Origin of the sequence: Sphingomonas immobilis, from assembly GCF_030580995.1 — a bacterium.
GTDB lineage: Bacteria > Pseudomonadota > Alphaproteobacteria > Sphingomonadales > Sphingomonadaceae > Sphingomonas > Sphingomonas immobilis.
In genome coordinates this window covers 57672-111293 of the sequence record NZ_JAUQSZ010000011.1, presented here as the reverse complement: position 1 = coordinate 111293, position 53622 = coordinate 57672, and the positions used below count along the sequence as shown (strand labels likewise).

At 66.4% G+C, this 53622-nt stretch carries 69 protein-coding genes and 1 tRNA gene (2 of these 70 running past the window's edge); 20 read left to right on the top strand and 50 right to left on the bottom strand.

All coding sequences use genetic code 11. The annotated features are described in order from the left end of the window. Both Q5H94_RS15670 and Q5H94_RS15665 read right to left on the bottom strand, forming a co-directional pair. Positions 1–309, bottom strand: partial view of an N-6 DNA methylase gene (locus Q5H94_RS15670; protein WP_304562234.1) — the beginning only. 1203 nt of this gene lie to the left of the window's left edge; the window shows 309 of its 1512 coding nt (coding positions 1–309); it begins with the start codon at positions 307–309; its stop codon lies off the left edge, out of view. A gap of 389 nt (positions 310–698) precedes the next feature. Continuing rightward, a complete protein-coding gene (locus Q5H94_RS15665) occupies positions 699–1067 on the bottom strand; it encodes a hypothetical protein (RefSeq protein ID WP_304562233.1) in 369 nt (122 codons plus the stop codon). A gap of 301 nt (positions 1068–1368) precedes the next feature. Between Q5H94_RS15665 and Q5H94_RS15660 the strand changes: the two genes are divergently transcribed. Beyond that, a complete protein-coding gene (locus tag Q5H94_RS15660; RefSeq protein ID WP_431312176.1) occupies positions 1369–2292 on the top strand; it encodes a phospholipase D family protein in 924 nt (307 codons plus the stop codon). A 160-nt stretch (positions 2293–2452) separates the two neighbouring features. Here Q5H94_RS15660 and Q5H94_RS15655 read toward each other — a convergent pair whose 3' ends face one another. Then, complete coding sequence (locus Q5H94_RS15655; protein ID WP_304562231.1) at positions 2453–3436, bottom strand: hypothetical protein; 984 nt, start codon at positions 3434–3436, stop codon at positions 2453–2455. Positions 3437–3721: 285 nt separating this feature from the next. After that, positions 3722–3946, bottom strand: a complete 225-nt coding sequence (locus tag Q5H94_RS15650) for a hypothetical protein (protein WP_304562230.1) — start codon at positions 3944–3946, stop codon at positions 3722–3724. 270 nt (positions 3947–4216) lie between these two features. Here Q5H94_RS15650 and Q5H94_RS15645 point away from each other — a divergent pair, with 270 nt between their 5' ends. Continuing rightward, complete coding sequence (locus Q5H94_RS15645) at positions 4217–4750, top strand: hypothetical protein (RefSeq protein ID WP_304562229.1); 534 nt, start codon at positions 4217–4219, stop codon at positions 4748–4750. Between the two features lie 157 nt (positions 4751–4907). Here the strand turns inward: Q5H94_RS15645 and Q5H94_RS15640 are convergent, their stop codons facing one another. The 7 genes from Q5H94_RS15640 to Q5H94_RS15610 all read right to left on the bottom strand — a co-directional run bounded on the left by Q5H94_RS15640 (position 4908) and on the right by Q5H94_RS15610 (position 10272). After that, complete coding sequence (locus Q5H94_RS15640; RefSeq protein WP_304562228.1) at positions 4908–5525, bottom strand: hypothetical protein; 618 nt, start codon at positions 5523–5525, stop codon at positions 4908–4910. Positions 5526–5623: 98 nt separating this feature from the next. Continuing rightward, positions 5624–6112: a hypothetical protein gene (locus Q5H94_RS15635; protein ID WP_304562227.1), complete on the bottom strand. Its 489-nt coding sequence runs from the start codon at positions 6110–6112 to the stop codon at positions 5624–5626. 10 nt (positions 6113–6122) lie between these two features. Next, positions 6123–6941 (bottom strand): hypothetical protein, encoded by an 819-nt coding sequence (locus Q5H94_RS15630; protein WP_304562226.1) that lies wholly within the window; start codon positions 6939–6941, stop codon positions 6123–6125. Between the two features lie 318 nt (positions 6942–7259). After that, positions 7260–7613, bottom strand: a complete 354-nt coding sequence (locus tag Q5H94_RS15625) for a DUF3768 domain-containing protein (RefSeq protein WP_304562225.1) — start codon at positions 7611–7613, stop codon at positions 7260–7262. A gap of 145 nt (positions 7614–7758) precedes the next feature. Further along, complete coding sequence (locus Q5H94_RS15620) at positions 7759–8397, bottom strand: hypothetical protein (RefSeq protein ID WP_304562224.1); 639 nt, start codon at positions 8395–8397, stop codon at positions 7759–7761. Between the two features lie 328 nt (positions 8398–8725). Beyond that, the gene (locus tag Q5H94_RS15615) at positions 8726–9991 is read right to left on the bottom strand and encodes a tyrosine-type recombinase/integrase (RefSeq protein WP_304562223.1); all 1266 of its coding nucleotides are present in this window, start codon (positions 9989–9991) and stop codon (positions 8726–8728) included. A gap of 191 nt (positions 9992–10182) precedes the next feature. Continuing rightward, positions 10183–10272 (bottom strand) — tRNA-Ser (locus tag Q5H94_RS15610). Between the two features lie 183 nt (positions 10273–10455). Between Q5H94_RS15610 and Q5H94_RS15605 the strand changes: the two genes are divergently transcribed. The 3 genes from Q5H94_RS15605 (at position 10456) to Q5H94_RS15595 (ending at position 12002) form a co-directional block, all read left to right on the top strand. Beyond that, positions 10456–11280, top strand: coding sequence for a DUF1134 domain-containing protein (locus Q5H94_RS15605; protein WP_304562222.1), 825 nt, complete (start codon positions 10456–10458; stop codon positions 11278–11280). A 151-nt stretch (positions 11281–11431) separates the two neighbouring features. Next, entirely contained in the window at positions 11432–11854 is a 423-nt protein-coding gene (locus tag Q5H94_RS15600) for a DoxX family protein (protein WP_304562221.1), read from the top strand. Beyond that, positions 11847–12002, top strand: coding sequence for a hypothetical protein (locus Q5H94_RS15595; RefSeq protein ID WP_304562220.1), 156 nt, complete (start codon positions 11847–11849; stop codon positions 12000–12002). The genes Q5H94_RS15600 and Q5H94_RS15595 overlap by 8 nt, the downstream gene beginning before the upstream one ends. A 2-nt stretch (positions 12003–12004) precedes the next feature. Here Q5H94_RS15595 and pyrC read toward each other — a convergent pair whose 3' ends face one another. Continuing rightward, entirely contained in the window at positions 12005–13042 is a 1038-nt protein-coding gene (gene pyrC, locus Q5H94_RS15590) for a dihydroorotase (protein ID WP_304562219.1), read from the bottom strand. A gap of 74 nt (positions 13043–13116) precedes the next feature. Between pyrC and ygfZ the strand changes: the two genes are divergently transcribed. Beyond that, on the top strand, positions 13117–13827 hold the full coding sequence (ygfZ, locus tag Q5H94_RS15585; protein ID WP_304562218.1) for a CAF17-like 4Fe-4S cluster assembly/insertion protein YgfZ: 711 nt from the start codon (positions 13117–13119) through the stop codon (positions 13825–13827). On the opposite strand, the gene Q5H94_RS15580 is transcribed toward ygfZ, so the two are convergent. From Q5H94_RS15580 to Q5H94_RS15550, 7 genes are all read right to left on the bottom strand, one after another. Next, complete coding sequence (locus Q5H94_RS15580) at positions 13828–14688, bottom strand: DUF4253 domain-containing protein (protein ID WP_304562217.1); 861 nt, start codon at positions 14686–14688, stop codon at positions 13828–13830. A gap of 155 nt (positions 14689–14843) precedes the next feature. Further along, positions 14844–15947 (bottom strand): OmpA family protein, encoded by a 1104-nt coding sequence (locus Q5H94_RS15575; RefSeq protein WP_304562216.1) that lies wholly within the window; start codon positions 15945–15947, stop codon positions 14844–14846. Positions 15948–16083: 136 nt separating this feature from the next. After that, a complete protein-coding gene (locus Q5H94_RS15570; protein WP_304562215.1) occupies positions 16084–16587 on the bottom strand; it encodes a DUF2793 domain-containing protein in 504 nt (167 codons plus the stop codon). Position 16588: 1 nt separating this feature from the next. Beyond that, positions 16589–18760, bottom strand: coding sequence for a phage tail protein (locus Q5H94_RS15565; RefSeq protein WP_304562214.1), 2172 nt, complete (start codon positions 18758–18760; stop codon positions 16589–16591). 2 nt (positions 18761–18762) lie between these two features. Then, entirely contained in the window at positions 18763–19110 is a 348-nt protein-coding gene (locus tag Q5H94_RS15560) for a peptidoglycan endopeptidase (RefSeq protein WP_304562213.1), read from the bottom strand. Positions 19111–19262: 152 nt separating this feature from the next. Continuing rightward, positions 19263–20069: a DUF2163 domain-containing protein gene (locus Q5H94_RS15555; RefSeq protein WP_304562212.1), complete on the bottom strand. Its 807-nt coding sequence runs from the start codon at positions 20067–20069 to the stop codon at positions 19263–19265. 182 nt (positions 20070–20251) lie between these two features. Further along, complete coding sequence (locus Q5H94_RS15550; protein ID WP_304562211.1) at positions 20252–22507, bottom strand: DUF2460 domain-containing protein; 2256 nt, start codon at positions 22505–22507, stop codon at positions 20252–20254. A 67-nt stretch (positions 22508–22574) separates the two neighbouring features. On the opposite strand from Q5H94_RS15550, the gene Q5H94_RS15545 reads away from it, so the two are divergent. Continuing rightward, positions 22575–23183 carry a hypothetical protein gene (locus tag Q5H94_RS15545; protein WP_304562210.1) on the top strand — a complete coding sequence of 203 codons (609 nt, stop codon included), beginning with the start codon at positions 22575–22577 and terminating at the stop codon, positions 23181–23183. A 22-nt stretch (positions 23184–23205) separates the two neighbouring features. On the opposite strand, the gene Q5H94_RS15540 is transcribed toward Q5H94_RS15545, so the two are convergent. The 9 genes from Q5H94_RS15540 to Q5H94_RS15500 form a co-directional block, all read right to left on the bottom strand. Then, the gene (locus Q5H94_RS15540; protein ID WP_304562209.1) at positions 23206–23769 is read right to left on the bottom strand and encodes a tail tape measure protein; all 564 of its coding nucleotides are present in this window, start codon (positions 23767–23769) and stop codon (positions 23206–23208) included. Continuing rightward, on the bottom strand, positions 23762–23908 hold the full coding sequence (locus Q5H94_RS15535) for a phage tail assembly chaperone (RefSeq protein WP_431312175.1): 147 nt from the start codon (positions 23906–23908) through the stop codon (positions 23762–23764). Before Q5H94_RS15535 ends, Q5H94_RS15540 begins: the two co-directional genes overlap by 8 nt. 194 nt (positions 23909–24102) lie before the next feature. Beyond that, positions 24103–24471, bottom strand: a complete 369-nt coding sequence (locus tag Q5H94_RS15530; RefSeq protein ID WP_304562208.1) for a gene transfer agent family protein — start codon at positions 24469–24471, stop codon at positions 24103–24105. After that, positions 24468–24875, bottom strand: coding sequence for a phage major tail protein, TP901-1 family (locus tag Q5H94_RS15525; RefSeq protein WP_304562207.1), 408 nt, complete (start codon positions 24873–24875; stop codon positions 24468–24470). The genes Q5H94_RS15530 and Q5H94_RS15525 overlap by 4 nt, the downstream gene beginning before the upstream one ends. A 228-nt stretch (positions 24876–25103) precedes the next feature. After that, positions 25104–25490 (bottom strand): DUF3168 domain-containing protein, encoded by a 387-nt coding sequence (locus Q5H94_RS15520; protein ID WP_304562206.1) that lies wholly within the window; start codon positions 25488–25490, stop codon positions 25104–25106. After that, positions 25487–25681: a hypothetical protein gene (locus Q5H94_RS15515; protein WP_304562205.1), complete on the bottom strand. Its 195-nt coding sequence runs from the start codon at positions 25679–25681 to the stop codon at positions 25487–25489. The genes Q5H94_RS15520 and Q5H94_RS15515 overlap by 4 nt, the downstream gene beginning before the upstream one ends. Continuing rightward, positions 25678–26259, bottom strand: a complete 582-nt coding sequence (locus tag Q5H94_RS15510; protein ID WP_304562204.1) for a head-tail connector protein — start codon at positions 26257–26259, stop codon at positions 25678–25680. The genes Q5H94_RS15515 and Q5H94_RS15510 overlap by 4 nt, the downstream gene beginning before the upstream one ends. 142 nt (positions 26260–26401) lie before the next feature. Beyond that, the gene (locus Q5H94_RS15505; protein ID WP_304562203.1) at positions 26402–27478 is read right to left on the bottom strand and encodes a phage major capsid protein; all 1077 of its coding nucleotides are present in this window, start codon (positions 27476–27478) and stop codon (positions 26402–26404) included. Positions 27479–27594: 116 nt separating this feature from the next. Continuing rightward, positions 27595–27903, bottom strand: coding sequence for a GIY-YIG nuclease family protein (locus Q5H94_RS15500; protein ID WP_304562202.1), 309 nt, complete (start codon positions 27901–27903; stop codon positions 27595–27597). Positions 27904–27973: 70 nt separating this feature from the next. On the opposite strand from Q5H94_RS15500, the gene Q5H94_RS15495 reads away from it, so the two are divergent. After that, on the top strand, positions 27974–28525 hold the full coding sequence (locus Q5H94_RS15495; protein WP_304562201.1) for a hypothetical protein: 552 nt from the start codon (positions 27974–27976) through the stop codon (positions 28523–28525). Here Q5H94_RS15495 and Q5H94_RS15490 read toward each other — a convergent pair. The 7 genes from Q5H94_RS15490 to Q5H94_RS15460 all read right to left on the bottom strand — a co-directional run bounded on the left by Q5H94_RS15490 (position 28467) and on the right by Q5H94_RS15460 (position 33531). Beyond that, complete coding sequence (locus tag Q5H94_RS15490) at positions 28467–28856, bottom strand: HK97 family phage prohead protease (RefSeq protein ID WP_304562200.1); 390 nt, start codon at positions 28854–28856, stop codon at positions 28467–28469. The genes Q5H94_RS15495 and Q5H94_RS15490 overlap by 59 nt on opposite strands. Beyond that, positions 28853–29158, bottom strand: a complete 306-nt coding sequence (locus Q5H94_RS15485; protein ID WP_304562199.1) for a DUF6127 family protein — start codon at positions 29156–29158, stop codon at positions 28853–28855. Before Q5H94_RS15485 ends, Q5H94_RS15490 begins: the two co-directional genes overlap by 4 nt. Continuing rightward, the gene (locus tag Q5H94_RS15480) at positions 29155–30297 is read right to left on the bottom strand and encodes a phage portal protein (RefSeq protein ID WP_304562198.1); all 1143 of its coding nucleotides are present in this window, start codon (positions 30295–30297) and stop codon (positions 29155–29157) included. Before Q5H94_RS15480 ends, Q5H94_RS15485 begins: the two co-directional genes overlap by 4 nt. Before the next feature lie 128 nt (positions 30298–30425). Then, entirely contained in the window at positions 30426–31094 is a 669-nt protein-coding gene (locus Q5H94_RS15475; RefSeq protein ID WP_304562197.1) for a spermidine synthase family protein, read from the bottom strand. Between the two features lie 155 nt (positions 31095–31249). Then, on the bottom strand, positions 31250–31627 hold the full coding sequence (locus Q5H94_RS15470; RefSeq protein ID WP_304562196.1) for a hypothetical protein: 378 nt from the start codon (positions 31625–31627) through the stop codon (positions 31250–31252). Positions 31628–31699: 72 nt separating this feature from the next. After that, positions 31700–33046 (bottom strand): DNA-packaging protein, encoded by a 1347-nt coding sequence (locus Q5H94_RS15465; protein WP_304562195.1) that lies wholly within the window; start codon positions 33044–33046, stop codon positions 31700–31702. Next, positions 33043–33531 carry a hypothetical protein gene (locus Q5H94_RS15460; RefSeq protein WP_304562194.1) on the bottom strand — a complete coding sequence of 163 codons (489 nt, stop codon included), beginning with the start codon at positions 33529–33531 and terminating at the stop codon, positions 33043–33045. The genes Q5H94_RS15465 and Q5H94_RS15460 overlap by 4 nt, the downstream gene beginning before the upstream one ends. 373 nt (positions 33532–33904) lie before the next feature. On the opposite strand from Q5H94_RS15460, the gene Q5H94_RS15455 reads away from it, so the two are divergent. Beyond that, positions 33905–34243, top strand: coding sequence for a hypothetical protein (locus Q5H94_RS15455; protein WP_304562193.1), 339 nt, complete (start codon positions 33905–33907; stop codon positions 34241–34243). Between the two features lie 240 nt (positions 34244–34483). After that, positions 34484–34825: a hypothetical protein gene (locus tag Q5H94_RS15450; RefSeq protein ID WP_304562192.1), complete on the top strand. Its 342-nt coding sequence runs from the start codon at positions 34484–34486 to the stop codon at positions 34823–34825. Position 34826: 1 nt separating this feature from the next. Here Q5H94_RS15450 and map read toward each other — a convergent pair whose 3' ends face one another. The 7 genes from map to Q5H94_RS15415 are packed head-to-tail and all read right to left on the bottom strand — an operon-like array spanning position 34827 to position 38972. Then, positions 34827–35615: a type I methionyl aminopeptidase gene (gene map / locus Q5H94_RS15445; protein WP_304562191.1), complete on the bottom strand. Its 789-nt coding sequence runs from the start codon at positions 35613–35615 to the stop codon at positions 34827–34829. 1 nt (position 35616) lies between these two features. Continuing rightward, the gene (locus Q5H94_RS15440) at positions 35617–35811 is read right to left on the bottom strand and encodes a ParD-like family protein (protein ID WP_304562190.1); all 195 of its coding nucleotides are present in this window, start codon (positions 35809–35811) and stop codon (positions 35617–35619) included. Positions 35812–35857: 46 nt separating this feature from the next. Next, positions 35858–36673, bottom strand: coding sequence for an alpha/beta fold hydrolase (locus tag Q5H94_RS15435; protein ID WP_304562189.1), 816 nt, complete (start codon positions 36671–36673; stop codon positions 35858–35860). Beyond that, positions 36670–37566 carry a pirin family protein gene (locus Q5H94_RS15430; protein ID WP_304562188.1) on the bottom strand — a complete coding sequence of 299 codons (897 nt, stop codon included), beginning with the start codon at positions 37564–37566 and terminating at the stop codon, positions 36670–36672. Before Q5H94_RS15430 ends, Q5H94_RS15435 begins: the two co-directional genes overlap by 4 nt. Then, positions 37563–38003, bottom strand: coding sequence for an NUDIX hydrolase (locus Q5H94_RS15425; RefSeq protein ID WP_304562187.1), 441 nt, complete (start codon positions 38001–38003; stop codon positions 37563–37565). Before Q5H94_RS15425 ends, Q5H94_RS15430 begins: the two co-directional genes overlap by 4 nt. Then, the gene (locus Q5H94_RS15420) at positions 38000–38686 is read right to left on the bottom strand and encodes a glutathione S-transferase (RefSeq protein WP_304562186.1); all 687 of its coding nucleotides are present in this window, start codon (positions 38684–38686) and stop codon (positions 38000–38002) included. The genes Q5H94_RS15425 and Q5H94_RS15420 overlap by 4 nt, the downstream gene beginning before the upstream one ends. Before the next feature lies 1 nt (position 38687). Then, positions 38688–38972 carry a BolA family protein gene (locus Q5H94_RS15415; RefSeq protein WP_304562185.1) on the bottom strand — a complete coding sequence of 95 codons (285 nt, stop codon included), beginning with the start codon at positions 38970–38972 and terminating at the stop codon, positions 38688–38690. Between the two features lie 77 nt (positions 38973–39049). Between Q5H94_RS15415 and Q5H94_RS15410 the strand changes: the two genes are divergently transcribed. After that, complete coding sequence (locus Q5H94_RS15410) at positions 39050–39628, top strand: J domain-containing protein (protein ID WP_304562184.1); 579 nt, start codon at positions 39050–39052, stop codon at positions 39626–39628. Here Q5H94_RS15410 and Q5H94_RS15405 read toward each other — a convergent pair whose 3' ends face one another. From Q5H94_RS15405 to Q5H94_RS15375, 7 genes are all read right to left on the bottom strand, one after another. Next, positions 39629–40603, bottom strand: a complete 975-nt coding sequence (locus Q5H94_RS15405; RefSeq protein ID WP_304562183.1) for a GGDEF domain-containing protein — start codon at positions 40601–40603, stop codon at positions 39629–39631. 134 nt (positions 40604–40737) lie between these two features. Next, on the bottom strand, positions 40738–41196 hold the full coding sequence (locus Q5H94_RS15400; protein WP_304562182.1) for an SRPBCC family protein: 459 nt from the start codon (positions 41194–41196) through the stop codon (positions 40738–40740). After that, entirely contained in the window at positions 41193–41693 is a 501-nt protein-coding gene (locus Q5H94_RS15395) for a VOC family protein (RefSeq protein WP_304562181.1), read from the bottom strand. Before Q5H94_RS15395 ends, Q5H94_RS15400 begins: the two co-directional genes overlap by 4 nt. After that, the gene (locus Q5H94_RS15390; protein WP_304562180.1) at positions 41690–42463 is read right to left on the bottom strand and encodes a VOC family protein; all 774 of its coding nucleotides are present in this window, start codon (positions 42461–42463) and stop codon (positions 41690–41692) included. The genes Q5H94_RS15395 and Q5H94_RS15390 overlap by 4 nt, the downstream gene beginning before the upstream one ends. Positions 42464–42473: 10 nt before the next feature. Beyond that, positions 42474–43190 carry a DUF1428 domain-containing protein gene (locus Q5H94_RS15385; RefSeq protein ID WP_304562179.1) on the bottom strand — a complete coding sequence of 239 codons (717 nt, stop codon included), beginning with the start codon at positions 43188–43190 and terminating at the stop codon, positions 42474–42476. Further along, positions 43187–43858, bottom strand: a complete 672-nt coding sequence (locus tag Q5H94_RS15380; RefSeq protein ID WP_304562178.1) for a glutathione S-transferase family protein — start codon at positions 43856–43858, stop codon at positions 43187–43189. The genes Q5H94_RS15385 and Q5H94_RS15380 overlap by 4 nt, the downstream gene beginning before the upstream one ends. Before the next feature lie 27 nt (positions 43859–43885). Next, on the bottom strand, positions 43886–44320 hold the full coding sequence (locus tag Q5H94_RS15375; RefSeq protein ID WP_304562177.1) for a VOC family protein: 435 nt from the start codon (positions 44318–44320) through the stop codon (positions 43886–43888). Between the two features lie 80 nt (positions 44321–44400). On the opposite strand from Q5H94_RS15375, the gene Q5H94_RS15370 reads away from it, so the two are divergent. The 9 genes from Q5H94_RS15370 to Q5H94_RS15330 all read left to right on the top strand — a co-directional run bounded on the left by Q5H94_RS15370 (position 44401) and on the right by Q5H94_RS15330 (position 53346). Beyond that, a complete protein-coding gene (locus Q5H94_RS15370) occupies positions 44401–45084 on the top strand; it encodes a winged helix-turn-helix transcriptional regulator (protein WP_304562176.1) in 684 nt (227 codons plus the stop codon). A gap of 59 nt (positions 45085–45143) precedes the next feature. Then, complete coding sequence (cobS, locus tag Q5H94_RS15365) at positions 45144–46145, top strand: cobaltochelatase subunit CobS (RefSeq protein ID WP_304562175.1); 1002 nt, start codon at positions 45144–45146, stop codon at positions 46143–46145. Between the two features lie 6 nt (positions 46146–46151). Then, entirely contained in the window at positions 46152–47984 is a 1833-nt protein-coding gene (cobT, locus tag Q5H94_RS15360; protein WP_304562174.1) for a cobaltochelatase subunit CobT, read from the top strand. A gap of 22 nt (positions 47985–48006) precedes the next feature. Next, on the top strand, positions 48007–48828 hold the full coding sequence (locus Q5H94_RS15355) for a hypothetical protein (RefSeq protein ID WP_304562173.1): 822 nt from the start codon (positions 48007–48009) through the stop codon (positions 48826–48828). Then, positions 48825–49094: a ribbon-helix-helix domain-containing protein gene (locus Q5H94_RS15350; RefSeq protein ID WP_304562172.1), complete on the top strand. Its 270-nt coding sequence runs from the start codon at positions 48825–48827 to the stop codon at positions 49092–49094. Before Q5H94_RS15355 ends, Q5H94_RS15350 begins: the two co-directional genes overlap by 4 nt. A 59-nt stretch (positions 49095–49153) precedes the next feature. After that, positions 49154–51670: a TonB-dependent receptor gene (locus Q5H94_RS15345; RefSeq protein ID WP_304562171.1), complete on the top strand. Its 2517-nt coding sequence runs from the start codon at positions 49154–49156 to the stop codon at positions 51668–51670. Continuing rightward, positions 51670–52431 (top strand): tetratricopeptide repeat protein, encoded by a 762-nt coding sequence (locus Q5H94_RS15340; protein ID WP_304562170.1) that lies wholly within the window; start codon positions 51670–51672, stop codon positions 52429–52431. The genes Q5H94_RS15345 and Q5H94_RS15340 overlap by 1 nt, the downstream gene beginning before the upstream one ends. Continuing rightward, positions 52425–53108 (top strand): Fe2+-dependent dioxygenase, encoded by a 684-nt coding sequence (locus tag Q5H94_RS15335; RefSeq protein WP_304562169.1) that lies wholly within the window; start codon positions 52425–52427, stop codon positions 53106–53108. Before Q5H94_RS15340 ends, Q5H94_RS15335 begins: the two co-directional genes overlap by 7 nt. 94 nt (positions 53109–53202) lie before the next feature. Continuing rightward, the gene (locus tag Q5H94_RS15330) at positions 53203–53346 is read left to right on the top strand and encodes a hypothetical protein (RefSeq protein WP_304562168.1); all 144 of its coding nucleotides are present in this window, start codon (positions 53203–53205) and stop codon (positions 53344–53346) included. Between the two features lie 18 nt (positions 53347–53364). Here the strand turns inward: Q5H94_RS15330 and Q5H94_RS15325 are convergent, their stop codons facing one another. Next, positions 53365–53622: the final stretch of an NAD-glutamate dehydrogenase gene (locus Q5H94_RS15325; RefSeq protein WP_304562167.1), read on the bottom strand. Its footprint extends 4365 nt past the window's final position; only the last 258 of its 4623 coding nucleotides appear in the window; its start codon lies beyond the right edge, outside the window — the gene reads right to left on this strand; its stop codon occupies positions 53365–53367.

Genomic DNA, 53622 nt, shown 5'->3' with positions numbered 1-53622 from the left:
ATCTTGGGTTTCGGTCGCAATCTCGGCGAGCAGCGCAAAGGCGGCAAAATCGCAAGCTTGAGGTGAGATGTCACACCCGGTGAGCCTCGACTTTGCGAACGCTACCCGTCCACTCCCGTGATACCGCCGCAGGGCGGCAGCGAGGAAGACGCCGCTTCCGACCGCAGGATCGAGCCACCACTCACCTAGGTCGGAGCCAGCAGGTGCTTCGATTGCCCCTACCATGAAGTCGGCAACATCGGCGGGCGTATAGAAGGACCCGACCTTCTTGCGCTCTTCCCGACTTGTGGAGAGCGTAATGTCGCGCATGACATTGAGCCGTGTGGTCCGCCCGTAAGTGTCGAGAAGATACGGGAGAAGCTCCAACAGATGCGCATCGCTGGGGAGCGACCTCAAAGAGCTGTCGAGGGCCGACCACCCCACGGAGGCGCCGAGCCCGAACCAAGCACCGGCGCGGGCGCCGTCGGCCGGAAGCCCCGTGCGGATCATATCTACGAGGGTGACGGCTACCGCCGCCCATGCAACCCTACCCTCCAGTTCTGCCCGGATGCTGTCGTGCCTAGACGCGGCCTCAAGCCAGTCGCCGCCGAGCTTTAGTTTCCGTGCGACACCAACTGCAGCGAGGACATGCTCGCGCAGAGGCGCGACCAATCCTTCCAAGGACCGCCCCGCCCTAGGCGAAGCTGACCTTACCGCCGTCATGGTCGGCTCTCGGGCGCTGCAATCAGCGACACCTTCAGCCACCGCTCGTTCAACTCGCGCGCTATCAGCTCGGCGGCACAATCTGAATTGGAGCGTCCAAGCGCATCAACGTGGGCGCGGAACCGCTCGGCGTGATCAGCCTGAACATAGGCCGACACTTTTTTTGAGCGCGCCGCATGTGTCGGGGACGATGGCACATTGGGCTGGAGTAGTCGAATTTCAATCTCGCGCAGGATGAGCAGGGTCAAAAGAGCTGAGCCGCTCGTCAGGCCGATCTCCTTCAGGTACGCCTCAAAACGGAGATGGCAGTCTGCTTGCACGTACGCATGTACGGCGAGCTTCTCAGCCCTCTCTTCGATTTGCACTTCACACCTCATCATGAGGTGGACGATGTAGGACTCAAGATGAGGTGTCAATACCGTTCATCTTTTGTTCTGATACTTTTTGGGGGTTCGGTCAATGCTCATTCCTCAGCTGTACGGCCGTCCGTTTCTCGACACGTTGACACGCGAGTTCGGTGCCGCGGCTTGCAGTTACGTGGCCACTGCGTGGGTGAGAGCGTCGGGCGTCGGCTTGTTGTGGGACAGTCTCACGGACATGCTTGATCGCGGTGGACGCCTGAGGCTCGTAGCGGGCATCGATCGGGAGAACACGTCACGAGAGGGCTTGGCTATGCTTTTGGCTCTTGAGGGCGACGTGCGTGTTTACGTCCGACACAACGAGGCGACGCCGATTTTTCATCCGAAGCTCTATGGCTTTCGTGCGGGGGAAGAGTGCCGCGTTCTTGTCGGCTCCAACAATCTCACTGGTGCAGGGTTATCGCAGAACGAGGAACTATCCGCGCTGCTCGTCGAGGAAGCAGGAGGTCCGCTCGAGCGTTCACTGAAGGCGTATATGCGGCAGCTGCGTGACCCCGCAGACGGCCTTGCGAGGCGGTTGGATGAAAACCTTCTCGATCAACTCGCACGAGCCGGTTACATTGAATCAGAAGCGCGGCTCAGAGGCAAGGCGGGCAATTTAGGCCCCGCCCGCGCCGCCGCAGACAAACTCTTTGGTTCGCGTCAGCCAATCCGACGTCGCATTCCGGCAAGAGTGCCTGTCCCAAGGTCAATCGAACCGCGCCCGGAGACACCGGTTGGGGACTGGAACCGAGTATTCGTTAAGCTTCGCTTGGCTCGTGGAACTCAAGGCCAGATCCCGCTTGCGGTGGCACGGGAAGTCAGACGCCGACTGGGCGAGGTCAACTTGGACGGACCGTTCACCGTGATCGATCGGCATACCCGCGCGGAGCGTCAGATTAGCCCCACCTTCCCTAAACGACGTCCAGATGCCGCCAATACATACAAGATCGAAGCAATGCCGGCAAAGGGGCACGCCATTCTGAAACTCGAGATGGTGGGCAGGCGGGTGCTGGCCGAGTTTTTTGATAGCGCAGATGCGGATGGCCATGCTGTGCACGAGTTGCTGATCGATGGCTTACGGTCAGAGCCGGCGAGAACTGTTGACCCTAATGGTGCCGCCGCACGACGTGCGGTCGGTCAGAGCCTTGAGGATGCAACTGAGGGCGTCACGCTATACCGATTTGACTGACCTGAGCCGCTGCCGTCAGGCCTTGGCGTACGCGCTCGACGTGTTACGCTTGACGGTTACGCTCGCACTACACTTGACGACGAGACTCGAGGCGCATTGAAGTCGTTGCTACAGTCGCCAATCTGGTGCGGGAGAAAATCCCGCACCAGACCGTCGAGGTTCAGGGTCGCGTCTTGATGATGGGCAGGTTCCACGGGGCGCCAAGCTCTTTGGTTAGGTCGACCCAGAAGGTTGCGACCGCATCGGGATGCAAAACACGCCTGCCCGCATCAGCGTCCTTGACGGCTAGGGCTCGCAAGAAGGCGATGATGCTGCTGCGGATGCGGAGGCCCTCACCGCCGCCGAACGTGGTCTGCTCGAAGTCCATCATACAGCGATACTGAGCAAGACGCAGGTATCGGATGAGACGGTCGCTTTTCTCGCTGCCATTCATGTGCCCTCGCTTCCCATCCTTGCCGGGATTCCAGTTCATGCACTTGTATGGCGGCTTGAAAAGGTACGCGCTGATGCGGGCCAGATTGACCTCGTCGGTGGTTACGGCCTTGATATCTATCACCGGGGCGCCCGTCGAGTTTGAGCTGTACCGGCTCTCGTGTCTCGCTGCCACCACCTTCGCTCGCGCTATAACACCCTTCCCGAAGATGAGTGCGTGTTCGTGACGCTGCACGAGTTGACCTCCGCCCGGGAAGCCCTGGCTGTTGAACAGCGCCAGCTCGGTCACCCCGAACCAGTTCGGAGACATGGCACGGAGTGTCTTCTGTACGGTCTGCTGGGAGGTAAACAGGTCAATCTCGGTCTTGTAGTGCGAGGTCGCGCCATCACCGCTGATGAACGTAACCAACGCTACCTCAACGGATGGATCGCGCGTGACGATGTTGCACAGATGCACGTGCAACATTTCCCACGCCGTATTGCACGACCTTTCCCCGATGAGCGTCGGTGATGACGTTGCCCCAACCTGTTGAAGCAATGCCTTCAGCGTTGTGCGCGTCTCCTTCGATATCTTACGCTTAGCGACGGAATTTATCGCCTTACCGTTGAACGCTTTGAACCAGAGACCGTGGAGTTGCCCGACCTCCTCGATGGTGGTGCAACTCCACAAGCCCTTTGAAAACTTATCTTTGGGCTCTGGCCAGTTGGTCACGTTGAGCTCGGGAGCGTCGTAGAGGCGAGGGGTGGGCTTAGGCGGTTTGCGCCTTGCCGGGGTTCTACGGTTACGGATACTACGAGCAAGAAGACTTGCACGCTTTTGACCAATGGTCTTCTTTTTACGAGATATGGTATTACGATTCATAAAAACTTTCTATGTTAGTATGACGCAGATTATCATGTTCAGAAGCCTAGAGCCTCTGAATGTCTGGTCTTTGGTTGGTACAGGTTCGTGTAGTGAACACTACGACAGTCAAGCTAGGCTTGCTGCCGCGTCACCTCACGATTTAGCGGTCGGACGGTCTACGATTATTTTAATACGAAGACAGTTTTGCCCTTTATCGGCCAGAGTGCGGACGCTCTGCAACGTTATCAAGGTTTTTCTGCCGATTTTCTTTCGCTCAAGAGCTTGTTCATTGAGCAAGGCAAACAGTTTTGTTCGTCCTATGCCGAGCAGCATGCAGGCATTTCGTACGCTAATGAGGATTGGTTCTGAAAACTCCATGCTCTTCTCCATGTTGCAGGCCAAGATTGGCTGCAGGGAGATGAGTAACACCGCTAAATAGGCTCAAACTAGGTTGCTTGATCCTGCAACCTCAAAAGTGCAGAAAGTACCCGCCTGATCATCCGCAGGGGCCATGTCACATCGAGTCAGAAATTAGGTTGCATGACCACGCAACTGACTACTAGTCATTATTCTAGAATGCGAACCTAACAATGCTTGGGGTGTCGATTCGCTTCGATGTGTCAGGTCGAACTAGCGAAGGGGCGTGCCGTGACTCTTATCAAGCACAAAAGTCGAAATCTTAGGTTAAACCGTTACGCAAAAGTATGGATTGCATTCAGGGAGGACGTGTTTGCAGCGGTGAAAGCAACCGAGCTCCGTTTCTTAGAAACGAAGCTCACGCCTTTTGAAGCGTCGCACTCAGTCGTTAAGCGAATGGCATATGAATTTGTGCTCCAGCATCGCGCTACATCCAAGTTCAACTGGATTGAAGCGGCCATTTCTGATGACAGGGACGAAGGAAGAACGATACGAACAAGATTCGATGACAATCACTTTCATCACGTTATGTTCGGATTATCGAAGCATATACATTTTGGAAATTATTCCATTACCAAATGGAACGTGTCGCGCTTTGCGAAGCAGCTATTGTACGCCGAGAGGCATGAAGTCCCTCCTGAGTATCTAGTCGGTTTTTTGTATCAATCTGGCACCATTAGCGAGATTGAGGCAAAGGTAGATGATCCAAATTTTCGTGAGGACTGGTTCAGGAAAAAGATGCTTGAGGACAGCGCCGCTGCCTGAGGAGCGTCGGTGTGAGGGCTTTGTCGTAATCGCACTTCGCTAGGTGAGCGCGGTCGGCAGTGAGCATGAAGCGCCCTATCAACGTCGCGCATTCCTGTGAGGGGTTGCCGACACGCTGGGCTGATGTACGCGCGCATTCTGCACGTCGGTGGCAGGCTTATAGAGTGCAGCGCACCCATCGTTGTGATCCGCCGGTGTTGTCGAGCGTCAAGACGTTGTCCCCGAGCCGGGCTGCGGTGAGCGTGCTCGAAGCACTCGTAGTTCGGAACGCGTCCCGGGCCTCGACTTCGCTTTGCGTCAGCTGGTCGCCCTCGAGGGACCAGCGGCCGTGGTAGTCGGTTTGATGGATTGCACCGCTAGGAGTTTTGTACCGCATCGCAGAACGATAGGCGCCATCCGCCGCGAGTTTCATCACCTGCGCAAGGTCACCGTTCCTTCGAAAAATCGCAGGCGCCGCATATTCGGTGCACGGTGTCTTGCCGTCCTCGCCACCTTTCCGCGCGCTCAACCAAGTGCCGGCCAACCACTGGGGTGTCACGGCTAGAAGGGGAGATGAATTGGATCCGCGCCCATCACACGTGTCCCACGGCGTGTAGCCCGTCAGCAATTTTTGCGTGCGCGCGTACGAACAGACCATACGTTCGGGTGCCTTCGAGCCGTTAAACGCCACCAATACCAACACCCACAAGTTCATGACGCAGCCGAACACCAAGAGGCCTTTGAATAGGAAGGACTTGGTGCGCTCGTAGGCCGCTGATCGACGCGCGCTCAGCATGATCGACTGCTCCTTATCAAAACTCCGGGGATCGTGCGGATCGTCTTGCCACCTTGGTCATCCGTATCGGCGCCGCTCGCTGATCGAAGTTAGCCATGTCAGTTGCCGGGCTTTACTAGGCGGGCACGGTTCTTGGCTAATATCTCGGCATAGGGTCGGTCGTTGACCGTGAAGCGCGCGATCAACGCCGCAGCTTCCTCATCTGTGTCGACGGTCACCGGCAGGTCCGTCAGGGTGACGCGATACCCCTCGCTGACGCGGGTGACCCGGAAATCGAAGCCGGTCAGGCGCACACGATAGGCATTGCCGCGCTCCACGCGGACCAGATTGTATGAGGCGTGACACACGACATAGTCGGTCCCTTCGTCCTTGACGACTGGCTCAGGGACCGAGCCGAATCGGGCATCCGTCCCGATAATCACTTTCGCAAACGCATATCCTTGCGACCATGTGTCGATCAGCTCCTTGACCGTCTGCCTGATATTGGAGCCGAGGCACATTTGGTCCGCATCACGGCTGGCATATGCCGGCGAGGCACGGACGCCCATGACTGCGGCTGCCAGAAAAATGCGGCTCAGCTGCTTCATGGTCTTCGCCTCATGGTACCGGCGAGAATAATTGCTCATCCGTCGGCTCCTTCGGCTGCTGTTCGGATTGCGGCGTCTCGACGGACTCCGGCTGGCTCACCGGGTTCTTCGTCGGTTCAGCCTGCGGCGGCGGCGAGCGCTCAGCTTCGACCGTGGCAACCGGATTCTTCATGATCGAGAAGGTCAAGAAGACTGGAAATTTGTAAAACACGACCGGCGGCTTCGCGGGATCAGCGGCAGCGCGAATTTTATAATTGATCTGAGCGACGTCAGTGTCCGTATCGCCGTACCGAAGGTTGGCATCGCAATCGATTTCGTGGGTTTCCGAATGAATGCTGCCTGCCGACACCTCCGTCAGATCGACCCTTGCAAGGGTAACCGCCTTGTCGAGTTCTGCCTGGCTCAGTCCCCACATGTTGTGATCCCCGCCCCCCACCGGCAAAACACGATCGCGAATTAGCGCGACGATGTCGGGATGCCCGCAAACGCGCGCATCGTTGTTGACGATCAATTCCGCAGCTGGCGGCAGATCGGTCGCGCCGGCTGCTTGAGATTCCTCCGTGTCGGACGAGGCTTCCGCAACGTTGCCGGCAGTGGGAGGCAACCGAAGGGACGCGACGCACATCGTAAGGATAAAGAACGGCGAGAGCGCCAGCCAGATCTTCCAAATCGACCAACCTTTACTCGGTCGAGGCTCATTGAGTGGCGTGGGATTGGGCGATCTGCGTCCCGGTTTTGCGGTGCCGGTATCGTCGATCTCGACGAACTCGGCATCCTGAATGTCGTCGGCAGGGCGCCGGTTGGGATCGTGCTTCTGAATATCCTTCATCGGCCGAACCTCCCGTCGAGGCTCAGCAACGAGATCGCACGGCACCGCGCGCTGGAGATTTTCGAACCCGATATGTCCCGCATCATCGCCCCCAAATTCCATGGAGGCACCGGCACGAGCCGGGTGTTAGGAACCCCGAGTAGACCCAAGGCGCCGCCACCTTTAGGCGAGCCTTGGACATACGTGACGGCCACCCGGCCGAATTGCTTCGACCGGCGTCTACTTTTCGAGGTTCCTACGCCTCCCCCGCGGGACTTACCGCAGGTATGATCGGTATGCTGGGACGGTGCCAAAACCGCAAGTGCGTGCATCGTCATCCTAGAGATCCGACGCGGTCATGATCGTCATGACCCGGCGTGTGACTTCGGGATTGGCGCTGTCAGGCGAGCCAAATTCTAGGTTCTGGTCGTACGCGTCGATCTTCCAGAAATACGGCGCACCATCGAGTTCGACCTTGCCGAAATCGTGCTCTCCCCACGGGTCGTTGTCGGCTGTGAAATCGGCAAACTGCTGAATTTCAGACATCAGCCGACCCACCGCGCACGTTGCGAGCCCGGCGACTGCTGCGGTGAGATAAATGCTGCCGCCATGACCGGTCGTGCGAAGTTGGTCGTTTAGTGATCGAATGCGCTCTGCGCGTTGGGCGTGCGCCATCCCGTCATGGCCATCCATGCCATTCCCCTTTCAAATGCTGTCTGATCGTGCCGCTCGGCAGTTGGTCGAGCCGGGCATGTGCTGAGCGGCCGTTTCCAACGAGGCGGCATCGAATGTCGCGACGAAAATACGCGCTCGCATGCCGCCCGCCGGCGCTGCCGAATTAGGGGCGCTTGGCCGCAGCGCGGACCTTCTCGAGTAGTTTATCGAGCTCGCCCTTCGCCGCGATGGCCTTTTCCAGCGCTTTCCCGACCGGTGCCAGCGCGGCATCCAGATCGTTCTGCTCGAAGCCCTGCGCCAGCAATTCGGCGGGTATGTCGATCGGTACGAAGAACTGCTGGTCGGTTTCATCCCGGACGAACCCGAGCTTCAGCAATTCCGCCACCGCCTTGTCGTCGCGCAATGTCACCTTCGACAGATCGCGCAGACCGTTGCGGAACATCAGTTCGATGCAGAGCTGCGTCGGCCCCGCCTTGACCGCCGCCGCGAGCCAAGAGTGGTCGCGATCGTCCTCGTCGGCCGAGAATTCCGACAATTCGAGCCACATGTCGCCGATGCCGACGCCGCGCGTCATTTTCCATTCGGGGCATACGATCTGCGCCGACGATCCGGCTTCGATCACCTGCCACGGCGGCGTCGCGATCTTGGTGATGAGTTGCACGGCTTCCAGCATTATGCGGTCGCTGACCGGACCCGCTGCGTGATAAAAATCCGCCTCGATCTCGGCGATGTTGCGGATGACCCGCGCCGACAGTTGTACGTTATCGCGCCGTGCGATCTTGGTCCGCTGTTCGTGATTCATTTTTCGCAATCCTTCACACTGTTGGAGGGCCGCTAAGGGACCTCCTCCGGATCGAAATCCGATGTGCGGCAGACTGCGAGCATCCTAGACGTACTGCTTAATCGTCGGACACACGTGATCTCCTGGCCGGGGTGCACCCGACCATCCCTTCGCGGAACTCAGTTGGAAACAGCGTCGAGACCGGCTTGGCCGTCGTGCAGAACGCAAACACGGCATGCAATTCCGGCGCTCAACGTGTCACGATTTGTAGTGGATTCAGCGAAAAAGTCAAAAATGGCCGAAAAGCTGGCGAATTTTACAGACTATAAATCGGATACTTAGATCATTTCTAGGATGCTGGCGCGTGATTCGCAAGGTCCGATGGCAGAGATGCCGGAAGGCAGTAATCCGCCCATGCAGCCATCACCTCTCGCCGCTTTTCGAGCGCCGTCCCCCGACGATATGCGCGTTCCACTGCGGAGGCGACGGTATGGGCGAGGGCCATCTCGATTTCCTCGCGGGCGAACTGCGTCTTCTCGCCGGCCCAGTCCCGGAAGGTCGAGCGGAAGCCGTGCACGGTGATGTCGTCTCGCTCCATTCGCTTCAGCAACTGCGACAGCGCCATGTCCGACAGCGAACCGCCTCGCGGAGCGGGGAAAACAAAATCGGTCGGTTTGAACTTGTCGGGCCGGCACGTTTCCAAGATTGCCAACGCGGCGTCGCTCAACGGCACCTCGTGCGTAACGCTCGCCTTCATACGGCTCGCCGGAACCGTCCAAAGCTTGGCCTCCATGTCGACCTCCGACCATGTCATGCCACGTGCTTCGCCGGAACGCGCTGCGGTCAGGATCGTGAATTCAAGCGCCCGTGCTGCGATTGCAGGACGTTTGCCGAGGACGGCCATGAAAGTGGCGATCTCAGCGAACGGCAGGGCGGGATGGTGCTTGACCGAAGCCTTGCTCCGTTTGGGCAGCAAGAGTTCGAGATGACCGCGACCACGCGCCGGATTTTCGCCGGACCGCAATCCTTTGACCTTTGCCGCATCGAGAACGCGCTCGACGCGACCACGAACACGCGACGCCGTCTCCGGCTTGCTCAGCCAGATCGGCTGGAGGATCGCGAGAATATTTTCTGTGGTGACGTCGGCGATCGGTGTGTCGAACAAGGGCTGCGCATAGGTTGTCAGCGTGTTGCGCCATTGCTGGCGGTGTTTGGGATTCTTGAAGCCGTCCTCGATGTCCGCGACCAAATCCATGGCAAATTTACCGAACGTCACCGCCGGCTTGATGACAGCTGTGGTACGAGAGCGCTCGGCGCGGGGGTCCTTGCCGTCGATCAACATCGACCGGATCTTGCCTGCTTTCTCCCGAGCCTTCGAGAGAGAAATGTCGAGCGCCGAGCCTAACCCGAGTTCAATGCGCTTACCGTCGAGTGTTCCGATATAAAACCAAGAGCGTCCTGAGGGTCGGACTCGAAGATACAAACCGCCCCCATCTGAATAGACGTTGGGCTCGGCCGGAGCCCTTTGCTCATCGAGCGGTTTTTTCGGGTCCGGCAGCCACAAGAGTGCCTCGACCTGTTTAACGTTGAGTTTGTTACGCGCGCGCGAGGCCATGATTCTCGTGATAAAGCACGACTAGCTCGATTCAAGCCATAATTTTAGCCATAGTTATGGCGGCCGACCTGCGAACGATCACGGCGAACTAACGCGAACCGAAAAACTCCAAAAGTCTTTGTAATTCCGTTGCTTGTTAGTGCTCTGCGTGGTTCGCCGAAGTTCGCGATGGCCCGCAGAAGTACGGCACCTGGCGGAGACGGAGGGATTCGAACCCTCGGTACGGTTTCCCGTACGACGCTTTAGCAAAGCGTTGGTTTCAGCCACTCACCCACGTCTCCGGCGCTCGGCAGATCGGGGGCTATAGCGGGGCGATCCCTCACGATCAACCGCTCGCGTTGCCGGCTTCCGAAGCGCCGCCCCGGCACCTCGGCTCGAAATCGATTCGGCTCGCCGCATGGTTCATTGCGGGTCAAGGTGCCGCGGCGCTACGCTGGGGAATCCAGTCTGGGGGGACATGCGCGATGCGCACGCATTTGGTTCGTTTTTCGTTGATCGGCGCCGCGCTCGCGGTCGTCGCGGCGCCGCTCATCGCGCAGGTGCGCACGATCGATCCCAACCAGGCGATCGATTCCGACCTGCGCCGCCCCGCGCCGACGTACCCGACGCCGAACTATCCCGCGCCGACTCCGCAACCCCCCGCCAGCGACGTGCCGCGCTACGGCGATCCCGTGCCCGCGGAGACCAACACCAGCGTCACGCCGGGGCCCTACAATCCGCAATCCTCCGCCACGCCGGTGCCTTATGCCGACAGCAACCAGCCGCAGGGCTATCGTACCGAGGCGGAGATCGCCGCCGGCACCGCCGACACCTTCAAGCGCGAGGAACTGCTGCGCGCCGCCGAGGGCACGTTCGGGCGCGGCGCGGCCGGTCTCTCGGGCATCCTCGAACGCACGCTGAAGGAACAGGGCGAGCCCAACGCCTATATCGCCGGCAGCGAGGGCGCGGGCGCGGTCGTGGTCGGCCTGCGCTACGGTCGCGGCCGGATGTTCCACAAGATCGAGGGCGAGATGCCGATCTACTGGACCGGGCCGTCGGTCGGCTTCGATCTCGGCGGCGACGCCAACAAGGTGTTCGTGCTGGTCTACAATCTCTACGATACGGAAGAGGCCTATCGCCGCTTCCCGGCGGGAGAGGGCCGCATCTATTTCGTCGGCGGCTTCGCGGCGACGTATCTGCGGCGCGGCAATATCGTGATGATCCCGATCCGCCTCGGCGTCGGCTGGCGGCAGGGCGTGAACATCGGGTACATGAAGTTCAGCCATAAGAGCCGGTGGTTTCCGCTCTAAGGCGGCTGGCGGCGTGCCGCCGCCTGACTCGCCGTGGAGCCGGCCGGCGGGCGTGAGCCCGGCCGACGACGCGGCTTCGTCGCGGCGCTGACCCAAGGTGCGCGGAAGCCGACGGCATGGGCAAAGCCCACGTCCGGTGCTAGGGAGAGCCGTGCCCCCAGCCCCCCTCCGCACCACTCTGCGCTACCTCCTCGCCGCGGCCTACCTGGCCGCCGGCGTCATCCACATCCTCGCCCCCGCCCCCTTCGTCGCGATCACGCCGGATTGGGTTCCCCACCCGCGCGAGGTGGTCCTGATCACCGGTGTCTGCGAGATCGCGGGCAGCCTCGCCCTGCTCACCCCGAACGCGCGCCTGCGCCGCCTCGCCGGCATCCTGCTCGCGCTCTACGCGGTCTGCGTGTTTCCTGCGAACATCAAGCACGCGCTCGACTATATCGAATACGGCAAGGGCGCGCTGACCTTGTGGTATCATGTGCCGCGCCTCATGTTTCAGCCGGTGATCGTGTGGGGGTGCCTGTTCGCAGGGTGCGCGATCGACTGGCCCTTCCGCCGCAGGAGTTCCCGCAATGGCTGACGACAGCGACGATATCATGATCGACACGCCAGACGGCCCGATGCGCTGGGCGGAGTGGAAGAAGAAGAACCCGGTGCAGATCCCCTCGCGCCGCACCAAGGGCAAGGATCTGCCCGTGAAGGTGAAGCGCTTTACCGAGAAGAAATAGCGCTACGCGACCACGCGCCAGCCGAGCGTCTCGCCGGCATGGAACGGCACCAGCGCCGTCTCGCCGCTCCCGACCCGTTCCGGCACCGCGACCGCACCGCGCTCCAGCGTCACCCGGCCCTCGTTGAGCGGCAATCCGTAGAAGTTCGGGCCATGGACCGAGGCGAACCCCTCGAACCGGTCGAGCGCGCCTTCCTCGTCGAACACCTGCAGGTAGCTCTCCAACGCGAACGGCGCATTGTAGATGCCGGCGCATCCGCACGCCGCTTCCTTGCGCCCCACGGCGTGCGGCGCGCTGTCGGTGCCGAGGAAGAATTTCGCCGAACCCGACACCGCTGCCGCGCGCACCGCCAGGCGGTGGCGCTCGCGCTTTACCACCGGCAGGCAATAGGCATGCGGCCGCAGCCCCCCGTCGAACAGGGCGTTGCGGTTGAGATGGAGGTGCTGCGGCGTGATCGTCGCCGCCACGGTCGGCGGCCCCGCCATCACGAAATCGACCGCCTCGGCGGTGGTGATATGCTCGAACACGATCTTCAGCGCCGGGAAATCGCGCACCAGCGGCGCGAGCGTGCGCTCGACGAACACCGCCTCGCGGTCGAAGATATCGACCGCGCGGTCGGTCACTTCGCCGTGGATGAGCAGCGGCATGCCGATCCGCTGCATCGTCTCGAGCACGTCGCCCAGCGCGCGAATATCGGTGACGCCGTGCGCGGAGTTGGTGGTCGCATGCGCGGGGTAGAGCTTGCACGCGGTGAACGCACCGCCCTCGAAACCGCGCGCAATTTCCCCGGCATCGGCGGCGTCGGTGAGGTAGCATGTCATCAGCGGCGTGAAGTCCACGCCCTCGGGCACCGCCGCCAGGATGCGCGCGCGATACGCCTCGGCCGCCGCGACGCTCGTCACCGGCGGCGTGAGATTGGGCATGACGATCGCGCGCGCGAACTGCGCGGCGGTATCGGGCACGACCGCGCGCAGCATCTCGCCGTCGCGCAGGTGGACATGCCAGTCGTCGGGGCGGCGGATCGTCAGGCGGTCGGTCATCGGCCCTGCCTAATCGCCCGTCACGCAAATCGCCAGCGCTTGGGATTCCGGGTCCGGCACCCTAGGTACGATTCATGACCGCAACCACGCTCGCCGACCGCTCCCTCATCCGCATTTCCGGGGAGGACGTGCGCGGCTTCCTGCAGGGTCTCGTCACGCAGGACGTGGCCAGCCTCGATACGAGCGCCCCGCGCTGGGGCGGGCTGCTCACCCCCCAGGGCAAGGCGCTCTACGATTTCCTGCTCTGGGCCGATGGCGAGGCGATCCTGATCGACTGCGAGACCGCCGCCGCCGAGACGCTGGCGAAGCGCCTCACTATGTATCGCCTCCGCCGCGCGATCACGATCGAACCCGCCCCCGGCGCAGTCCACTGGTCGCTCGAAGGTGACGCCACCTCCGACCCCCGCCTGCCCGAACTAGGCCGCCGCTGGCTCGGCGGAGCGGGCGAACCCGCGACCGGCTGGCACGCGCACCGCCTGTCGCTCGGCGTGACCGAAGGGCTGGAGGAACTCGGCAGCGACAAGACGCTCTGGCTCGAAGCCAACGCGCGCGAGCTGAACGGCGTCAGCTTCACCAAGGGCTGCTACGTCGGCCAGGAAAACACCGCCCGCATGCACCACCGCAGCAAGGTCAACCGCCGCCTGATGGTAGCTCCCCTCGGCGAGCCGAACGACAAGACCCGCACGACCTACCCCGACCTCGGCCTGATGGTAGACCTCCGCCGCGTGGAAGACCCCGGCGACGCGCTGATGCCGGCGTGGCTGGCGGCGGCGGTGGGCGACTAGTTAGTCCCACCAGAGATGCCACCAATCGGAGGCCATCAGCTCGGCGGCGAGTGCAGAAATCGTGCTCACGCCCTGATCGACGATATCGGGGCAATAACCATATTGCTCCCGCGCCAGTGCCCGCGCCGCCGCGCGGTCGCGTGGCCGTGTCGTCGCCCGCAGGTTCATCGTGTCGCCATTCACGCCGACGAGCACCGCGCCGGATGCCTCGTGCCATCTGCGCAGCGCCGCGACGTGATATTCCGGCGGCGGGCAGGCGTTCCAGCCGCCCCAGCGCAGATAGGCGGGCGCTTCCCAACCGCTGGCGGTCGGGAGGAGGACGATGTGTACGCGCTCATGGACTTTTCCCGAAATTACGTCGGAGATCAGCGTCGGTCCGGGCTGAACGTCGACGGCTGCGGGCCACGCGCCCTCCGGCGCCCGCAGGTCTTGCGGCCGGTACGCGCCGGACCATTTCTGCAGATCGGCGGGGAAGCGCAATCGCGCTGCCGCCGCGAGGATATCCTTCGGGCTGCGGGCATCAAGACCCGGCACGACAACCCCTGAAACCGAAGGATCGGCCATCGTGAACTGGTCGACGATCCGCTCGAGATCGTCGTCGCCGCCGACGATGACCGGCCAGCCGCGCCCCGAGCGGCTCAGCTTCTCCCATTCGGCCAGCGCGTCGCCGCCGGGCACGGTCAACCGTTCGTACGGAAACGCAGCCATCATGCGCGCGTGCATCGCCTCGTAATCGGCGCGTTGCTTCGGCGAGAGCTGGCTGAGGTCAGGCGGGAACGGCCGGGCGGATGCGGCGCGCGTCGTGATCGCAATCGCCGTCGCGCCGAAGAAACCCAGCGCGGATCGTCGCGTCAGCTGCATCGGCGGAAAGTCGCACGCTTAAGGGGAACGCCGCAATCCCCTTCGCCTGCGATTGTCGGGCCCCGAACCCGACGGTCCGCATACGGCACAAACAAAAAGGGGGCCGCCGAAGCGACCCCCTCTCTGTTTCGTACCCCTTCGGGTCGAGATCGAGCTTACTGGCCCGAACCCGGTCCGTAGGTGATCTCCACGCGACGGTTCTGGACCTCGCGGACACCGTCCGCGGTCTGAACGCGCAGGTGGGCGGGGTCTTCGCCGAACGCCTGGGTCGTGACGTTCGCCTCGGGGATCGAGTGCGACGACAGATAGGCCTTCACCGAGTCCGCACGGCGCTGCGAGAGACCGACGTTGTAGGTCGGCTTGCCCGAGCGATCCGCGAAGCCTGCCAGCATGACCTGGGCATTGCCGCACGAAGCGTACTGCGAGATCGCGTTGTCGAGGATCGACGCCGCTTCCGGCGTGATGTCCGACTTGTCCCACTCGAAGAACACGATGAACGGTCCCGGCGAGCAGGGCGCAGCAACCGGAGGCGGCGGCGGCGGGGTCGGCTCGGCCGGCGGCGGGGGCGGCGGTGCCGGCGGCAGCGGCTCTTCCGGCGCACCGAAGTTGTACGTCAGGCCACCGAGCAGGCTGTGCGAGCGGAAGCGCGTGTTGTACTGCGAACCGGCCGCGGAGATCAGCTTGACGTTGTCGGCGTTGAAGAAACGATACTTCAGCGAGACATCGACATGCTTCGACAGCGGCGCGCGAACGCCGGCCAGGCCCTGCCAGGCAAACACGGTGTCGCTGTCGTCGAGGAAGGCGTTCGCCGAACCCGGGATGCGATAGCCGCCCGCACGAACGCGGGCGACGCCGACGCCGCCGCCGACAAAGCCCTGAACGCCGTTGTCGTCACCGAAGTCGAGCAGGCCGTTGACCATGAAGCTCAGCGCGGAATTGTTGCCGAACGAGTTGTACGAACCCGCCGGCAGGCCGGGGATGGTGATGTTGGTCGTGTAGTTCTTGATCGTCGCACGCTTGTAGCCGACTTCGGCTTCAAGACGGAACGCGCCGAGATCGTAACCGATCACGCCGTCGACGTCATACCCGTTGCGGCTCTTCAGCGTCGAAGCGCTGGGAACCGTCCCGATGTCGAACTTCAGATTCTCGACGATCATCCCGCCGCCTTCAACGCCGACGTACCACGACTTGTCGCGGGCCAGAGCAGGCGTTGCAAGAGCAGTGGAGGCGAGCGCGATGATTACGGCAAGCTTCCGCATAGAAATCCCCTTTCATTCGGTGTCACATGGACAGCCCAAACTCCCTAGTCCGACAGGGGTTTCCGTGCAAGCGAACAAATTTCCCAAACTGTTGCAGATGCGCAACATAAAGCCTGCGGGGCCGGGTTTTCGCCGCCTAGGCGGCGATCAGGCCGTGCTCCCGCAATGCAGCGAGGATCGCGCCGATCGCCGTGCGCGCCTCCGCATCGACGGTCGCGCCGCCCGCCGGCCCGGCGATCGCCGCCAGCCGCGCGCCGATCACCTTCGTACCGTCGATCTCGACGCGCGCGCCGCGGATCACCCCGGTCGACCAGCCGCCGTCCAGAAACCGCGCCGCCGCGCCGTCGGCCACGCTCCATACCGCGCACCCCTCGGGCGGCGCGACGAATCGCCAGCCCCCCGCCGTCCATCCCGCCAGCGCGTTCGCCTGCCCGCTCCACGCTCCCGCCGGCGCAGCGCCCACGATCCAGCATTGCCCCGCCACCGGCGCAGGCGGCGGCGTGTTCACCTCCACCGCCATCACCACGGGCTGAACCGTCATGTCGATCAGCGTCAGCGCCTCGTTATGCGTCAGTTCCTTCTGCGCCTGCCCCGCGCTCAGCAACGGCAGCTTCAGGCGATTCGTGGTGTCGTCGCTCATCTCAACCCTCCCAATGGCCTATGTTGATCTCCGCCGCCGGCGATTCGCCCGCCGCGCCGGTCTGGCGGACGGTGACACGCAACCCCGTCCCGCGCTCGGCCGCCGTCACGGTCCATTCGGGCGCGCTCGTCTCGACGATCCGCGCCACGCCGCCGGACTCGATCGTCAGCCGGTACGCCTCGCGCTCCTCGGCGAGCGGCGCATCGACCCCGTCGATCCAGCGCCACCCCGCCCGGCTCCGCCGCGTCCAGCGCAGAAACACGTCGCCCCCGCCCAGCTCGACTGCGCGCAGGCCCACCGGCGCGGGCGGCAGCACCGACAGGCCCGTCATCCCCGCCGTCACGCTCACCGGCCCGCCGGTATCGCCGATGCCCGATGCGATTACCCGCACCGCCCGGCCGAGGGCGGAGAGCGGCAGGTCGATCGCCACGCTCGCATCGGCCGACAGCAGGACGAAGCGGTCGCCCACCGCCTGCGTGCCGATCGCGCCCTCGGTGCCGCGCCGCCCGCGCCACAGCGTCGACAGCCGCCAGCGCCGCGCGGCCACCTGCGTGGCCGCACCGAACTGGATCAGCTCCTCGCCCAGCAGCGCGACATTCGCGCCCATGTCGAGCGCCCGCCCATCCGCCCCCGACAGCGCCATGCCCGCATGCGCCAGCTCCACCTCGACCACGGATCGCCGGTCGATCAGCGCCGCCCCCGTCGCGATCGGCAGCGACACGATCGTACCGATCACCGCCGGAGCCGCCGTCGCTCCCGCCGCGACCCAGCGCTCGCCATCGTCCACACTGTATAACAAGGCCGCGCGCCGCCACCCCGGCGCGGTCCCCGCCGCCGCCACCGTCAGCCGCGGTGCCGCCAGCGTCTCGTCGCCCAGCGGCGGGATCTCGAAGGCATGCAGGATCGTCGCCCCCGCCAGCCGGTCGGGCGCGCTCACCACCCGTCCGGGGCTGGCGGGCAAGGCCGGCGAGGACACCGGCAACCGCACGCACTCCAGCGACAGCACCATCTTCTCCAGGCTCCAGCCGCTCACCCGCCACGTCCCGCGCACCCCCGCGATCGTCACGCATGCGCCGGGCGACACGCCCAGCGCATCCCAGCCGAGCGTCACCGTCCGCCGCTCGCGCGCCGCTTCGGCCCGCGCCAGCGCCCCCTCCGCCATCGCCTTGGCCGCATCGGCACCCAGCACGGCGGGCATCTCGATCCGCGTCTCGCGTGTGCCCGCCCCCGGCCGCCGCGCGCGCTGCACGCCCGTCTGATAATCGCGCGCCGGATCGTAATACGAGAGCGAGAGCGCATGCGGCACCGTCTCGATCGCCGCGGCACTCCGCCGTCCGCGCGCGCCGTGGTCCGCCCCCTCCGCCACGCCGTCGTCGGCGATCTCGCGCTCCGCCGCCGCCGTCGCCCGCATCGCGAGGCCACCGCCGACGGGCACGAACCACGCCCCCGCCGCCTGCCCCAGCGTCTCCGCCACCGCCCGCACGCTGTCGCCGTAAGCCGCGAAGCCCGGCAACGGCAGCGCCGCATCCGCCCCGTCGATCGCCCCGCCCGAAAGCTCGTCCGCGATCGCCCCCGCCGCCACCGGGCCGGCATCGCCGATCACCTCGAACGTCAGCGAGGGGATGCGGTTGCCGTAATCCGCGAGCTGCAGAGTCTCGAACACCGCATAGGCCAATCCGCGGTGCGCCGGTGCCAGCCCCGCCCCTTCCGCCGAAGCGATCAACGGGTCCGCCGCCTGATCCTCGCCGCCCTGATGCAGCCGGAACACGCACGACACCTTGAAGTCGCCCGCAGCCCCGCGCAGCAGCTTCCCGTCCGCCCAGATCCGCCCGACACCCGAAACCGGCCGCCCCGACAGCGCCACCGCGAAGCTCGCCGCATAGCTGTAGCTCGTCAGCGTCGGCTGGCCCTTGCCCGTGCTCTGCGTGTCGCGGCTCTCGATCAGGTCGGTCGACCAGATCACGCAGCCCGCCACGCGCATCGTCCCGAACACCTTCTGGATCGGCGTGCCGTAGGACGAGACCTGCACCGCGAGCTCGGTGAGGCGCGGCCCCTGCCGGCCGGGCGGCTTGAACAGCACGTCGCGGTCGATCGCCTGCCCCGCGATCGCGCCGATCGCCGCGCCGACCGGCCCGAACAGCCCGCCGATCGTCGTCAGCACCAAAGTCGCCATGATTAATCCTCCCAACGCCACGCCGCGACCAGCGGCCACGGCGCATCGCCCGGCCGCTCGACCACCCGCCGCAGCATCGCATCGGCATGGACGATCCCGCCCGGCACCATCACCGCGAGATGGAACTGCCCCGCCCCCGCCATGAACAACAGCAGGTCGCCAGGCACAGGCGCGGCCACGCGCATCAACCCGGTCGCATCGATCGCCACCGCCGGATCGCCCCCACGCAGCGCATATCCGTCGGGTATCGCGGCCCGACACCCCGCCGCCCGCATCGCCAGCCCCGCCAGCCCCACGCAATCGAGCCCGAACGCGGGGTCGCGCCCCTGAAACCGGAACCGCGCCCCCACCGCCCCCCGCGCCGCCGCGACAGCGCGCTGCCCTCGCTGATCCCCAGCGAAGGCTGGGGCCCAGTCGGGAGACGCCTCTTGGCTGATGCTGCGCGCCGTTGGCTCGACCTTCGAGACTGGGCCCCAGCCTTCGCTGGGGATCACCCTCTTCATCACGCCCCCGGATACCGCGTCAGCAGGTCGATCCCCGGCAGATACGGCTCGCCGCGAAAGTTCGCCGCGTTCCCGAACCGCCCCGCGCACGTCGCCAGCCTTTTGTCGCACCCCTCGATCACCTCGACGAGCGCCCCCACCGGATCGAAAACCGGCGCGCCTCGCAACGTCACTGTCTCTCCCGCCGAGGCGGCGACCGCGCTCTCCAGCCCGCCGTTCCCGCCCCCGATCCAGCGCAGCAGCCCGCCGCCATAGACATCCGCCGCCGCGGCGGCATCGAGCGTCATCACCGTATCCTCCGCCGCCACCACGCGCGCGAACCGCCGCCGCCCCGCCATCGCCACGCGGCACCTCTTGTCGCCCAGCTCCGCGCGGCATTCGGCGGAGGTCTCCTCCACCATCGCCCGCTCCAGCACGCCGCTCGCCCCGCGCAGTTCGGCGGTGAAGCCGCCGTCCTTCGTCTCGACCGCCCCGATCGCCCCCTCGCCGAGATCGACGCGCGACGCATCCGCCCCCGTCCAGTCCACCGCGAACAGCATCACCCGCGCCCCGTCCCACCGCCCCGCCAGCAGATCGCGTTCGCTGATCGCCGCACTGGTCAGCGCCCCCGTCACGTCCATCGTGTCGGCCTCGAGCCCCTCGCCGCGCTTGATCGCCGAGGGCGTCATCCCCGGCGCGGCGCGATGCACCAGCCCGTCGACGACGAGGTCGCGGTCATGCGCCGTCAGCCCGATCGCCACCCCATCCCGCCGCTCGATCCGCCAGCACAAGGCGATCGTGGTGAGCGTGCCTTCGAGGAATGTCATGAGATGTCTCCCGCTCTCTCAAATCCTCTCCCGCTTTCGCGGGAGAGGCAGCGCAGACTTGGGTCGCGTTCTTCACGCGGCCCTAGTCGGAGCCGGTGAGGGTCTTCTTTTGGTCCGCCGTCGAAAGAAGAAGACCCTCCCCCGCCCCTCCCGCGAAGGCGGGAGGGGTGAAGTGCGAAAGCCTACCCCTCCCGCACCTCCACGAGAGGCACGCTCGCCGCAGCCCCCGCGAGAAACGTCGCGCGCGTCACGCTCAGCCGGTCCTCGGCGAAGCGCACCGCGACGTCGAACAGATAGCCCGCCGTCACCACCGCCCCGTCGCCCGGCGCCGCATCCAGCTCGACGAACCCGCCCGCCACCACCGAAAACGCCGAGGTCTCCACCCCGTCCACGGCCACCTTCACGCTCCCGGAAACCGGCCGCGTGATCCGCCGCACCGCCTCCCCGTACGCCTTGACCAGAGCGAAGCGCGTATTCACCCCGTCCCCAACCCCGATCCGCTGATCCAGCGCCGTCCCCGCGCCTGACGACCAGTCGAACGGATCGCGCAACCGGAAGCCCCGCGCCGGCCCCATCCTTGCGCGAAAGAACGCCAGCAGCGCCTGGATATCCGCCTCGGACCGCACCCCCGGCCCGACGTCATAGCGTGTCCGCGCCGCCGCCCAGCTCGCATTGCGCGCCTCGTGCCCGCCTGCGCTCGTCACGATCGCGGTGGAATATTCCGGCGCGACCTCCGCCTCGCGTCCCAGCGCGACCGGGAACAGCACGTCGTCGAATGGCTGCACGTCCGCCTCCTCCTCCTGAAAATGTACGAACCCGTCGCGCATCACCTGCGGCAGCGCCCAGACGAAGGCGTGCCGCACGCCCCGCGCCCGCGCCGCCTCCGCCGCCGCATCGATCTCACGCCAGTCGGCGAACTGGTCAGGCCGCAGCACGAAGCCCGAGAAATAATCGGTCGCCCCGGTCGCGTAGCCCAGCCGCGCCTGCGCCGCCGCGACGCTCCGCGCGGTCGCCGCGGCATTGCCCGCGACGACGTAATCATAATCCTCGAGCTGCAGCACATCGAACGCGGGCGCCGCCCACCCGAGCGGCAGATTCGCCCGCGCGATCTCGTCCTGCACCCCCGGCAGATACGCCAGCAGATGCGTCTCGCACGCCGCAGGCAGGCTCGCCACCAGTGCCGCCGTCGACGCCGCCAGCACCGCCCCCGCCGCATCGAGCAAAGCCTTCTGCGGCGCGCTCAGGCTCCCGCGCACATCGGCGATCTCGACCGGATCGAGCACAGCCCGCGCCGCATCGTCATACAGGCACGGCCTTCCATCGGGCATCACCCACCACCACGGCTCCCCGACCTGGAACTTCGGCGAAAGCCCCGCCGCCACCGCGATCGCGATCACCTCCGCAGCCACCGCCCGCAGATAGGCCATCGCCCCCGCATGCGCCGGCGACAGCAACGCCGAGGGCGGCTCCCACCCCGTCAGCGCGGGCGACCCGTCCCAGGCCCGCTGCTTCCACCCCGCCGGGCAATGCGCGTCGAACAGCTCGTAACTGAGCGACCAGATCACGTCATACCCCAGCGCAGCACAGCGCGCAGCAAAGTCGCGCTGCCACGCCGCCGCCGCCACATTCAGCGCCCCGCCGTCCAGGCTCGCCGACCCGTCCGCGCCGAGCCGGAAATAATGGCTCATCCCGAGATAGTGCGTGATCGCCCCGCGATAGCCGAGCTGCAGCGCGTTCCGCAGCACCCGCGCCGGCGTCAGGTGATAGCTGTCGTCATAGCCGCTCGCGATGCACAACCCATGCTCCGGCACCACCACGTCGCCGATCGCCAGCACCGCGCCCGATCCCTCGCAGGCGATCTCGCTGATCTCGACCCACCCCTCGGTCGCAGCGGGAAGCGCCGCGTCGCTCCCGTCATAGCCCGGCGGCACGATCGACAGGAACATCCGGTCGACATCCCCCGCCCACACCGGGTCCGCCTCGCCCGGCAACAGGAAGCCGCCGTTGACCGCAGCAAAATCCACCACAACCGCAGCATCGTCGGGCACCCCGACCGCATAATTCCACAACCGCACGAACCACGCGCGGGGATCGCCCGCCGCATCGCGCCCCTCGATCGTCAGCACCGGGCCGTTGACCGCATCGAGCGCGATCACCCCGCCGGACCGCCACCGGAACGCCAGCCGGCACCCGCGAAAATCCCGGCGCGTCTCGTACTTCAGCAGCGGATGATCGTGCCCGTCCTCCGCCTCCCAGATCACCCCCGCAAGATCGTCCCGACGATAGAACACCGCATCCACCCGCAACGCATCCGCCGCGATAGTGGTGACCGCCGCCATCATCGGCCGCGGAAAATTCACCGTCCAGAACCGCGGATCGAACCGCGAGATCACGCCTTCGGATTGCACCGTCCGCTGCGATGCCAGCCAGAATGCCATGCGGCTTCCTCCCAATTTGACTTTGGATCAGCTTGCCGATGCACATGTACGGTGCGACACTGTACCCATGCTCGTCCTGATCATCGCCGCCGCGCTCGCGTCACAGTCGGATCTGCCTCCCATTCCGGGCGACGCAAAGCGACTACAAGAGCTTGCACAGGCGATGACCGCCTGTGGCTTCCAACACGTGCGGATCGCCCACGATGAGCGGCCCTTTGTCTGGCGCGTCTTTGTCGGACAGAAAAGCGCGACCTTGCGGCAAATGCGCTGTGCGGTGCTTGGAACTCGCAAACAGCCCACGCTCACGACCGCCTTGCGCTTCAATGACCGGCTGGGCCGCACGTATTTTCGCACCTATCACGAGATGCAGGCTGAGGCGGCGCATCTCAAAGCGACCGTCTGGCTTAAGGAACACGGTCTGTTTGACAAGATCCCCAGCGCGGCGGCGGCGCGTCGCGATCCGCGCGCTGCTCTGAGCTCGATTTCGCGGGTCTGCGATGCGCCGCCGCCCGATTTGAAGCTGCTGCACGGCATGACGATATACCCCGCACCTCGGACGGCACCCCCTCGCACCCCGGCACCGCAAACACCGCCGGAACGTGCCGCCGATCAGAGACGTGCTGATTGCGTCGGCGCGGGGAGGACCGTCGCGCGCTTCGACTTTGTAGTCGATTAGGGTCTTGTCGGCTGAGCGTAGTTCATCCTTGCCCCAACGCCGCCTTCACCGCCCGCGCCACCTGCCGGCTCGACGCCGCGAGCGCGGCCCCGCCCTCGCCGCTCGCCGCATTCACCGTAATCGCCACCCGCACCTCGCGCGCGCCGCCCGAGCCGCCCGCCGCCATCACGCTCCCGCTCGCGGTCGGCACGAACAGCTCCGGCCCGCGCTCGCCCACCCAGTAAGGCCGCATCGGCGAGACCGGCCCGCCCGTCGCCCGCCCCGGCGCGCCGAACAGCCCGCCGAGCGCCGACAGCAACCCGCCCCCGGACCCGCCCCCGCCGCCGAGGATCGCATCGATCCCGCCCCGGATCGCCGCGCTCGCGATATCGCCCAGCACCGACAGCGCCACCTTGCGCAGATCCTCGAACCCCAGGCTCCCGGTCTTGGCCGCGCGCACCAGCGCATTCTCGATCGCCGCCCCCGCCCGGTCGGCGCCCGCCGCCAACGGCCCGTCCAGGCTCGCGCGCATGTCGGCCACGTCACGCGCGAACCCCGCCGTATCGGCGCGCACGCTGATCACCAGCCGCTCGATCTCCTCATCCATCGGGAAACGCCTCCATCAAATGCTGCAAGGTTGCTGCATCGGGCGGAGCGGCCCGCTCCCCCGCCACCACCGCGACGAGCGCGGCCAGCTCCGCCGGCGTCGCGCCCCAGAAAGCCTCGGGCGACCACCCGAACGCCACGCCCGCCAGCCCCGCCAGACGGACTGCCGCCGCCGCAAATTCCTCCCCGGCACGGGAAGGGGGACTATTCGCTTCTTCAGCGAATGGTGGAGGGGGCTCTCCGCAGACGGTCCGCTCGCGGCAGGCCTCCTCCGCCACGCCGCTTCGCGGCGCGGTCCCCCTCCCCGTGCCGGGGAGGAATGATGCCGCCCTCATCACCGCCCGCTCAAAATCTGCCCGAGCAGCACGCGCAGCACCGGCGTCGCCGCCGCGAGCCCGCCCGCCACCACCGCCTCGCCGAACGCCTCGCGGCTCAGCCCCTCGGGCCGATCGCGCACGCACCACCAGAACAAGGCGACCATCTCGCCCAGCCCCAGCGCCCCGTCCGCCGCGCGGTCGACCAGCGCGAACAGCGGCCCGATCTCGCCCTCCGCCGCACACAATGCTGCAAAGCTCGGCCGCAGCACGATCGTCTCCCCCGCGACACGCAGCGAAGCCTCGCCCCGCGCAGGATTGGCAAATCGGGAAAGCCCCTCCCCTTCAGGGGAGGGGTTGGGGTGGGGCAGGGTCTCACCGAGACTCATGCTGCCACCACCGGCCCGGAACTCTCCAGGCTCAATGTGTAGCTGCGCTCCCCATTGAAATCCCCGGCATAATCGAGCCGCGTCACCAGGAAGCGCCCCGTCATCGTCTCGCCGCTCTCGAAGCTCAGCCGGTAATCGTCGATCGCGCCCGACAGCGCATTGCCGCGCAGCCGCGTCTCCGCCGCCGATCCGGTGAACACCCCCGCCCCCGATACGCTGACCGATCGCACCCCCGCGCCCGACAGCAATTCGCGCCACCCGCCCGAATCCTTGGAGGTGATCGCCACCATCTCCCCGTTCACCGAAAGCTGCGTCGTCCGCAGCCCCGCGACCGTGGAATACACCACCGGCACCGCGCCATTCCCCACCTTGAGCAAAAACGCCCGTCCCGATTCTGCTGCCATCTCTCATCTCCCAAAGAATTTTCACGCGGAGGCGCGGAGGCGCGAAGATTTGGTTCGCGCAGAGGACGCAGGGAACGCAGAGACCGCCGTGCAACCTCACGATCGGGAGACCAAAACGGCCTGCGATAAAAGAAGCGCGCTACCGCGCGCACTCCCTCTCAGCGCCCTCTGCGCCCCCTGCGCGAAACCCTTCTTCTCTTCGCGCCTTAGCGCCTTCGCGTGAACCAATCAGCCCGCCGCCAAAACCCGCACCCGATACTCCACCACCGCACTCCACCGCCCCGCCCCCGGCCGCAGCACGCGCGTGCGCACGAACGCCAGGCTCGCCACCTGCCACCCGCCCAGCACCCGCGGCATCGCCTCCACCGCATCCCCAACCGCGCCCGCCAGCGCGTGCAACCGTCCCGGCCCCTCCGCAGCATCGCGCAGCATGATCGCCACGCGCAGCTCGCGCCCGGCACGATCCTTGACGCTCCAGTCGGCGCTCAGCAGTTCGCCGATCTCGGCATAGGGCGGCGATGCCTTCACCGCCGGCCCCTCGTAGACGCCGTTCAGCCCCGCCACCGCGCGCACCGCCGCCAGCAGCGCGGCATGCACCTCGGCCTCCGCGCTCACCGCAACAGCTCCGAAATCCAGCGCAGCCGTGCATCGTCGAGCGCCAGCCGCGTCGTGATGACGATCCCGTCCTCGACCGGCATCGCCACCGTGTTCGGGATCTGGTCCGATATCCGCGCCGCCAGCACCGCGATCACGCCCTGCCGCCGCAGCTCGGCGATGCGCCGCACCCGCGCCTCCGCCGCGCTCATGCGTAGACCCGCCGCGCCAGCGCCAGCCGGCGGAACGGCCGCCACAGCGCCGTCACCGCCGCCGGCGGGGCATCGCGCTCGTCGCGCGCGGTGAACAGATGCGCCGCCAGCAACACCACGCCCTGCCGCAGCGGCCCCGGCACGCCCGCCCAGTCCGCAGCCGCCCCGGCGACGAACGTCACCGCGATCCGCTTCGCCGCGCCCGCGTCGATGCTGCGCACCCAGCCCTCGCCACCGGCATCGATATCGACCGCATAGGCCGCCGATCCCAGCACCACCGCGCCGTCCCCATTTTCTATGGCGCCGATCGCCTCCACGGAGGTGATCGCCCGCACCGGCCCCGCGCCGACGCACTGCCACGCCGCCTGCGCCGCCAGCACCGCGCGCATCTCGCGCGCGATCAGCACCTGCCCGGTAAAGCGCTCCGCCAGCCCCAGCGCCGCCTCGACGAACGCCACCACCAGCGCATCCTCGTCATCGCTCACGACGCGCAGCACCGCCTTCACCTCGCCCAGCGCCGCCGCGCGATCCTCCGGCCCGAGCGAAACATCGCCCGGCCCCCCGCTCTCGAATGTCATGTTGTTCTCCGAAACCTGCGAAGAAGATGGTCGCGCAGAGACCGCAGAGACCGCAGAGCAAAAAAAAGCGGCCAAAGGCCGCTCCCACTCTCTTTCTTCTCCGCGTCCTCTGCGCCCTCTGCGCGAACCTATTCGCCCGCCATCAGCTCGCGCTGAATTTGAGGAGCTTGATCGCCTCCGAATTGCTCACGCACCCGCCCACGCGCTTCGTCGCGTAGAAATTCACGAACGGCTTGTTCGAATACGGATCGCGCAGGATCGCCGTCTCGCTCCGCTCCGCGATCAGATAGCCAGAGCGGAAATCGCCGAACGCGATCGCAAATGCCCCCGCGGCGATATCGGGCATGTCCTCGGCCTCGACCACCGGATAGCCGAGCAGCGTCGCCGGCTGCCCCGCCGACAGGCCCGGCGTCCACAGGAACGCGCCGTCGCTGGTCTTGAACTTGCGGATGCGCGCCAGCGTCGCCGAATTCATCACCCAGGTGCCGTTCTGGCGGTACGGCCCGCGCAAGCTCTGGACGAGGTCGATCAGCCGGTCCTGCGGGTTGCTCGCGAAATCGCCCGCCGCCCCGCTCGCCAGATATTGCAGCGTGCCGAACGCGCGCACGCCGTCCGCCGTCGCCGCCGTCGGCGCCTGCAGGAACCCCCTGGGCCGCGCCGTGCCGCTGCCGCCCACGAACGCCGCCCCCTCGGCGCGGGCGAACTCCATCGCGATCTCGCCGGCCAGCCAGCCCTCGACATCGAACAAGGCATCGTCGAGCATCGCCTGGCTCGCCGAAGGATTGGCGTAGAGCTCACCCATCGGCGGCGCGATCTCGGCAAAGACCGGCGTGTTCGTGCCCGGCCGCGCATCGGCCTCCGCCGCCCAGCCCGATGGCGTGCCGCCCGTCGTCACCAGCTTGCGATAGCCCGCCGATCCCACCTTCACGACATTGGCGATGCCGCGAATGGGCGAGATCGCGCGCAGCGTCGCATCCACCTGCGCATCGATCTCGCGCGGCACCGCATAGCCGCCCGCATCGCCCGAGACGCCGGTGAACGATTTCATCTCGATCACCGCGCCCGATCGCAGGAACCCCTCGAACGCCGCCCCACCCGGCGCCCGCGCGCCCGACAACACCGGCCGGGCACCAGCATATTGTGGCGCCCCGCCCATCTCCACACCCGAAAACGCGCCCGAAAATGCGTTCTCCGGCGAATCCGCCATCACGTCCGTCATGTCATTCTCCTCATGCAAAACAAAAACCCCGCCGCGGCGCGTGCCGGGCGGGGAGGTCGAACTGAACTCATACGTCACCCCGGCCTCGTGCCGGGGTCCACCGAGCCGCCCGGCGGCTAGGCCAGCGGCTCCAGCCCGAAGCCGACCGCAAAATCGTTCCAGGCCGGGTTCTCGCGCTCGATCAGATTGCGTTTCCACTCGCGCCGATAGCGCTTGAGCTGCTTTTCGCGCGCGATGGCAGCGTCCATCGTCTCCGCAACCTCGAAATAGACGAGCCGCCGAATACCGTATTTCCGCGTGTGGCCGTCGAAAGTTCCCGCACGATGCTGCTCGATACGCCCGATCAGGTTCGAGGTGACGCCGACATACAATGCGCCGTTATAGCCGCTGGCGAGAATGTAGACGCACGGTGTACGCTCGATCATCACGCCGCATCACGTGCCGCGCGGTGGACCCCGGCACAAGGCCGGGGTGACGAGAGAGGACCGCGAACCGATGGATAGCCCGGACACGAGAGCCACGCGCACCGCCGCCCTCTTCTGTCTTGTCGCGTCGGTGATCGGCGGCTGCGCTCGATCTGAAGAAAAGCCGACGGTCGACCCGGACTGGCGACGTGCCGGCTGGCACTACAATTTTCCCGCCGACGAAAATCGCGGCGGCGCTCTGTATCGTTTCGCTGATAATTCCGACGATTTTTTCATCGCCATGTGCGGCCCGCTGCCAAGCTTTGGTTTCCATCATCACGCCGCTCCAGCCTCGAAAACCTTCACGGTCGAGATTGACGATCATCGCTGGGAACTGCCTCGATCTGCCGGGCCGGATGACAACGGACTGGGAATTTTCGAACCATCCTTCGCGGATCGGTTTGCCTCGGCGAAGCGACATATTGTCTACCATATCGGATCACGATCGATCGCGATCCCTGCGAGCCCGCTGATCGCCAAGCTGGTCGCGACGTGTCGGGCGCGCAATCCGCAACGCCGATCGCCTACCCCCCCACCGCCACCACCCGCGCCAGCGGCTGCATCGGCTGCGCGACAAGGCTAACCTCCACCAGATCCAGCGCCAGCAGCTCGCGCCACCGCACGCCGCGCCGGTCCGCCGCGCGCACGCGGTAGCCGAACGACAGGCCGCGCACCGCCCCGCTGCGCACCAGCGCCGCCAGCCGCGCATCGTCGATCCGGCCGATCACGCGCAGCCCCTGCGCATCCTCCTGCGCCCGCTCGATCACGCCGACCGGGTGCCCGCGATGCTGCCACAGCAGCGGCACGTCCCCGACGCCCCGGCTCAGCGCCTCGCCGAACGCCCCGGCGCGCACCACGTCGCCGCCCCGGTCCACCCGGTCGAACACGGCCGCATAGCCCGCGAACCGCGTCACTTCACCCAATCCCAAAACCCGAACCGCGCCGCCAGCCCCGCCAGCAGCAGCGCCGCGCCGATCCGCACCGCCCAGCCCACCGCCGCCTTCCACGCCGAGCGTTTCGCATCGCGCCACGCCCCCAGCAGCTCGCGCAGCTCGGCCATGTCCTTCGCCGCCGCCGCATCCTCCAGGCCGAGGCGCACCAGCGCCCGGCTCGCCCCCAGTTCGCCCGCTTCCTCCGCGATCGCGCGCAGCGTCGCCAGATCGGCGCCCTCGCCCGCGCCCTGCAGCATCAGCTGCGCCAGCACCGCCTCGCTCATGCCGCCCCTCCCGCCTGTGCCGCATCCAGCGGCGCATAGCCCAGCGCCGCGCGCTTTTCCGCCGCGCTCAGGAAATCCGCGTTCGCCACCTGCCGCCACACGCGCTCGCGGTCCTCCGCCAGCGCCGTCACCCGGTCGACATCGACCCACAGCGCGGCGTCCTCGAACCAGCCCTTCATGCCCTGCACCAGCCCCTCGAAGATCGCCTCGGCCAGCGGCAGGATCGCGAGCCGCCACAGCGCCTTCTGCGCCTCCTTGTAATTGGCATAGGTCGCATCGCCCGACAGGCCGACCAGCACCGGCGGCACGCCGAAGGCGGCGGCGATCTCGCGCGCCGCCGCCGCCTTCAGCCCGACGAAATCCATGTCGGCGGGCGACAGCGACAGCGCCTGCCACTTGAGGCCCCCTTCGAGCAACATCGGCCGCCCGGCATTGGCCTGCCCGGAGAAATGCGCCTCCATCTCCGCGCGCAGCCGCTCGAACTGCTCGCGCGACAGCACCGATCCGTCGCCGGGATCATGCACCAGCGCGCCGGAGGGCCGCGCGGCATTGTCGAGCAGCGCCCGGTTCCACGCCGCCGCCGCATTGTGCAGGCCGATCGCCCCGGCCGCCGCCGCCAGGCAGCCGAGCCCGGCATGATCGTCGAGCGGGTGGAACGCCTTGAGGTGGATCACCTCGGGCCGCTCCCCTTCCGCCACCAGCCGCGCCGATCGCTCGCCCACGCGGTATCGGTATGCGGCGGGCCAACCGTCCGCCGCCGCCTCCACGCTCACCCGCTCGGGGCGCAGCGCATAGAGATCGACCGGATCGCCCGCCGGATCGGTCATCACCTGCACATAGGCATTGCCGTGCAGCAGCATCTGCGCCGCCACCGTGCCGATCAGCGCCTGCCCGCCCGACCGCGCCATCACCAGCCTGCGCAGGCCCTCCGAGGACGCCTCCACCGGCGCGCCAGACAGCCCGTCGCACACCAGCCGCACCGCCCGCTGCGCGACCGGATTGCGCAGATAGCCCTGCCGCACCTGCGCCTCATATCCCTGGTCCCACCCGGTCTGCGATCCGCCCGCGGACCACAAGCCATAGCGCGCCAACACCGGACGCACGTCGCGCCCGGCCGATTTCCAGCCGAAGAGTTTCATGGATTGCCCCCGCTAAAGCCCCTCCCCTTCAGGGGAGGGGAAGGGGGTGGGGCTGTGTCTCACCGAGACCATCGCCCGTAACGTCCCCACCCCAACCCCTCCCCTGAAGGGGAGGGGCTTTCATTCGTTCAATCGCGCGCCCCGAACCAGATCACGTGCTTCGCGCCCTTGCCGTTCTGCCGCGCGCGCACCGCCACCTCGTCCACGCGGAAGCCCGCCTCGCGGATGCGCCGCGCGAACTTCGCGTCCGCGCCCGCAGACCATACCGCCAGCACCCCGCCCGGCCGCAACGCCGCGCGCGCCGCCGCCAGCCCGCGATCCGAATAGAGCCGGTCGTTGCCCGGCCGCGTCAGCCCGTCGGGGCCGTTGTCGACGTCGAGCAGGATCGCATCATACGCCCCCCGCGCCCCGGCGATCACCGCGCCGACATCCTCCTCGACGATCGCCACGCGCGGATCGGCGAGGCTGTCGCCCGTCATCGCCGCCATCGGCCCCTTCGCCCACGCCACCACCGCCGGCACCAGCTCCGCCACCGTCACGCGCGCATCCCTGGGCAAACATCCCAAAGCCGCCCGCAAGGTGAAACCCATCCCGTATCCGCCCACCAGGAAATGCGGCGCGCTTGCCGTCACCCGCTCGGCGGTCATCGTCGCCAGCGCCTCTTCGGAACCGCTCATCCGGCTCGTCATCAATTCCTCGCGCCCCAGCGAGATGAAGAAGTCGTCGCCGCGCGAAAACAGCCGCATCTCGCCGCCGCCGGGCACCTGTGTGCTGTCGATCAAAATTCTCGGAATCATCACCGCGGCTTAGCGAAATGCGGTTTCCGTACAATACGGCAACATACCTCCCCTGCTTAAGCGGCGGTGCGACCCGCGACGTCCTCATTCCGGGGGACTCGCATACTGGCCCGGACGGGTAACCGACCGGGCCATTTTTTTCGCGGCGGCGTTCGTCAGCGCGGCGGCTCCAGCTCCGCTTCCATCAGCCACATCTCCGCTGCGATCCGCGAGATGAAGGTCGCCACCAACGTCCCCGTCAGCGCGTCGCGGACATGCTGCTTCACCGCAGCGCTCGCCACCACGATCGCCACCCGGTCGCCCGGACGATAGGTGCGTTCGATCTGCGTGCGGATATAGCGTTCGCGCGATGCCGATTGCGGCATCGCCTCGGTCACGTCGGCCAGCACGCGCACCGGCCGCCCCTGCGCGCGGATCCCCGCGATCAGCACGCGCAGCTCGTCATAATGCGCGTCCAGCTCGCCGCGGGACCAGTCGCCCTTGCCGCGCACGAAGATGATGCCGTCCTGTCGTTCAAGATGCCGTTCGATCATCACAACCGCATATCATAGACCCGATCCCGGAACTTGATCTGAATCATGTCAATTGAGGATTACATGGGTTTTTCAAAGCCCTCGCACCCCCGCTCGGCCGCGGCGTCGCGGCATCAGCTCGGCCAGCGCCCACACCAGCGCATCGACCCGGTCGGGCGATCGCCCCGGCCCCTGATAGGTGCCGCCCGAAACCATCCCGCACATCTCGTCCTCCAGCGCGGGGAAAGCACCGGTGTGATGCACGCGCCCCCGCGCATAGTCGATCGACACCGGCTCCGCGCGCGCCGCCTTGCCCAGCCGTGCCCGGCGCGGGGCGAGCGGCAGCATCGGGTCCGCCGCCTCCAGCACGGCGCGCACCATCTCGCCGCCCTGGTTGACCTCGGCCACCACCTTGTCGGCATTGTGCCGCCCCGCGCACGCCACCACGGCGCGCGCCCAGCCTTCGGGGCTCTCGCCCGAAACGCTCGCATCCTCAAGGACATAGCCATGCCCGTCCTCGCCGAGCCCGACCGCGACGATCCCGCACGCATCGCCCGTGCCCGCCTCGCTCCCGGCGGGAGGATCGACGCCGATCACCACGCGCACCAGCAGCGGCGCCCGCGCCACCCGGCACGCCTCGAGCCCGCTGCGCGTCCACAGCGCGCCCGCGACATCCTCGATCAGTTCGCCGTTGATCTCCTGCCGCCCCAGCCGCGTGCCGCCATATTCGGCCTCGATCGCCGCGAGGAAATCCCTGGAGAGATGCGGATTGTCATGGCTCGTCCCCAACGTCTCGATCATCCCCGCCACGCCCCGCACCTTGCGCACCAGCGCCACCGGCGCGGGCGTGGTCGTGACCAGGATCTGCTGCGGCGCGCCGATCCGCACCGCCAGCATCAGATTGTCCCACGTCGCCACGCCGTTGCGCCATTTGCCGATCTCGTCGCACCAGGCGGCGTTGAACTGCCCGCCGCGCAGCTTCTCGGGCGTGTTCGCGCTATAGATCTGCGCGATCGCTCCCGATCCGAACGTCAACTCGCGCTTCTGCCGGTAATAGCGCGGCTGCTCGCCCGGCCGCGCAACCGACAGGATGCCGCTCTCCCCCTCGATCATCACCTTGGAGACATCCTCGATCGTCGCGCCGACCAGCGCGATCCGCGCGCCGGGGTCGTTGCGCGCGATTTCGCTCACCCATTCCGCGCCCGCGCGCGTCTTGCCGAATCCGCGCCCCGCGCGGATCAGCCAGACACGCCCGGCATGTTCGGGGGCGAGCTGGCCCGGATGCGCCCAGGCATACCAGAAGCCGTTGAAGGTACGCAGAGACGGCCCCTTCATCTGGTCGATGGTGTGATCGCGCTGCGCTTTGGAAAGGTCGCCGGCCATACGCTGCACCTGTTCGATCGTCAGCGTCACCGTCTCCCTGCCGGGGGCGGCCGTCATCGCGTATTGCCCAGCCGCGCGGCGAGCATGTCGAGCTTGTGCTTCAGCTCGCGCCGCAATTCCTCCAGCGGCACGGCGGCGGCGTAGCGGGCATTCGGCCGGCGCGTGCCCTTGCGGTCGCGGATGCCCAGCACCTGCACCGCCAGCATCGGGTCGAACGGCACCGCGGGCACGGCGCTGTCGCCCGGCACATATTCGGTGATGGCGCCCGTGCCGAGCGCGCGCGCCAGCAATTCCTCCTCCAGCCGGGCATAGCCCGTTTCGAGCGCCGCATCCCACGCGGCGCGGAATTCGGCATCATGCTGTTTCCATCGGTACGCGGTCTGCAGCGACACCCCCGCCGCCTTCGCCGCGTGCGAGACATTGGCGGTCACGGCCAGCGTGTCGAAGAACGTCCTGCGCCTGGCCGCCGTAAAGGCGTCGCCGCGCGGTTTCCGCTGCTGCAGCGCGCGGCTCCGCGATCCGCCGATGTTGCTTTCCGCCATATGCCTCCCCCCGGATAAAGTCGTCCGAACGCGCCGCGGGCCGGCACGAACCGCCCGCGGAGGATGTCCTCCGAAGCGGCCCGCCCGGCCCGACTCGCAATTCTTCATCGTTCCTGATATGTACCGAATGAGCGTGACGCTGTCAAGCGTTTTGTACCTATTTGGTTCTACCGGGCCGTTCCGCTTCTCTAGTGGTGGCGCAGCCGGTGCCATCGGCTCCGGCAAATATTCTGGACAGTTACTCAGGAACAGGTAAACTCGCCGCGCTGAGTCGCCTAGTGATTCGATCCCGTAAACGGGACGCTTTCCAGAAATTTGAAGATGTTACGACACCGCCCGGCGGTGCTTCAACTCTCGCGACAGGAACAGTTTCATGCAGTACAAGATCATCATCACCGACGTGCCCGGTAATTCAGTAAAGGTGCGCGTCAACGTCCCGTTTCTGGAGAACTGGACCGACGACGGCAATTCGTCGTGGCATGCAGAAGGCGGCAAGCTGCGCTATTCTGACGGTGTCTGCAACGCGACCCGGTCGCAATTGATCGGCCCGACCGGCGTGCTGTTGATCGCCTTCAATTCGCTCGGCGTTACGCTCAACGGTTTCTTCGACAGCGCGAAGCTCCACAACAGTGGTGGCAGTGGCACCATTCATCCCGGCTGGGGCGGCAGCTCGATGGTGCCCGGCCCGATCCAGTGGGTCGACGACAACTGAGCCACCGGGGCGGCGGCCGGGGCGGCCATGCCTCCCCGGCCCCTGCCGGCGATCCCGACTAACGCCTTGTCAAACAAGGCATGCCGCGTCGCAACAATCTGGACAGCCCTGACGATTGCGGTAAGTAACCATGCGAGTCGCATGGAGGTTTGATCCCGCGCACGGGACGCCCTTCGCTCCACCGATGGTTTGCGACGGCCGGGAACGCGGCGCGTCGCCTTCTTGCGCTAGGATCGATCGATGAGAACCTATAATGTTGTCATAAGCGACACGGCCGGCACGTCGATGAACGTGCGGCTCAGACTCCCGTTCGTCTCGACGTTCGCCTCTTCCGCAACGTCGACATGGCATGGCGACGGCGGCAAGATCATGTACGCCCATGGGAGTTGCGACACGACGAAGGAGGATGGCTGGAAGCCCACCACCGTCCGGCTTGCCGTCAATCACTTGAGCGGCCTGCAACTGCACGGATTCTTCGACAGCATCGGGCTCCACAACGCCTCCGGCAGCGGATATCTCTACAGCCAGTGGGCGGGCGGGACGATGCTTCCGGGCGAGCTGTCCTGGGCGGACGCCGACTGAGCTACGGCGCGGGCGGGCGGTTCGCCGCCCGCCCCGCCTCGTCGCGGCGCAGCGTCAGCACCTGGACGCCGCCGGGCACTACCGCCACCGTATGCTCGAACTGCGCCGACAGCTTGCGGTCGGCGGTCACGACGGTCCACCCGTCCTCCTCGGTCACGACCCGCCGCGTCCCTGCATTCACCATCGGCTCGATGGTAAAGACCATCCCCTCGCGCAGGCGCAGGCCGGTGCCGGGCTTGCCGAAATTGGCGACGTGCGGTTCCTCGTGCATCTCGCGGCCGATGCCGTGGCCGCCGTAATCGCGCACCACCGCATAGCCGTGCTTCTTGGCATGCCGCTCGATCGCGAAGCCGATATCGCCGATGTGCCCGCCCGGCCGCACCGCGCGGATGCCCTTCCACATCGCCTCCTCCGCAACCTTCACCAGCCGGCGCGCGTGCGGCGCGACATCGCCAACCAGATACGTCTTGCTCGAATCCGCAATGAACCCGCCCTTCTCCAGCGTGATATCCAGATTGATGATATCCCCCTCCCCAACCACCTCCTCCGGATCGGGAACGCCATGGCAGACGACGTGATTGCGCGAGCAGTTCAGAACATACTTAAATCCGTACTGCCCCTTGCTCGCCGGCCGCGCGGCGAGGTCGATGGTGATGAAGCGTTCGACCAGATCGTTGACCGCCATTGTTGACATGCCCGCCAGGTTCACGCCGTCGAGCATCTCGAATACCGATGCCAGCAACCGGCCCGACACCTGCATCAGCGCCAGCTCGTCGGCGGTTTTCACCATCTCAGGCGGCCAGCCTTACCTGCGCGGCCTCGAGCTCCCTCCGCACGATCTCGTTGAACGACAGCGCCGGGTTCGCCTCCGCCAGCATTCCGATCTTCATCCAGAACTCGGCCTGCGCGTTGATCGAGCGGCACATCACCGTACTCGCCTTGCGCACTTCCTCGTGCAGGTCTTCGTCGATCTTCACGATGCCCATGACGCTCTCCCCTTGAATATACGAATCGTATATGGTTCGTATAGTATCAGGTCAACCAGTCGAGCATCGCCGCCGTCACTGCCTCCGCCGCGCGCCACGTCACGAAATGCCCGGCATCCAGCCGCACCAGCGTGAGGTCGGGCACCAGCGCATCCAGCCCGTCGAGCTGCACCGGCAGCAGATAACGGTCTCGCATCCCCCAGATCACCAGCGTCGGCTGCGTCACGATGGGCATCGCCGCGCCCGGCCCGGCCCCTTCCGGCACCGCGCGATACCAGTTGAGCATCCCGGTCAGCGCGCCCTGCCGGCTCCATTCGTCGAGATGCGCCGCCCCGAACCGCCGCGCGACACGCTGCACAAGCGCGCTCGCCAGCACCGCCCGCACCATCCGCGAGCGGTCGATCCGCGTCGCGCGGATGCGGTCGATATAGCGGCTGGCGTGCTGCTGCGCCCCATTCTCGCGCAGGGATTTCGCGAAGATTACGGGATGCGGCGCGTTGAGGACGATCAGCCGCGCCACCCGCTGCGGCCACGTCGCCGCCGCCGCCCACGCTACCACCCCGCCCCAGTCGTGCCCCGCGAGCGTGAAGGTCGAGAGCCCGAAATGATCCGCCAACGCGATCACGTCCGCGACCAGCCGGTCGATAGCATAGTCCCCCACCGCGACGGGCTTGGAGGACGCGGCATAGCCGCGCTGGTCCGGCGCGATCACGAAATGCGTTTCGGCGAGCGCCGCCATCTGCCGCCGCCACGTCCGGTGCGATTCCGGGAAGCCGTGCAGCAGGATGATCGCCGGGTTCGCCGGATTCCCCGCCGTCGCGACCTGGAGCGTGACGCCCGTCGCCAGCGCGACGGGCGTCACGGATAGCTGACGGTCAGCGGCACCTCGGGCAGCGAGATGAACTCCTCGCTGTCGCCCGGCACGAGCGGAAACTCGCCCGCCTTCCACGCCCGCTTCGCCTCGTTGATGCGCTCGCGCCGCGACGACACGAAATTCCAGAAGACGTGTCGCGTCCCCAATGTCTCGCCGCCGCACAGCATCACCCGCGCGCCGCTCGCCGACCGCAAGGTCGCCGCCACGCCGGGCCGCAGCACGTACAGCACCATCGGCTCCAACATCATGCCGTCCAGGGACGCCTCGCCCAGCGCCACGTAGATCGCGCGCTCGTCCGCCCCCGCGTCGATCGGCACGCTGCCGCCCGCCTCCAGCTCGATGTCGGCATAGATCGTCTCGGCATAGGTCGTGGTCGGCGCACGCACGCCCCACAGATCGCCCATGATCACCCGCGCGCTCACGCCGGCACCCGTCACGATCGGCAATGCCTCCGCCGTGACATGCTCGAACGCAGGGTCCATCTCCTCGACCGCCTCGGGCAGGGCCAGCCACGTCTGGATGCCCGACAGTTCGGGCCCGCCCGCGCGCTCGTCTTCGGGCGAGCGTTCCGAATGGACGATGCCCTTGCCCGCCGTCATCAGATTGACCGCGCCGGGTTCGATCCGCGCGACGCTGCCCAGCGAATCACGATGTCCGATCGCGCCCGCGAAGAGATAGGTCACGGTCGACAGGTTGATGTGCGGATGCGGCCGCACGTCGATCCCGGTCCCGGCCTCCAGCCGCGCCGGCCCCATCTGGTCCCAGAAGATGAAGGGACCGACCATCGTCCGCCCGCGCGACGGCAACGTGCGATGCACCTTGAACCCGCCGAGGTCATGCGTCACCGGCGAGATCGCCGCGATCGTCAGGTCATCGCTCATAGGCTCAGCATCTCCGTCAGATCTTCGGGGAACAGCGGCTCGGGAAAGCCTGCGATCTCGTGCGGCGCGAACCAGCGCCATTCCTGCATGACGCGTTGTTCGAGCGGCGTGTGGCGGCTCGTGTCGATCTCGGCGCCGGCCACGCGCACGCGGAAATAGCGTTCCTCGGCGATCACCGGCACGCCCTCCAGCGTCAGGAACTCGACCACGCGGCGCGCGACTTCGGGCCCCGGCTCTGCCGCGATCCCGGTCTCCTCGAGCAATTCGCGCCGCGCCGCCGCCTCGTAGCTTTCGCCCGGATCGACCGCGCCGCCCGGCGTACACCAGAAGGGCGGGCGATCATCGGGCGAGAAGCGGAACATCAGCACGCGACCGTCGCCATCGGTCAGCAGGATCCGCGCCGCCGGCCGCGGCACGCGCACGATCTCCGCCGTCACGCCGCATCCAATTCGGGATAGTGCCGGAAGATACCCTCGGTGTTGAATGCGATCCGCCGGTCGCTCTGCAGATACGCCGCGATCCCCGGCAGCGCCGCCACCCGGTCGTGCAGCGCGATCAGCTTCGGATAGTCGCCCTCGACCGTCGCCATCCGCTGCGGGAACATATAGCGCAGCCCCGCGATCACCTGGAACAGCGACGTATCGACGTAGGACCAGCGCTCCCCCGCCACCCAGTCGCCGCGCACCGCATCCTCGAAATGGCCGAGAAACTTGGGGATGCGCTCCTCGCGGAACCCCTTTGCGGCACGCGCCGCCTCCGCCTTCTGGTCCTCGTAATAGTCGGAGACGGCGACCGGGTGATGCACATTGTGCACTTCCGCGACGAGATCGGCGATCGTCAGTTGCAGCGCGTTGAGCCGCCATTTCTGGTCCGCCGGCGCGAGATCATGCACCTCGCCGAGATAGAACAAGATGTTGGCGACCTGCGCGACGGCGCCGTCCTCCAGCTCCAGATAGGGCGGCGCGAAAGCCTCCTCGTGCTTCCCGAGGTTCGCCATCAGCGCCTTCGCGCCCTGCTCGCGCGCGCAGTCCGTGTAGGCGATCCCGCCCGCCTCCAGCGCCAGCCGCACGAACTCGCCGCGCCCCTGGATGCTCGGCCAATACCACAGCCGGTAGGTCATCTCATTCTCCCGGCGCGCGGGTCTTGATCGCAAGCGCATGGATGCGCGTCGCGAGCAGCTCGGCGAGCGCCTGGTTGACGAGCCGCTGCCGCCCAACGCGCGAAACCCCGGCAAAGGCCGCACTTTCGACGATCACGGTGAAATGGCTCTCGCCCGACTTGTCGTCGCCCATGTGCCCGGCGTGGTGATGGCTGTCGTTGATCACCTCCAGCGCGCTGGGGCTGAGCGCTTCGGTGAGACGAGCCGCGATCAGGTCTGCGACGGGAGCGGTAGCGAGGTCGGTCATCGCGCCTATATAGTGCGTTTGTCGGTTTGAGGGAGCCACGTTTGGCGCGCGAACAGGAAAAGAAGGACAGGCCAGGCATGCGTTTCCACGGCCGTGTCGAGGGCGCGGCGCGCGCCTGCGACGAACCCGGTTGCGACCAGCCCGGCGAATTCCGCGCGCCCGGCGAAGGTCGCGCGAACGATTTCGAGGGGCCGCGCCCCTACCGCTGGTTCTGCCTCGATCACGTCCGCGCCTTCAACGCGCGCTACAATTTCTTCGCCGGCATGAGCCCCGACGAAATCCACGACGCGCAGCGCCCGTTCGCGGGCTGGGAGCGCGAGACGCGCGCCTTCACCGGCACCGGCGGCGCCGACCGCCCGCCGCGCTGGGCTGATTTCACCGATCCGCTCGACGCGATCAGCACGCGCTTCCGCCGCGCCACGGCCGGCGAAGCCGCGCGCAAGGACGGCAAGCCCCTATCCGAAAGCGAGCGCCGCGCGCTGAAAGTGCTCGATCTCCCCGCCGACACCGACCGCCGCGGTCTGCGCCAGCGCTACGCCGAGCTCGTGCGAAAGTATCACCCCGACCGCAACGGCGGCGACCGCAGCTTCGAGAAAAAGCTGCAGGACGTCATCGCGGCGTATACCCAGCTCAAGGGAGCGCCAGCGTTCGCCTGATCAGCCCCCGAAAACCCGATCCCGCCCAGCTTCCTTCGCCTGGTACAGCAACGCATCCGCCGCCGCGAACGCCGCCTCGTGCTCCGCCGCCTGAACCGGCAGCGGCACGACGCCGGCCGAGAAGGTGATCTTGCCCATCGGCTCGTCGGTCTCGCGCAGCTTGAAATGGCGTTCGCCGAGCGCGGTCTTGGCCGCCTCGACCAGCTTCACGCCATCGCTCACGTCTGTGCGGGCGATGATGATGAATTCCTCGCCGCCCCAGCGCCCGACGAAATGATCGGCCAGCGTTTCCTGCAGCGACGCCGCCACCGTCTTCAGCACGCGATCGCCGACGGCATGGCCATAGCGATCGTTATACGATTTGAAGCGATCGATGTCGCAGATCGCGAAGACATGCGCCGCCTCGCGCCGCGCATCGGCGCCGAGATAGGCGTCGATGCCGCGGCGGTTGGGGAGGCCGGTGAGGGCATCACGTTCGGCATCACCCTGCACCGCCTCCAGCTTCTCGCGTAGCTGCTGCACCTGTGCCGTGGTCGCGGCCAGTTCGCGCTCGGCGCGCTGCGTGCGCTCCAGCGTGCGTGCGAACAGTTCCTGCATCGACGCCGAACCCTCTTCCGCCAGTTCGGGGATCGACCGTTCCAGCTCACGCCCGAATTCGCCCGTCGTCGCCGTCGCCGAGGCGGCGAGTTCGGCCAGCCCCAGCGCCTGGTGACGGATCGCCGCCGTGCGCGCCTCGTCCGCGCGCTTGGCGGATTCGGTCGTCACGGCGCCGAGCCAGCGTTCGTGCAGCGTATCGGTCTCGGCCTGAGTGATGCGCACGCCGTCATCGACGATCGCGCGCACCGCCTTCACCAGCTCGGGATGCTCGCCGTCGTGATAGGAATAGGCCAACCGATAGTTGGACGGCGACGGCGGCAACCGCTGCGCGTCGAGCCACGCCAGCGCGTCAGCCGAAATTGCCTTGATCGAATTCATGCAGTGCGCCCCTGCCGCGCGTTTATCTTGAGCAAAGCCATAGCACGAATTGATTTACATAAAGTCGCCACACCACCGCATGAACAAAACCGTTCGGCGCGGCGCGAATAGTGTCGTTGCATACCCGAATTGGGTCACGAAGTCTTCGCCTCTTCCTCGGCCAGCGCGGCGAGCTGCTCCGCCACCGCGCCCCAGCCGCCCTCGAAGCCCATCGCCTCGTGCTGCTTGTATGCCTCTTCGCTCCAGTGCCGCGCCGACGCGGTGTAGCGCGTCTTGCCGCCTTCGTCGGCGAACTCGAACACGCCGGTCATGAACGGGCCCTGCGGCACCCAGCCGACGGCATAGGCATCGGTGAAGACGAAGCGCGTGCCCGGCGTCACTTCCAGGAAAACACCCTCCTGGGGATGCGCCTCGCCGTTCGGCCCGTGCATCGTCATTGCCGAGCGTCCACCGGCGCGCCAGTCCATCTCGACGATCTCGGTCGTCCACGGCTTCGGGCACCACCATTCGGTCAGCCGCTCGGTCGCGATCTTCCACACGACATCGACCGGCGCATCGATCAGCCGCGTGACGCTCAGAATGTAGTCGCTCATGCCGCCTCTCCCGCGAAAGCCTTTTCGATCGCCGCGATGTCGATCTTCTTCATCTGGAACATCGCCTCCATCGCGCGCTTGGCGGCGGCCTTGTCGGGGCTCGACATGGCTTCCATCAGGATGCGCGGCGTGATCTGCCAGGAATAGCCCCAGCGGTCCTGAACCCAGCCACAGGCGTTTTCCGACCCCCCGCCCGCGACGATCGCATCCCAATAGCGATCGGTCTCTTCCTGGTCCTCGGTGATGACCATGAAGCTCACCGACTGGTTGGGCTTGAAGTTGGGCCCGCCGTTCAGCGCCTGATACGGCTGGCCGAGGATAGTGAACTCGACCACCAACTCGTCGCCCGCCGCGCCGTCGGGATAGTCGGTCGGCGCATCGTGCTTCGCATCGACATGGCTGTCGGGGAACACGCTGGCGTAGAATTCCGCCGCCTTGCGTCCCTCGCCGTGATCGAACCACAGCACCGTCGTGAGCTTGCTCTGCGCGAAGGTCATGCCCGCTCTCCCGACACGAAGCCGACCGACGCGCCGGTCGGATCGATGCACAGGATGATGCGCTGGCCGCCGGGCACGTCCATCGGCCCCATGATGATCGAGCCGCCGCCGGCCTTCACCTTGTCCACCGCCGCATCGACGTCAGGGATCGCGAAGTAGAAGATGAACTTCACCGGCTGCTCGGGCGCGGAGCGGTCCATCACCGCGCCGATCCGGGTGTCGCCGACATCGAGGAACGAATAGTCGCCCATCGGCCCCATCGGCATCGCCTCGTTCGAAACCCAGCCGAGCAGATCCTTGTAGAAGGGCAGCGCCTTCTTCTGGTCGGGCACGACCAGCTCGTTCCAACTGCAACTGCCGAGCTTCGTCGCCGAGTAGGAGACGTTTTCGTGCCCCTCCATCGCCGGGTCGGGCCGCATCAGGTAGAACAGCACGCCCTGCGCATCCTCGACCAGTGCGATTCGGCCGACCATCGGAATGTCCTGCGCCGGCATCAGGATCTTGCCGCCCGCCGCCGCCACGTCGGCGGATTTCGCATCTACGTCCGCGACGTGGAAATAGGCCAGCCACGTCGGCCCGCTCGTCCAGTCCGGCACGGTGACGACGCCGCCTATACCCGCGCCGTCCGCGTTCCAAATCGTATAAGGCTCGCCGCCAAGCCCCGGAAAGCTCGTCGTCGTCCAGCCGACGATATCGCCGTAGAAGGTCTTGGCCTTCTCGATATCGGGCGTGATCAGCTCGTACCAGATCGGCATGCCATAGGTGGTCATCATCTCTCTCCTATTGGTGTGCGGTATCGAAAACCGGCGCGAAGCCGCCGAAGATCGCGGTCGGGCCGTTCCAGACGGGTTTGGCCTCCGCCATGCGCGGATCGCTCATCAGCGCACCCCAGGCGGCGTCGCGCGTCGCCTTGTCGGGCCATTCGATCCAGCCGAACACCACCGTTTCGCCCTCCGCCAGATCGACGGACCTGCGGAAATCGGTGAGCTTGCCCTCCGGCACATCCACGCCCCAGCCATCGACGACGCGCAGCGCGCCCTTTTCCTTGAACAACGCGCCGTGCCCCTGCGCAAACGCGGCGAAGGCGTCGCGCTTGTCGCTCGGCACCGCGGCGACCATGCCATCGACGAAGCCGATCGGGGCCCCGCTGTCGCCACTGTCGTAGACGACGTCGAACCCGGCGAAGATCATCCGCTTGGTGTCGAACGGCATCGTCTCGGGCATTTTCATGCGCGGATCGTTGAAGATCTTGTCGTGCGCCGCGTCGAAACTCTCCCTGTCGTCATAGAAGATCCACGAGAACACGACGTCCTCGCCATCCTCCAGCGCCACCGCCTTCTTCATGTCGGTGCGCTTGCCGTCGGGCACGTCGACGGCCCAGGTCTCGACGATCCGCCGCGCGCCATGATCGAGAAAAACCGGCGCACCTTCCGCCGCCATGCTGATATAGCCCGCCTTGTCGTGCGACGGGATCACGAAGCCCTGAACGAAAGTCATGCCGACATCTCCTCGGGTGCATCAGCGCCTTCATAGAGCGCGAGCTGGTCGCCCATTGCCTTGACATGCGCCGGTCGCGCTTCGCCGCGCGCAACGTACGCCGCGAGCCTGGGATACGCCTGCAATATGTCGGTTCCGCGAAGCCCGCCGAGCACCGAGATCATCATCAGGTCGCCGACCGTAAAGGCATCGCCGTCGAGCCAGGTCTTGCCGCCAAGCGCCGCCTCGAGATCGGCGAGCCGCCCCTCGAGGTCCGCGATCACGCGCGGCCGCCGCATCGGCGACCACGCCTTGTCCGCCTCGAACACGTCGACCACGGCGATCTGCATCACGAACGGTTCCACGGAGTTGAGTGCGGCGATCAACCACTGGATCGCACCCAGCCGCGCATCGGCATCCTGCGGAAGCAGATCGCTGCCTTCGGCGATGCGCAGCACGATCGCCCCGGATTCGAAGATCTGCACCTTGCCGTCCGAATAGGTCGGCACCTGCCCGAACGGCTGATACCGGCGGTGCTGGGCGCTCTTGGCATAGGGCCCGTCGATCAGATCGACCACGTAAGCCTGGCCGACTTCCTCGAACGCCCAGCGCGCCCGCAGGTCGCGCACGAAACCGCGCGCGAAGGGCGGCACCCACGCGAAAGTGGTGATATGGGGAAGGTCGCTCATTTTCTCTCTCCCGATAGAATCGCCGGATCAGGCTGGCTCGACTTCGCCCTGCCCCATCGCGGCCGCGGCGGCGTCCATGTCCATCCACATGCACTCGAAGCTGTGGCCGTCGAGATCCTCGAAAGCGCCGCCGTACATGAACCCGTTTTCCTCGGGCGCGTGGATCTGCTTGCCGCCCGCCGCAATCGCCTTGGCATTGATCGCATCGACCTCCTCGCGGCTGTCCTGCGACAGGCACAGGATCGCCTCGCTGGTCGTCGCGGTGTCCGCGATCTGCTTGGGGGTGAAGCTGTTGTAGAAGGCGTGGCCCAGCAGCATGAACACGATCGTGTCCGACCATTGCATCGAAGAAGCGACGTCGTTGGAGAAGCGCGTGTCCTTCACGCAGCCGATCGCCTCATAGAAGGCGGTCGCCGCCGCCACGTCTTTCACCGGCAGGTTCACGAAGATCATCTTTGCCATCTGAAACCACTCCTATGCGAATCACTGTTTGCTTTGGATGCCGCGTTGAGTTACAAAAAGCAACCATGCAGTTAGAAAAAGTGACTAAGCGAGAAAAAGCGGCGGCGAAGCGTTGGTATGACGACGCCTGCGGCACCGCGCTGGCGATGGAATTCGTCGGCGAGCGCTGGTCGCTGCTCGTCCTGCGCGAGCTGATGTTCGGCCCGCGCCGCTTCGGCGAGATCAAGGCCAACCTTCCCGGCGTCAGCGCCAACGTCCTGACGCAACGGCTCGAAGGGCTGGAGGAGGCCGGCATCCTCGTTAAGCGCAAGCTGCCGACGACGGGCGCGGTCCACGTCTACGAGCTTACCCCCTGGGGGCTGGAGATCGAGCCGATCTTCCAGACGATGGGGCGCTGGGCGACGCGCTCGCGCCGTCACGATCCCACGCTCTTCCTTTCGCCCGCGTCGGCGATGCTCTCGCTGCGTGCGATGATCGACACCGAAAAGGCCAAGGGCATGGCGCTTACGGTCGCCTTCCGCTTCCCGACCGACTCGTTCTTCGGTGAACTCGCGGACGGAGACCTCGTCATCCGCCGCGGCGATACGGGCGATGCCGACATCACCTTCATCAGCGACCAGACGACCTTCGCCTTCACCGTCTACGGCAAGCTCCCCTTCGGCGCGGAAAGCCCGACCGGCGTGCCGCTGCGGGTCGAGGGCGACGAGGATGCGGCGTACCGCTTCATCGATCTCTTCCACCTGCCGGAGAAGATCGCCGATTGAATCGTTCTCGACTTCGCCCGCGCGCTTTGGCTAGGGAGTTTCGCGAAGGCGAGAAGACGATGACCGACATTTCCAATACCCAGCCCGACAGCCGCGAGACGACGATCCTCGACGCGCCAGACCGCATGGTGAAGGTGCGCGAGCTGTTCGGCATCGATTCCGACATGGAGGTTCCCGCCTTCAGCGAGGCGGACGAGCGCGTGCCCGATCTCGATCCGGCGTACGTGTTCGACAAGGACACGACGATCGCGGTCTGCGCGGGCTTCGCGCACAACCGCCGCGTGATGGTGCAGGGCTATCACGGCACCGGCAAGTCGACGCATATCGAACAGGTCGCGGCGCGCCTCAACTGGCCGTGCATCCGCATCAACCTCGATGCGCATATCAGCCGCATCGACCTCGTCGGCCGTGACGCGATCGTGCTGAAGGACGGCCAGCAGGTGACGGAGTTCCGCGAGGGCCTCCTCCCCTGGGCGCTGCAGACGCCGACCGCTCTGGTGTTCGACGAGTATGACGCCGGCCGCCCCGACGTGATGTTCGTGATCCAGCGCGTGCTGGAGACCGAGGGCAAGCTCACCCTGCTCGACCAGAACCGCGTGATCCGTCCCTCGCCCTGGTTCCGCCTGTTCGCCACAGCCAACACCATCGGCCTCGGCGATACGAGCGGCCTGTATCACGGCACGCAGCAGATCAACCAGGGCCAGATGGACCGCTGGAACATCGTCGTCACGCTCAACTACCTCCCCGCCGCGGTCGAGGCGCAGATCGTGCTCGCCAAGTCGGGCGAATACGACAAGCCGGAAGGGAAACAGGCGGTCGACAACATGGTCCGCGTCGCCGACCTGACGCGCCGCGGCTTCATCAACGGCGACATCTCGACCGTCATGAGCCCGCGCACCGTCATCACCTGGGCGCAGAATGCGCTGATCTTCGGCGATGTGGGCTTCGCTTTCCGCCTCTCGTTCCTCAACAAGTGTGATGAGGCCGAACGCCCGCTCGTGGCGGAATATTACCAGCGCGTCTTCGGCAAGGATCTGCCCGAGAGCGTCGTCGCGAAATAAGCGCAGGTGGCGCAGGAAACCCCTCTCGATCGCTTCAAGACCGTGCTCGGCGGCGCGACGCGCGCGCTGGCGCGGGAGCCGGAGGTCGAGCTTGCCTTCACCGCCGACGCACCGTCGCAATCGGGCAAGCATATCAAGGTGCCGCTCCCGGCCCGTACGCTCCCGGCCGATCAGGTCGCGGAAGCGCGCGGCTTCGCCGACGGGTTCGCGCTGCGGCTGCGCCATCACGATGTCGCGCTGCACACCAGGCAGGCCCCCAACGAGGCTGTCGCGCGCGCAGTATTCGACGCGGTCGAGGGCGCGCGGGTCGAGGCGATCGGCGCGCGCGGCTATGCCGGCATCCGCGACAATCTCGCGACGGCGCTCGACGCCAAGCTGCGCACCGATCCCATCACCCGCGCCCGCACCCGCGACGAAGTGCCGCTGTCGACCGCGCTCGCGCTGATGGTGCGCGAGCGGCTGACCGGTGCCGAGGCCCCCGCCGCCGCCGCGCCCGGCATGGCGCTGGTGCGCGACTGGATCGAGGACCGCGCCGGCCCCGATCTCGACGCGCTGGCGATGGCGATCGACGATCAGCGCGCCTTCGCCACGCTCGCCACCCGCCTGCTCGAGGATCTCGAGCTGGTCGAAGGCGACATGGTCCCCGAGGAATCCGACGAGGGCGGCGCCGAGGACGAGGGCACCGACGACAGCGAGCAGACCGACGAGTCCGACGAGGGCGAGGGCCAGACCGAGCAGGGCGAAGGCGAGATCGAGGCGCGCGGCTCCGACAGCGACGCCGAGCAGCAGGACGGCGAAGGCTCCGAGCGCGAAGAGGACGATTTCGACGAGGGCGACGGCGAACCCGGCGACGAGGGCCAGGACGGCATGCTCCCCGTTCGCCCCAACCGCCCCTTCTCCGATCTCAGCCCGCAGTTCGACTATAAGGCATACACCAATGCGCACGACGAGGTGATCGCGGCGACCGACCTGTGCGACGCCGACGAACTCGTCCGCCTGCGCTCCTATCTCGACCAGCAGCTCGTCCACCTGCAGGGCGCCGTCACCAAGCTCGCCAACCGCCTGCAGCGCCGGCTGATGGCGCAGCAGAACCGCTCATGGGATTTCGATCAGGAGGAAGGGATCCTCGACGCCGCCCGCCTCGCGCGCATCGTCGTCAATCCGACGCTGTCGCTGAGCTACAAGATCGAGCGCGAGACCGAATTCCGCGACACCGTCGTCACCCTCCTGATCGACAATTCGGGCTCGATGCGCGGCCGCCCGATCTCGATCGCCGCGATCAGCGCCGACATCCTCGCGCGCACGCTGGAACGCTGCGGCGTGAAGGTCGAGATCCTCGGCTTCACGACCCGCGCGTGGAAGGGCGGGCAGAGCCGCGAGAGCTGGCTCGCCGCCGGCCGCCCGCCGCAGCCCGGCCGCCTCAACGACATCCGCCACATCGTCTACAAGAAGGCCGACGAACCGTGGCGCCGCGCAAAGGCCAACCTCGGCCTGATGATGCGTGAAGGGCTGCTCAAGGAGAATATCGACGGCGAGGCGCTCCTGTGGGCGCACAGCCGCCTGATCGCCCGGCCCGAGGAGCGCAAGATCATGATGGTGATCTCGGACGGCGCGCCGGTCGACGATTCCACGCTCAGCGTCAATTCGGGCAGCTACCTCGAACGCCATCTGCGCCAGGTGATCGGCTGGATCGAAGGCCGCTCGCCGGTCGAGCTCGTCGCCATCGGCATCGGCCACGACGTCACCCGCTATTACCAGCGCGCCGTCACGATCATGGACGCGGAACAGCTCGGCGGCACGATCATCGAACAGCTCGCGGCCTTGTTCGATACGCCGTGACCGGCGCCGGGTTCGACACGCCTTGAGCGACTGGACGGAGCTGGCGGGCGCGTCCGCGGAGCCATTGCCCAGGCCGCGACCGCCGCATACCGCAGTACGCTGGTGGATGCGGGCAAGCGCCACGTTCGGTATCATCAGCGCGTTCAATATGATCGCGCATGCGCAGAGTCTCGTTCAGATTTCGCAGAGCCTGCATAAGTTGCATTTGTGGTGGCAGGGCTGTCTCCACGTGCTGTTCTCAGCGCTGCACATCCACGTCGCACCGCCGGTCCAGAACGCCATCGTGCTTCTCGGCTTGGCGATCTCCACCGCCAACCTCGCCATGTATGCGCGCTTCGACATTACAATTTTCGGGATTATCCGCAGCATATTGTTCTCTTACCCGGAAACTGCGGAGAGACTGGCGCGGAAGAAGCGGCACGAAGCCGTCATGGCGCACCTTCAGAAAACCGAGATCAGATATTTCGGGGCGACCGCGATCGTAATGATCGCGTTGATCGGCATCATCGCCGTCTATTATCCTGTCTTCGGTGCCTACCTGTTGATCGCCATCGGCCTGATGGTGCTTTTCGTCGTCGCGATCGTGAGAAAGTGGACGGACGTCCTGTCGGACAAGGCCCAGGCAGCCATCATGCTGCCGCTCTATTTCATCTGCATGCCGGCTATGGTGCTTTTCATGGTGGCCATCACCGTCGCGATCTTCCACCGACAGATCGCATGGACCGCGGGGATCGTCCTGTTGCTGCTGCTGGCCAACTTCGCCTTCGTCCACATCGTCGATCCGCTCGCCCCGTTGCTCAACAATCTGCCGGATCCCCCCAAGAGCTGGGCAGGCGCAGCGTGACGTTGGCGCTCCCTCCCGGCGGCTTTTCCGGCCCCATCAAGCGCTCCGTCACGATCGCCGGGCACGCGACCTCGATCAGCCTCGAACCCGTTTTCTGGCGGGCGCTCGAGGCGGCCGCGCGCGACCATGCGCTTCCGCTCAGCGCGCTCGTTGCGCAGATCGACGCGCTGCGCATCGCCGCGCCGGATCCCCCCAATCTCGCCAGCGCGATCCGCACATGGATCATTGCAAATCCGCAACATTTCGGTGCTAACCGCTCTCAATAGCGTTGACAGTGCGAGTGACTCGCAATAGCTGCCCCGGTAAATCTACTGGGGACACCAAAATGGTTCAGACGACACCCCGCCGCACGACGGTGGCCAAGCCCGCTTTCCTAGCACTCTTCTGCGTCGGCGCCTTCGCCGCGACGCCCGCCTTCGCCGATGACACGAACGGCGCTCCGGCCGGCAGCGCCGACGACCAGCGCGACGATCATGACGTCATCGTCAACGGCCAGCGCGTCGAGGAGCCGACCAGCCCCAAGCAGGTCGCCCCGCTGATCAACACACCCAAGTCGATCGTCGTGCTTCAGTCCGAAGTGATCGAGCGCACCGGCTCGACCAGCCTGCAGGATGCGTTGCGTACCGTCCCCGGCATCACCTTCGGCGCGGCCGAGGGCGGTAACCCGATCGGCGACCGCCCGTTCATTCGCGGCTTCGACAGCCAGGGCAGCATCTATGTTGACGGCGTACGCGATCTCGCCGCGCAGACGCGCGAAGTGTTCTCGATCGATTCCGTGCAGATCGTGCGCGGCTCGGATTCTACGCTGGGCGGGCGCGGCGGTGCGGGCGGCACGATTAACATCCTGTCGAAGCTGCCGGTCAACCGCACCTTCGCGACGATCTCGGGCAGCGCGGGCAATGCCGATTACAAGCGCATCTCGGGCGACGCCAACATCGCCTTCGGCCCGCACATGGCGTTCCGCATCGAGGGCATGTGGCACGACCAGAGCGTCGCGGGCCGCGACGCAATCTGGAGCCGCCGCTGGGGCTTCGCGCCCAGCTTCACGATCGGCATCGATACGCCGACGCGCCTGACCGTGGCCTATTACCATCTCGAAAGCCACGAACTGCCCGACAGCGGCCTGCCCTTCGCCTATGTTTGCACGGCGACGGTCTGCAACGCGCCGGCCGGTAATTTCACTACCTACCCCACGCTCGGTGCGGTCACGCTCGCCAACGGCACCACCGGCACCGTCTCGCGCAATACCTTCTACGGCCTCAAGAGCCGCGACTTCCGCGATGCCAAGACGCAGACCGCGACGATCCGCGCGGAGCATGATTTCGGCGGCATCACGCTGCGCAACACCGCGCGCTACAACTATAGCGATCAGTCCTACATCTTCCTGCTGCCCGACGATTCGACCGGCAACGTGATCGGCACTTCGGCAACGGCGCCCGCCGCCGGGTCCGCAGCGGCGCTGCGCGGGGACCAGGTCACCGGCGGCTATGTCTGGCGGCGCGGCAACACGCGCTACGGCTATACCGAGAGCATCGTCGATCAGATCGATCTCGGCGGCAAATTCAAGACCGGCAGCATCGAGCACAGCTTCGCGGTCGGCGCGGAATTCTCGTGGGAGAAATCTCGGCGCGGCGCATACGTCTCGGCCAGCGGCTCGACGATCAGCCCGCGCTGCAACACGGCGACGATCGCGCGCTTCTACTGCACCAGCCTGTTCAACCCCAATCCGAACGATCCGTGGGTCAACTACACAAGCGACACCTCGACCGTGCAGACGCCGATCGTGAAGGGCGCCGTCACCGCCGAGACGCAGAACGACGCCAACACGGTCGCCTTCTACGGCTTCGATTCGATCACGATCGTGCCGTCGCTGATCCTCAACCTCGGCGCACGCTTCGATCGCTTCACGTCGAAGGTGACGCTGCCCTTCGCCGCCGGCGCGACCTCCGCGCAGCAGTTCACGCGCACCGACGAGCTGTTCAACTGGCAGGCGGGCCTCGTCTTCAAGCCCACCGCCGACACCAGCCTCTATGCCAGCTACGCGACCTCGGCGACGCCGCCCAACGCGCTGCTCGGCGAGGGGCAGGAGCCGAACGCGCTGCCGACCACGGTCGCGACCGCCAACGTGCTCGATCTGCTCAAGCCGACCAAGACCAAGACCTACGAAGTCGGCGCCAAGGCGAACCTGTTCCACGAAAGGCTCGGCCTCAACCTCGCGGTTTTCCAGACCGATATCGACAATGCCCGCGTGCTCGACGACAGCAACACCGTGTCGTTCGTCGGCAAGTCGCGCATCCGCGGCGTCGAGTTCTCGGCCTCGGGCCAGATCCTGCCGGGCTGGTCGGTATTCGGCGGCTATACCTATCTTGATCCGAAGATAATCGACGGCGGCTTCACCGCGCTGACGGTCGCGGCAAACGGCGCGGCGGCGGCCAAGACGGTGCAGGTCGTTTCGGTCAACACCGGCAAGCAGATGACGCAGACCGCGCGCAACAGCTTCACCTTCACGTCCACCTATCAGGTGACGCGCCAGTTCTCGTTCGGCGGCACCGCGATCTACATGGACATGCAGTACGGCGGCTATTCGGATAACCGGAAGGCGTCGCAGACCACCGCAGGCGTGGTGACGATCACGCCGGCCACCACCGTCCTGTCGCGTGCGATCCCATCCTACTGGCGCTTCGATCTCAACGCGCGCTACGCGATCACCCGCAATTTCGAAGTGTCGGTCAACGCGCAGAACATCACCGACAAGGCGTATTTCTCGCAGGCGTACACCTCGCACTATGCCGCGATCGCCGCCGGACGGACGATCTTCGGGACGGTCACCGCGAAGTTCTGATGACCACTCTGGCGGCGCTCGAAGCCCTCTCGCCGGAAGAGATCGCCGCGCGCCTCTCGGGAACGCCCGAGGAGCGCGCGGCGTTCGTTCGCGCGTGTGCGGAAGCCGGCGAGGCCGAGGCGCAGGCGCTCTACGGCCAGATGCTGCTCGACGGTAACGGTGTCGCAAAGGATTCGCCTGCCGCCCTGCGCTGGTTCACGAAGGCAGCGGCGCAGCACCATATCCTTGGCCTCAACATGGTCGGGCGCTGCTACGATCTCGGCTGGGGCACCGTGCCCGACAAGGCGCGCGCCGCCGAATGTTACCGCGTCGCCGCCGAGGCGGGGCTCGATTGGGGCATGTACAATTACGCGACCCTGCTTGCGCTCGGCGACGGCGTGGCCGAGGACAAGGCGGCGGCGCTGGCGTGGTTCCGCAAGGCGGCCGCGACGGGCGCCGGCAAACTGTCGGGGGCGAAGGCGATCAACTTCGTCGGCAGCTTCCATGAGGATGGCTGGGTGGTGGCGCGCGACATGGTAAAGGCCGCGAAATTCTACAAACGCGCAGCGGACGGCGGCGATTTTCGCGGCGCGTTCAATCATGCGCGCATGCTCGGGGCGGCGGGCCGCTATGACGAGGCGATGGACTGGCTGAAACGCGCGGGCGCGAACGGCACGCCGGCCTTCATGGAAAAGGCACGCGCGTGGCTCGCCGGGTCCGACGTTCCCGCCTTCCGCGCCCGCGGCGTGCAGGCGCTCGACGCGGGCGCGGCCGGATGCTGATCGCCATTCCCGATCTGCTCGACGCCGCGCAACTGGCCGAGGTGCGTGGCCTGATCGACGCCGCCGACTGGATCGACGGCAACGCCACCTCGGGCGCGCAATCCGCGCTCGCCAAGCACAACACACAATTGCCCGAGGACTCCGAGGCCGCACGGCGCGCGGGCAATCTCGTCCTTGATGCGCTCGCCGCCTCGCCGCTGTTCGTCGCGGCCTCGCTGCCGCACAAGATCTATCCGCCGCTGTTCAACCGCTACGGGCCCGGCGACACGTTCGGCGCGCATGTCGACACCGCCGTGCGCATCCGGCGCGGCAGCGACTTCCGCGTCCGCACCGATCTGTCCGCCACACTCTTCCTCGCCGATCCCGACAGCTACGACGGCGGCGCGCTGGTGATCGAGGGCCAGTTCGGCGAGCAGCGCGTCAAGCTCCCCGCCGGCCACATGATCCTCTACCCCGCCTCCAGCGTCCACCGCGTCGAGCCGGTGACGAAAGGGCAGCGCGTCGCCTCCTTCTTCTGGATCCAGTCGATGGTGCGCGACACCGAGGCCCGCGCGACCCTGTTCGAACTCGACACCGCGGTGCAGGCGCTCGCCGCCGATCGCGGCATGGCGGACCCGGAAATCGTCCGGCTGACCGGCGTCTATCACAACCTGCTGCGGCGCTGGGCCGAGGCCTGATTAACCAAACCTACGCACTATTACGGAGCGCGTGATTGCGGACTGGTCCTCGCCCGCAATTTCGTTACGGTTGCGACTTGGAGAGGATAAACCAATGCCAGAACAGGTCGCCGTGAACGTGCAGAATGCAACCAATCGTGGACAGGGCAGCCCCCTCGTCGGCATCGCCGTGGCGATTCCGATCAGCATCGCGCTGTGGGCCGCCATCGTCGAAGCCGTTCGTCTCGCCTTCTTCTGATCCGGTGCGCCGGGGCGTCTAGCGCCCCAGCAACACCCGCGCCTGGCCCGCGATCTGCGCCAGCATCGCCGCATTCGGCGCCGCCGCGCCCCGCGCCCGCGTCACCACCGCCTTGAACTGCGCGACACGGCCCGCATTGTCGGCCAGCCACTGATCGACCAGCGCGCCCGGATCACCCTCGCCGCGCGACAGGAACTCCAGCCGCAACTGCTGGAAATCGCGCGCCAGCCCCGCGATCAGCAAACGCTCCCACGGATCGCTCGATGCGATGCGCGC

Excerpts from the sequence above, each read along its gene's own strand:
- Q5H94_RS15550 (WP_304562211.1), bottom strand. The coding sequence starts at position 22,507 with ATGGCATTCTGGCTGGCATCGCAGCGGACGGTGCAATCCGAAGGCGTG.
- Q5H94_RS15530 (WP_304562208.1), bottom strand. The coding sequence starts at position 24,471 with ATGAGTCTCGGTGAGACCCTGCCCCACCCCAACCCCTCCCCTGAAGGG.
- Q5H94_RS15330 (WP_304562168.1), top strand. The coding sequence starts at position 53,203 with ATGCCAGAACAGGTCGCCGTGAACGTGCAGAATGCAACCAATCGTGGA.
- Q5H94_RS15575 (WP_304562216.1), bottom strand. The coding sequence starts at position 15,947 with ATGCGGAAGCTTGCCGTAATCATCGCGCTCGCCTCCACTGCTCTTGCA.
- Q5H94_RS15465 (WP_304562195.1), bottom strand. The coding sequence starts at position 33,046 with ATGACGGCCGCCCCCGGCAGGGAGACGGTGACGCTGACGATCGAACAG.
- Q5H94_RS15390 (WP_304562180.1), bottom strand. The coding sequence starts at position 42,463 with ATGACCACCTATGGCATGCCGATCTGGTACGAGCTGATCACGCCCGAT.
- Q5H94_RS15440 (WP_304562190.1), bottom strand. The coding sequence starts at position 35,811 with ATGGGCATCGTGAAGATCGACGAAGACCTGCACGAGGAAGTGCGCAAG.
- Q5H94_RS15455 (WP_304562193.1), top strand. The coding sequence starts at position 33,905 with ATGCAGTACAAGATCATCATCACCGACGTGCCCGGTAATTCAGTAAAG.
- Q5H94_RS15340 (WP_304562170.1), top strand. The coding sequence starts at position 51,670 with ATGACCACTCTGGCGGCGCTCGAAGCCCTCTCGCCGGAAGAGATCGCC.
- Q5H94_RS15480 (WP_304562198.1), bottom strand. The coding sequence starts at position 30,297 with ATGAAACTCTTCGGCTGGAAATCGGCCGGGCGCGACGTGCGTCCGGTG.
- Q5H94_RS15430 (WP_304562188.1), bottom strand. The coding sequence starts at position 37,566 with ATGAGCGATGACCTGACGATCGCGGCGATCTCGCCGGTGACGCATGAC.
- Q5H94_RS15570 (WP_304562215.1), bottom strand. The coding sequence starts at position 16,587 with ATGAGCGACGACACCACGAATCGCCTGAAGCTGCCGTTGCTGAGCGCG.
- Q5H94_RS15525 (WP_304562207.1), bottom strand. The coding sequence starts at position 24,875 with ATGGCAGCAGAATCGGGACGGGCGTTTTTGCTCAAGGTGGGGAATGGC.
- Q5H94_RS15410 (WP_304562184.1), top strand. The coding sequence starts at position 39,050 with ATGCGTTTCCACGGCCGTGTCGAGGGCGCGGCGCGCGCCTGCGACGAA.
- map (WP_304562191.1), bottom strand. The coding sequence starts at position 35,615 with ATGGTGAAAACCGCCGACGAGCTGGCGCTGATGCAGGTGTCGGGCCGG.
- Q5H94_RS15580 (WP_304562217.1), bottom strand. The coding sequence starts at position 14,688 with ATGCAGCTGACGCGACGATCCGCGCTGGGTTTCTTCGGCGCGACGGCG.
- Q5H94_RS15470 (WP_304562196.1), bottom strand. The coding sequence starts at position 31,627 with ATGATCGAACGGCATCTTGAACGACAGGACGGCATCATCTTCGTGCGC.
- Q5H94_RS15500 (WP_304562202.1), bottom strand. The coding sequence starts at position 27,903 with ATGATCGAGCGTACACCGTGCGTCTACATTCTCGCCAGCGGCTATAAC.
- Q5H94_RS15595 (WP_304562220.1), top strand. The coding sequence starts at position 11,847 with ATGGCTGACGACAGCGACGATATCATGATCGACACGCCAGACGGCCCG.
- Q5H94_RS15555 (WP_304562212.1), bottom strand. The coding sequence starts at position 20,069 with ATGACATTCCTCGAAGGCACGCTCACCACGATCGCCTTGTGCTGGCGG.
- Q5H94_RS15405 (WP_304562183.1), bottom strand. The coding sequence starts at position 40,603 with ATGAATTCGATCAAGGCAATTTCGGCTGACGCGCTGGCGTGGCTCGAC.
- Q5H94_RS15415 (WP_304562185.1), bottom strand. The coding sequence starts at position 38,972 with ATGACCGACCTCGCTACCGCTCCCGTCGCAGACCTGATCGCGGCTCGT.
- Q5H94_RS15615 (WP_304562223.1), bottom strand. The coding sequence starts at position 9,991 with ATGGCCTCGCGCGCGCGTAACAAACTCAACGTTAAACAGGTCGAGGCA.
- Q5H94_RS15475 (WP_304562197.1), bottom strand. The coding sequence starts at position 31,094 with ATGATTCCGAGAATTTTGATCGACAGCACACAGGTGCCCGGCGGCGGC.
- Q5H94_RS15345 (WP_304562171.1), top strand. The coding sequence starts at position 49,154 with ATGGTTCAGACGACACCCCGCCGCACGACGGTGGCCAAGCCCGCTTTC.
- Q5H94_RS15375 (WP_304562177.1), bottom strand. The coding sequence starts at position 44,320 with ATGGCAAAGATGATCTTCGTGAACCTGCCGGTGAAAGACGTGGCGGCG.
- Q5H94_RS15545 (WP_304562210.1), top strand. The coding sequence starts at position 22,575 with ATGCTCGTCCTGATCATCGCCGCCGCGCTCGCGTCACAGTCGGATCTG.
- Q5H94_RS15515 (WP_304562205.1), bottom strand. The coding sequence starts at position 25,681 with ATGAGCGCGGCGGAGGCGCGGGTGCGGCGCATCGCCGAGCTGCGGCGG.
- Q5H94_RS15335 (WP_304562169.1), top strand. The coding sequence starts at position 52,425 with ATGCTGATCGCCATTCCCGATCTGCTCGACGCCGCGCAACTGGCCGAG.
- Q5H94_RS15400 (WP_304562182.1), bottom strand. The coding sequence starts at position 41,196 with ATGAGCGACTACATTCTGAGCGTCACGCGGCTGATCGATGCGCCGGTC.
- Q5H94_RS15565 (WP_304562214.1), bottom strand. The coding sequence starts at position 18,760 with ATGGCGACTTTGGTGCTGACGACGATCGGCGGGCTGTTCGGGCCGGTC.
- Q5H94_RS15540 (WP_304562209.1), bottom strand. The coding sequence starts at position 23,769 with ATGGATGAGGAGATCGAGCGGCTGGTGATCAGCGTGCGCGCCGATACG.
- Q5H94_RS15510 (WP_304562204.1), bottom strand. The coding sequence starts at position 26,259 with ATGACATTCGAGAGCGGGGGGCCGGGCGATGTTTCGCTCGGGCCGGAG.
- Q5H94_RS15505 (WP_304562203.1), bottom strand. The coding sequence starts at position 27,478 with ATGACGGACGTGATGGCGGATTCGCCGGAGAACGCATTTTCGGGCGCG.
- cobS (WP_304562175.1), top strand. The coding sequence starts at position 45,144 with ATGACCGACATTTCCAATACCCAGCCCGACAGCCGCGAGACGACGATC.
- pyrC (WP_304562219.1), bottom strand. The coding sequence starts at position 13,042 with ATGACCGACCGCCTGACGATCCGCCGCCCCGACGACTGGCATGTCCAC.
- Q5H94_RS15625 (WP_304562225.1), bottom strand. The coding sequence starts at position 7,613 with ATGGATGGCCATGACGGGATGGCGCACGCCCAACGCGCAGAGCGCATT.
- Q5H94_RS15605 (WP_304562222.1), top strand. The coding sequence starts at position 10,456 with ATGCGCACGCATTTGGTTCGTTTTTCGTTGATCGGCGCCGCGCTCGCG.
- Q5H94_RS15650 (WP_304562230.1), bottom strand. The coding sequence starts at position 3,946 with ATGGAGTTTTCAGAACCAATCCTCATTAGCGTACGAAATGCCTGCATG.
- Q5H94_RS15460 (WP_304562194.1), bottom strand. The coding sequence starts at position 33,531 with ATGGCGGAAAGCAACATCGGCGGATCGCGGAGCCGCGCGCTGCAGCAG.
- Q5H94_RS15450 (WP_304562192.1), top strand. The coding sequence starts at position 34,484 with ATGAGAACCTATAATGTTGTCATAAGCGACACGGCCGGCACGTCGATG.
- Q5H94_RS15640 (WP_304562228.1), bottom strand. The coding sequence starts at position 5,525 with ATGCTGAGCGCGCGTCGATCAGCGGCCTACGAGCGCACCAAGTCCTTC.
- Q5H94_RS15630 (WP_304562226.1), bottom strand. The coding sequence starts at position 6,941 with ATGAAGGATATTCAGAAGCACGATCCCAACCGGCGCCCTGCCGACGAC.
- Q5H94_RS15495 (WP_304562201.1), top strand. The coding sequence starts at position 27,974 with ATGGATAGCCCGGACACGAGAGCCACGCGCACCGCCGCCCTCTTCTGT.
- Q5H94_RS15395 (WP_304562181.1), bottom strand. The coding sequence starts at position 41,693 with ATGACCTTCGCGCAGAGCAAGCTCACGACGGTGCTGTGGTTCGATCAC.
- ygfZ (WP_304562218.1), top strand. The coding sequence starts at position 13,117 with ATGACCGCAACCACGCTCGCCGACCGCTCCCTCATCCGCATTTCCGGG.
- Q5H94_RS15385 (WP_304562179.1), bottom strand. The coding sequence starts at position 43,190 with ATGACTTTCGTTCAGGGCTTCGTGATCCCGTCGCACGACAAGGCGGGC.
- Q5H94_RS15485 (WP_304562199.1), bottom strand. The coding sequence starts at position 29,158 with ATGAGCGAGGCGGTGCTGGCGCAGCTGATGCTGCAGGGCGCGGGCGAG.
- Q5H94_RS15380 (WP_304562178.1), bottom strand. The coding sequence starts at position 43,858 with ATGAGCGACCTTCCCCATATCACCACTTTCGCGTGGGTGCCGCCCTTC.
- Q5H94_RS15420 (WP_304562186.1), bottom strand. The coding sequence starts at position 38,686 with ATGACCTACCGGCTGTGGTATTGGCCGAGCATCCAGGGGCGCGGCGAG.
- Q5H94_RS15635 (WP_304562227.1), bottom strand. The coding sequence starts at position 6,112 with ATGAAGCAGCTGAGCCGCATTTTTCTGGCAGCCGCAGTCATGGGCGTC.
- Q5H94_RS15620 (WP_304562224.1), bottom strand. The coding sequence starts at position 8,397 with ATGAATCACGAACAGCGGACCAAGATCGCACGGCGCGATAACGTACAA.